Below are 56,555 nucleotides of genomic sequence, written 5' to 3'. Positions count from 1 at the left end.
TCGCCAACGGCGGCCATGATTCGATCTTCATTGTCAGTCGTGGTGAGCGCACCGCGCGCCTGCTGGGTCTGGATAAGCTGGTGCGCGCCAAGGTGTTTCCGTACACTGTCGGCCTGCCCTTCGGCGTCGCGCCGATTCTGCCGCAGATTCCGCTGCCCTCGCACGTGGATGTGAGCTTCCTGCCCGCCCTGGACTGGTCCACCCAGCCGGGCGATCCGGAGGACACCGAGTTGGTCGATCGCATCTACGACCGGACGGTCGGGGTCATGCAGACCGAGCTGGATCGCCTGCGCGCGGCGACCCCGCATCCGGTGGCGACCGGATTGAAGAACCATGTGGCGGCGCTGCCGGGTCCGCTGTCGGGTCTGGCGAATCTGCTGTAACCGACGGGTCTGACGCATTCGAGTAGCTCCCGGGGGTGATTCCCGGGAGCCATTCGCGGTGACCTGCTCTCGAATTCGCCGTCCCGATCGATCCGATTGCGGCGGCGTGCATCCCCGGCCGCCGACACGAGTTGTGGTTAACTCTCGGCTATCGCATGCTGCCGGTCGCCCATCGCGAGCGTGCCGCACAGACCGGGAGGCTGGAAGTCATGGCGCGCCTTGTTCATTCGGTGAGACCGGCGCTGGCGGCGGTGGCCGCGCTCGCCGTGATCATCGTGGTGCCGCCGCTCGTGGACGCGGCCGTACCCACCCGCGAGACGCCGGTCTCGGCGGGCACCGAAGTCACCCTCACAGCCACGGGATTGGGTGCGGTCCACGGCACCGCCGACCCGTCGAACGGCGTCTCCTTCGAGGTGCCCGAGGCCATGCGGCGCATCGCCACCGGCGATATCGCCACCGGGATCTTCGAATCCGATATCGGTGAACAGCGCCTGGGCGTCTCGGTGGTGGACGGCATCACCGATTTCGACACCGCCGCACCGCGACTGCTGCTGCCGCTGCGCGCGGCCGGGCAGGAGGTCGACTTCGACGGCACTGTCATCGATGCCGGCGCGTTCCACGGCCTGTTCTGCGTCCTGCCCGGCACCGCGGGCGGTGTCTGCGCGGTCGCGAACTCCGGTGATATCGCGGTGACCATTACTGTCACCGGTCCGACCCGGGAGGCGGGCCGCGCGCTCATCCTGGCCGTGCTCGCCTCGGCCGCGGCGGTGCAGGTGTGAGTCGGCCGGGAGCGGGCGCTCCGGTGGCGATGACGAGTGCCGGGCCGATCGAGGCGGGGAGTTGGTTCCAGCCGAGGTCGGCGCTGTTCTGGGTCTACTGCCCGGCGGTACTGGCGGGTCCGCTGATCTTCCTGGCGCAGGCCGCGGGAATGGTCCGATACGGCGGCGCGGAGGCCATGGCGGCGCTGCCCGTCACCGCGGCGACCCTGCTGTTCTTCGGCTGGGTGTTGTGCGAGCTGGATCCCTTTCGCGCGCGGCGGCGTCTGGTCGCGCCGATTGTGCTGGGCTTCCTCTGGGGCGCGTCGGTCTGGCCGGGTGTGGCGCTGTGGGCGAATGACCATGTGACGCACGCGGTGACGAATCTGGCGGGCGATGCGTTCGCGAGCGACTGGCAGGCCGCGATCGCCGCGCCCATCGATGAGGAGTTCATCAAGGCGATCGGTATCGCGGTGGTGGCGGTGCTGTTCCGATCCCGGTTGCGGCGGCCCGTGGACGGTTTCCTGATCGGCGGTTTCGTCGGTTTGGGCGCGCAGATTTCCGAGGATGTGCTGTACAGCGTGCAGGCCGCGCTGGCGGCGCCGCAGAATCCGGTGGCCGATGTGCTGATCGTGGCGCTGCTGCGGTTGGTGACGGCGTTGACTTCGCACTGGGCCATGTCCGCGCTGGCGGGCGTCGGCATTGTGGTGCTGTTGATTCGTACCGATCGGTCGTGGGGCTGGCGAGTGGGATGCTGCGCGCTGTTCTACGGCCTGGCGGTGCTGATGCACTTCACCTTCGACGCACCGCGTCCGGGCGGTCCGGGCTGGTTGATGATGGTCCTGCCGGTCATCATCGATCTGGCGATCTTCACCCTGGCCTACCGCTGGGTATTGGGCACCGAGCGAAAGTGGTTGCGCGGCATCATCGCCCAGCCGATAGCCCGCGGCCTGGGTGCGGAGGCGCAGTTGGCCGCACTGCTCACCCGGCGCAGTCGGCGGCGGGCACGGTCGGGATTGCGTGCGGCCACACGAATGGATCGCCGCCAGGCCCGGCGCTATGAGCGCGAGCTGATCGATCGGGTGGGGCTGCTGGCCGAGCCGCGACCGCAGCCGATGTGGAACTACCAGCAAACCTCGGAGAGGTAGTCGCATAATGCGTCGATGGGTGGTCGAAGTCGATCCTGAGCGTGCCGGTTACCAGCGACTTGGGTGCCGAGCGCTAGCTTGTTCGCTATGAGTGAGGGCAAGTCGCTTCCGGATACGGCCGGTGACGACCGCGCGCGCGAACTGCTCGAGCGGCGACAGCAAGCATTGTGCAAATATTTGGAGGCCAGTGGCGATGTCGCGGGCAGCCGTATTCGCGCCAATCTCACCGGGTGGCGGCGCTGGCTGCATCGGCTGCCCGGCACCACCATCGCCAATGCCTCGGGGCGGCGCGACGCACTGCTGCGCGAACTGGCCCGGCACGGTGTCGGTGCGGAGGATCGGCGCTGGGGTGTGCTGTCGGGTGGTTATCTGCGCAGCCGCGGCGCCCCGATCGGGTTGGAGTTCACCCTCGCGGAGTTGATGTCCGAGTACGAGTCCACCGATCCGCATTGGGCGCGGCAGTTGCGCGTCCTCGCCGACGCCGCCGAACGGGTGCGCCCGCTGGCGGCGCTGGGGGATCGGGTGGCGGTCGGCGATCTCACCGAACAGGTGGTGGCGGTGACCCGGGCGGCCCCGGATGAGGCGGCGCGCCAGCGCCTCTCGGACCATCTGCCCGGCGCGCTGCGCCCGCTGCCCGCCGACCTCGAATCCCTGCGCCGCGGTGACGATCTGGTCGATGTGGCCTTCGACGTGTACGCGAACACCATCAAGCTGGACAACATCACGGTGAATCCGGAGTTGCGCGGCACCGGCCTGGGAACGGCCGTGCTGCAACAGCTGTGCCGGGCCGCCGACGCCCACCACCTGACCATTGTGGGACAGTTGGTCCCGACCTACCGCGATGACGATTCGGCGGTCCCCCTACTGGCGGCCTGGTGCCGAAAACACGGTTTCGCGGTCAATGAGCGCCTGGGCGGCCGCATCTCGCGCACCCCGGCCAGCATTTCGTGACCGGACCATGCGAAGGGGATTGTCGATGAGTGTGGCTGTCGCGTTGTTCACCCGGGATCTGCGGGTGCGGGACAATCCGGTGCTGGCCGCCGCGGCGCGGGCGCGGGGGGTGGTGCCGCTGTTCGTTTTCGATGATCGGATTCTGGGCCGGACGGAATTGGGCGGCAACCGGATTCGGTTTCTGCTGGCGGCGCTGGGGGAGCTGGATACGGAATTGCGGGCGATGGGCGGCCGGTTGGTGTTGCGGCGCGGGGAGGTCGCCGAGGAGGTGGCGCGGGTCGCGCGGCAGGTGGGGGCCGATCGGGTGCATATCGCGGCGGATGTGAGCGGATACAGTGCGGTGCGGCTGCGGCGGCTACGGGAACAGTTGGGGCACAACGGTATCGAGGTCACCGAGCATGCCGGTTCGGTGAGCGTGGTGGATCCCGCCGAACTTCGCCCGGCGACCGGACGCGATCATTTCTCGATATTCACCCCGTATTTCCGGCGCTGGGTCGAGACGCCGCTGCGCGCCGCCGCGCCCCGGCCTTCGGTATTGACCGTTCCCGAGGTGGACGGTATCGATATGCCCGACCGGGCCGAGCTGTGCGCGGAGGAAGGGTCTCCGCAGCTCGAGGTGGGCGGAGAGACGACCGGGCGAAAGATCCTGCGCGCCTGGCTTTCCGGCCCGGTCGCCGAGTACGAGGCCCGCAATGACGATCTCGGTGCGGACGCCACCTCGCATCTGGGCGCGTACCTGCATTTCGGCTGCCTCTCACCGACCGAGCTGGTGCGCCGCACCGATCTGTCCACCCCGGGCGGTCATGCCTTCGCCCGTCAGCTCGCCTGGCGCGATTTCAACAATCAACTCCTGGCCGCCCGCCCCGAGGTGGCGGTGCGGGACTATCGCCCCCGTCCGGCCCCGTGGCGCACCGACCCGCGGGCCGTGAAGGCTTGGCGCACAGGCAGAACCGGCTATCCGATCATCGACGCCGCCATGCGCCAACTGGTGGCCGAGGGTTGGATGCCCGGTCGCGCCCGGCTGGTCGCGGCCGGCTTCCTGAGCAAATCCCTCGGCATCGACTGGCGTATCGGCGCAGCGCATTTCATGCACTGGCTGGCCGACGGCGATGTGGCCAACAATCAACTGAATTGGCAGTGGGCCGCGGGCACCGGCACCGACACCCGCCCGAACCGCATGCTCAACCCGCTGCGCCAGGCCGAACGCTATGACCCCGAGGGCAGTTACGTCCATCGCTGGCTCCCCGAACTCGCCGAGCTGCCCGGCCCGGCCGCCCACAAACCCTGGCGCTCACCCCTTCTCGCCCCCGACTATCCGCCCCCCATCATCGAATGCAAAGGCATGTGACGGGAACGCCGAAATGGGGGCGGGGACCAGGTGCGGGCCATACGCTCGGGTGGGTGAAGACATTGTTGCAGGTTGTCGCGGGTCATTTGCCTCCCACCATTGCCGCGCGGGTGCGGGTGGCGGCGGCGAATCCGCTGTTGGACGGGGTGCAGATCGAGGAGGTGGTGGCGCCTTTGGCGCAGCTGAGCGAGGTGCAGGTGAGTGAGTTGCGGGCGGCACTGGCCGATTTCGAGGAGCCGTCGCTGCCGCCGGCGCTTCAGGACGAATTGCTTGCGTTGCAGCGGGATCCGTCCCCGCAGGCACTGATCGCGGTGGTGCGGGATCTGCTGGCGTCCATCGCCGCGGTCTGAGGTCAGGCGCGGCCGGTGAGCCGGTCCAGCACCTCGGGGTGGGTGTCGAGGTAGTGCTCGAAGTCGATGGGTGGATGGCCGGTGACGGCCTCCACCGTGCTGGACACGGTGGCGAGTTCGCCGGTGGCGATGGCCTGGTAGGAACTCACCCAGCCCGCGACCATCCAGTCCGGTGCGTGGTAGTGCGAGCGGCTTTCGTACGCCTCGGGTATCGACTCGGGTTTATAGGTGATGGGGCGGCCGGTGCGGCGACTGAGAATCTCGGCGACCTCGTCCAGATCCATGGCCCGCGGTCCGGTGATATCGCGCACCGCATTGGGTAGCAGTTGATCATCGAGCAGGACCGCGGTGGCGACATCGGCGATGTCCTCGTGCGCGACCGCCGCGACCCGCCCGTCCCCGGCGGGTCCTCGGATCACCCCGGTCTCGGGATCGGCCATCGCGGGCAGATGCACCTGATAGTTGTTGTCCCGCAAGAACGTGAAGGGCAGTTCGGTCTGCCGGATCTGCTGTTCGGTGTACCAGTGATCGCGGGCGAAGGTGAAGGTGGCCTCGGGCGCCGCGCCCTGGAAGGAGATGTAGACGATGCGCCGTACCCCCGCGGCGACGGCCGCCTCGATGGCGGTGGTGTGTTCGGCCACGCGCAGTTCGCTCTCCATGGCCGAGACCAGCAGTAGTGTCTCCACCCCGGTGACCGCGAGTTCGAATTTCGGCCCGTCGCCGTAATTGGCAAAACGCACTTCGGCATCGGGCAGGGGCAACTGTTTTCCGGGGCTGCGGGCGATCAATCGCAGATCCGCTCCCGCGGCGGCCAGACGCTGGGCGACCAGGGTGCCGAGCTTGCCGGTCGCTCCGGTGACACCGATTTTCGTCACGATCGAACCCTCCCGGTGCAGTGGGTGATCAAAATGCTGACGTTTCGCAGCCTACGCCGGTGGGCGGCCGGCCGGTTCCGGGCACCGACCGCACCGGGGTGTCGGGGCGGTCGGCTACGGTCGCAGGACTTGTTGCCGAGCAGAGGTGAGGATCTTCGATGCCGCGGGATTTGGCCGATCTGTCGTTCGCGCGCTTTCTGGAAGCCCGCGAGGATCTCACGATGGAGGGCGAATACGATTGCGCGCTCTTCGAGGGCCTCCGGCTCGAGGACGCCGAGGTGCGCGGCGCGCAGCTCACCGAATGCGCCATGACCGGCGGCACCATCACCGGCGGCAGTATGCGGCACACCAGGTTCAACGATGTCTGGATTCAGGGCACGCAGTGGATTCGCGCCGATCTGTCCGAAACCTCGTGGATGGACGCGGAATTGGTGATGAACGCCTGGTCGGGCGTGGAGGCGTTCGGTGCGCGCCTGCGCCGGGTCACGTTCTACAACTGCAAATTCGATTCGGTGAACCTGCGCGGCGCGCACCTGAACGAGGTGTCGTTCGTGGATTGCGTACTGCGCCATCTGGATATCAGCGAGGCGAAGCTGACCTCGGTGAGTTTTCCCGGATCCGAGATCGAGGCGCTGTCCCTGCGCAAGGCCACCCTGGCGAAGGTGGACCTGCGCTCGGCGCGGGCGATCGGCATCTTCGACGGTGTCGAATCCCTGCGCGGCGCAACGATCAACAGCTCACAGCTGATGGATCTGGCCCCGGTCTTCGCGCACAATATCGGGCTCAACGTCTCCGATCGCTGAGCGATCACACCCCGTAGCCGCCGTCGACATCGAGCTTCTGTCCGCTGATGAAATCGGCGCGGTCCGAGGCCAGGAAGCAGACCGCTTCGGCGATGTCCTCGGCATTTCCGAAGCGGCGCAACGGAATATTGGCGCGGGTGACGTCCAGGGCGTGCTGATCGAGCTCACCGGAGCTGATCAGCCGATCGGCCATGCCGTCGGTGGTCATACCCGGTCCGACGCAGTTGGCGCGAATCCCGAACCGGCCCTCTTCGGCGGCAATGCCCCGAATCAGCGCTTCCACGGCGGCTTTCGGTGCGCTGGAGAGGCCGTCGCGAATGGGGAAGCGCGCGGTGGCCGCGGTGGTGACGGCGACGATATTGCCGCCGGTCTCGCGCAGATACGGCAGCGCCGCGTGCGCGGCGTTGAAGAAGCCGCCGGCATCGTCGATGAGCTGAGACCTGAAGTCGCCCGGGGTGATTCGGCTCAGATGCCGCATCGGAATATGCGGTCCGGCCGCGTGGACCAGGGTGTGGATGCCGCCGAATTCGGCGGCGGTCTGCGCCATGACCTCGGCCGCGCGTTCGGCGTCGGTGAGGTCGAGTCGCCACGACATCGCTCGCCGTCCGCGCTCCTTGGCGAGGGTGAGCAGTGGATCCAGTTTGCCCGCCGAGCGGAAGTAGGTCAGCCCCACATGGCTGCCGCGCTCGATGAGCATGCGCGCGGTGGCCAGGCCGAGCCCGCCGCTGGCTCCGAGTACGAGTGCGGCCCCGGGCCGGTGACCGAAGTCGTCCATTTACTTCCTTCGGTGCGGGGCGCGCGGGTGGGCGCGACGCATATGAACAGGTCGGTACGACCCTATTGGTAGTCCACCGCAGTAAAACAAGCAAGTGCTTGGTTTGTCGGGCCGGATGATCAGCGGGTTCGGTAACACCTCGGCCGCGATCCGCCGAAACGAGCCGATGAGCGATTGCGATCGGCCCGCTGCCACGCCACCACCGGATCGCTGGGCGCGGCATCGCCGAGCGGAACCGCGCGCAAGCCGTCCGGCAGCGTGTGCGGGGGTGCCAGGCCGATGGACCCGTCACAACACGGCCCGCATGCACTCGGGCACGGTGCGCACGCTCGCGGGTGTGGTCTGCCTGCGCGCCGAACACTCACATGCCGCCAGGCGCGCGCGATTAGTGCTTGGGCTGGGGCCGGGCGCGCAGGTGTGCCCGTTCCCCCTGTTTGCCGAAGAGGCTGAGGAATTCGACCGATTCGGGTCCGGCCGCGCCGAACCAGTGCGGTTCGCGGGTGTCGAATTCCGCCGCCTCTCCGGGCAACATGATGAAATCGTGGTCGCCGAGCACCACCCGCAGTCGCCCGTTGAGGACGTACATCCATTCGTAGCCCTCATGCGTCTGCGGGTCGGGCTCGCGGCGCGTCCCGCCGGGGATGACCAGTTTGTACGCCTGAATGCCACCGGCGCGCCGGGTGAGCGGCACCATGGTCATCCCGCCGCGGCTGACCGGTCGCAGATGGATGCGCGGATCGCCGGTGGGCGGCGCGCCCACGAGTTCGTCGAGGGTGACCCCGTGCGCCTTGGCCAGCGGCAGCAGTAGTTCCAGGGTGGGCCGCCGCGCCCCGGACTCCAGCCGGGACAGGGTGCTGACCGAGATTCCGGTGCTCGCGGAGAGCTCGGCGAGCGTGGCCTCGCGCTTGTGCCGCAGGTCTCGCAAGCGCGGGCCGACCGCGTCGAGGGCCTGATCGAGTTCGCTGTCCATCCTCCGAGTTTGCCGTATCGGCAAATATCCTTGCCAGATTTGTGGATCTTCTCGCATGGTCGATAACAAGCGGAACAAGGAGGTCATGATGACGGATCAGCTGGTGGACGGCTACGACGCGGTGGTGATCGGCGGTGGCGCGGCCGGTCTGAACGGTGCGCTCATGCTGGCCCGGGCCCGGCGCTCGGTACTGGTGATCGATGCGGGCGAACCCCGCAATGCCCCCGCCGACGGCGTGCACGGGCTGCTGGCCCGCGAGGGTATGCCCCCGGCGGAATTGCTGGCGCGCGGTCGCGAGGAGGTGCGCGGTTACGGCGGTCACCTGCTGTCCGGCACCGTGGTCGACGCGACCCGGGACGACAGCGGATTCACGGTCGAATTGGCCGATGGCCGCACCGTGCGCGCACGGCGGCTGCTGGTGACGACCGGACTCGTCGACGAACTGCCCGATATCGCGGGGCTGCGCGAGCGCTGGGGCCGCGATGTGATCCACTGCCCGTACTGCCACGGCTGGGAGGTGCGCGATCAGGCCATCGGCATTCTGGGCAGCGGCCCGATGTCGGTGCATCAGGCGCTGCTGTTCCGGCAGTGGAGCCCGGATATCACCTTCTTCGCGCACACCGTCACACCGACGGCGGAGCAGGCGGAACAGCTTGCGGCACGCGGGATTCCGGTGGTGACCGGTGCGGTGCGGGCACTCGAGATCGCCGATGACAGGGTCGTCGGCGTCCGGCTCGAGGACGGTACGGTCGTGCCGCGCACGGCCGTGGCGGTGGCCTCGCGCATGGTGGCGCGTGCGCACTTCCTCGCGGCCCTCGATCTGAAGCCCGTGCAGCACCCCTCCGGTATGGGGGAGCACATTCCCGCCGACCCGACCGGCCGCACCGATGCCCCCGGTATCTGGGTGGCGGGCAATGTCACCGATCTCTCCGCCCAGGTCGGCGCGGCCGCCGCGGCCGGCGCCACCGCCGGGGCGATGATCAACGCCGATCTGATGACCGAGGAGACCACCGCCGCCGTGGCGGCCTATCAGTCGGCCAGGGCGTCTGCGCGCAGTTGATCGAGCGTGCGGGACAGGATGCGGGACACGTGCATCTGGGAGATGCCGAGGTGGTCGGCGATCTGCTTCTGGGTCCGGCATTCGAAGAAGCGCATGGTGAGAATGTCGCGCTCGCGGTCCTCGAGTTGGATCAGGTGCGGGCGCACCGCCATTCGCTGTTCGATGAGTTCGAAATCGGGGTCGTCCGCGCCCAGCGACTCGGCCGGGGACAGCGGTGTGTTCTCACCGTCGTCGCCGGTGTAGGCGTCGAGCGAGCTGGCCTGATAGGCGTTGGCGGCCACCAGCGCCTGGGTGACCTCGAACAGGTCCACGTCGAGCTCGATGGCGATTTCGCGGGCCTTGGGCATCCGCCCGAGCCGCTGTGCCAATCGTTCCACGGCGCCGCCGATCTGGAGCTGAATCTCCTTGGTGCGCCGGGGAACTCGAACCGACCAGGTGTAGTCGCGGAAGTGCCGGCGTACCTCGCCCATGACGGTGGGAACCGCGAAGGACAGGAAGGTCGAACCGCGTGAGACGTCGAACCGATCCACGGCCTGAACCAGTCCCACGCGCGCGACCTGTTGTAGATCGTCGAATCCCTCACCGCGGCCGGCGAATCGGCGCGCGATGTGATCGGCGAGCGGTAGGCAGCGTTCTATGATGCGCTCCCGCAGGCGGTTTCGTTTGGGGTCGAGGTTCTCGTCGGCGACGGCGAGCTCCTGAAAGGCCGCCTCGATATTGTCGTAGGTGTTAACGGTCATCGGTCAAACTCCGACTCCGGCTGATTGCGCCACGACCTCCCAGAGGGATGTCCGGCTGCGCCGCGCGTCTTAGCGTTTCGCAGTGGCGAAATCTGCTGTCGCACCACCGGCCGGCCGCATGAGTGCGGACCTCCCGGGATCGGCTGTTCTATCAACCTGGTGCATGAGTACCCCCTTCTCCCCGTTGCCAAACCGAGACGTGGGAAACCTGTGCACAGCCGGGTTTACCGGCCGCCGTTCCGGTTACAGCCGGAGTATCGGCGACCAGGAAGGACCCTCCTCATCATGTTGATGCGACGACTCGCCCGCCCACTGCTCGCGACGGCGTTCATAGCCGAGGGATTGGACACCCTCGCCAACCCACAGCACCGCACCAAGGCTGCCGCCGATCGGGTGCAGCAGGCCAAACGAGTGTTGCCCGATCGCTATGCGGACCGCTTCCCCGAACCCGATCGTGCCGTGCGGATCAATGCCATGGTGCAGGTGGGCGGTGGCGCGCTGCTCGCCTTCGGCCGCGTCCCGCGCCTGGCCGCGGGTCTGCTCGCCGCGACCGTGATTCCGGCGACCATCACCGAACAGGACTTCTGGGCCGAAACCGATCCGGCCCTGAAGTCCGCCAAACGATTGGCCTTTCTCAAGGATCTGAGCCTGCTGGGCGGTCTGCTCATCGCGGCGGGAGATAAGGGCGGCCGTGGTACGCCCGCATGGCGTGAGTTCGCGGAGCGGGCCGCCGCGGGAACCGCCGAACTGGCTGATACGGCCCAGGCCAAGGGTTCGCTGCTGGCCGAGCGCGCCCATGAGCAGGGGGCGCACCTGGCCGAAATAGCCCAGGACCGCGGCTCGCAGCTGGCCGAGATCGCCCAGGACCGTGGCGCTCATCTGGCCGAGATCGCCCAGCATCGGGGTGCGCACCTGGCCGATGTCGCCAAGGATCGCGGTGCGCACCTGGCCGAGGTGGCGCGCGATCGCGGCGGGGAGCTCTCCGAGGTCGTGAAGGATCGCGGCGCGCTGCTGTCCGACGTGGTCAAGGACAAGGGCGCGGTGCTCTCGGAGGTGGTCAAGGATCGCGGCGCGGTGCTGGCGGACGTGATGCGCGATCGCGGTTCGGAGCTGGCCGAGGTGGTCCGGGATCGTGGCGCCGAACTGGCCGACGCGGCCAAGGATCGCGGTACCGAACTGGCCGACGCGGCCAAGGATCGCGGCGGTCGCCGTCGGCTCAGGGCCGGTTGGCGCGTGTGAGGTCTGCCCGGACCAGCTCGTGCGCGGCGGTGTCGAAGGCGCGGATACGGGCGGTCTCATCGCAGGCGCGCCAGGTGAAACCCCACTGCACGGGCGGGGTCCCGACGATCGGCAGGAAGGCGATATCGGGTCGCTGATAGTAGCGATTCACCTGCGCGCCACAGATGAACGCGCCCTCACCCGCGCCGATCGAGGCCAGCACCTCCTGGAAGGTGCGCACCATTCGGCCGCGCGGAATGGGCTTGCCCGCGGGCGTCCGGGTCGGCAGGTGGTCGCGCACCCAGGACCGCGGCACGGACTCGGGCACGTCCAGCAGTGTCACCGCGGCCAGATCCTCCAGTTCCACACTGGTGCGCGAGGCCAGCGGATGCTCGGTCGACACGGCCAGCATCCGCGGTTCGGTGATCAGCACCGGACCGTGCACCAGTGCCGGATCCTCGATGGGACGGCTCACCAGCACCATGTCGAAACCCGTTGTGAACCAGCTCGTTCCGTCGGTGAGCTGGGCATCGCGAATGGTCAGTTCGGTCTCGGGATGCGCGGTCCGGAACCGCGCGGCGGTGGCATGACAGAGCTGCCCGGCGGCCGCGCCGATGAATCCCACCGTGAGCGTGCCCGCGAACCCGCGACCCGCCCCGACAGCCCGGCCGATGCCCCGCTGGATCTGCTCATGTCCGGGTCGCAGATCGTGCATCAGCTGTTCACCGATGTGGGTCAGGGTCACCCGCCGGGTGGTGCGCTCGAAGAGCTGCGCGCCGACACGCCGCTCCAACTGTGTGATGGTCTGGCTGACCCGGCTGGGGGAGACGTGCAGTTGTTCGGCGGCGCGCCCGAAATGCAGGTGTTCGGCCACCGCGAGGAATGCCTCGATTTCGTAGAGCTCCATGGACCTTCGCTCGTTTCCTGAGTGGAACTACATAAGCGTTGAGCGAACGGTCATTGTTCCCGGGGGTTTCGGTGGGCATCCTTCGAAGTGGATACCCACTCGTCCTCGAGGGAAGGCATGCCTTGACCACCGCCACCCGGAACGAACTCCGCACCCTGCTGGCCCGTGCCCGGCGTCTCAACGGTGAACTCGTCGAGGGTGCGGCTCCGCTCAGCGATACGGTCATCCGCCCACTCGCCGCCGTCGTGGGTGAAACGGACTCCGTCACAGTCGAACCCGAGCTCGGTGAACCGGAGCAGCGACTGTGGGAGCTGGCCAAGGACGCCACCCGATTGCGGGCCGGTGATGATCTGCCGGAATTGCAGGAGGCGGTGGCCGCCCTTCAGCACCTCGCCTGCGTATTCGCCTCGGACGAAAAGGTTTTGGCCGCGCGCGTCGCCGAACTTGCCGCGATTCAAGGTGTTTCGCCGATGCGGATCGAGGTCGCGCCGGACGGACCGTATCTGCTCAGCAATCCCGAACAGCTCACCAACTGGCTCGGCGAACCCATTCGCACCTTCCCGCAGATGGCGCTGTGCCGCTGTGGCGCTTCGGAAATGAAGCCGCTCTGCGATGGCAGTCACGCCCGGATCGGTTTCAGCGGCGCCAAGGATCCCGAGCGCGTGCCCGATCAGCTCGACACCTATCCCGGGATGGGGGTGACGGTCACCGACAATCGCGGACTCTGCGCGCATTCGGGGTTCTGCACCGATCGGGTGCCGACCGCATTCCGGGCCGGCCAGGAGCCGTTCGTCGCGCCCAGCGGCGCGCGCGCCGATGAGATCGCCGCGGCGGTGCGGGCCTGCCCGTCCGGCGCGCTCGGCAGCCCGGATGTGTCACTGCCGCACCGTGATCCGGCGGTCGAGGTGTCCAAGGACGGACCGTATCGGATCACCGGCGGGGTGCCGCTGGACGGCGCGGCCGATCGCGAGCACTACAGCCTGTGCCGGTGCGGGCAATCGCGCAACAAGCCGTTCTGCAGCGGGATGCACTACTACGTGGGCTTCCAGGATCCGCCGATGTCGCAGGAGCCGAGCCTGTTCGAATGGGCGGGCGGACTGCCCGCGCTGACCCGGATGACCAAGATCTTCTACGGCAAGTACGTGGCCAATGACGAACTGCTGGCCCCGCTGTTCGCGCGCATGTCACCCGATCATCCCGAGCGGGTGGCGGCGTGGCTGACCGAAACCTTCGGCGGGCCACTGCTGTACACCGAGCGCTACGGCGGCTACGACCATATGGTCGCCGAGCACGCCGGTAAGGCCCTCACCGAGGAGTGGCGCGCCCGCTGGGCCCAGCTCATCTCGCGCGCCGCCGATGACGCGGGCCTGCCGCGTGATCCGGAGTTCCGCGCCGCCTTCGCCGCCTATGTGGAGTGGGGTTCGCGGATCGCGGTGGAGAACTCCCAGCCCGGCGCGAATCCGCCCCCGCATATGCCGGTACCGCGCTGGTGGTGGGTGTGCAATGCCACACCCGGTTCGCGGATCTCGGCGCTGGAGCCGAAAACCGAACGGGCCGTGACGCTTCCGGCGGGGGATGAACCCCTCGGCTTCGCCGACCACATCAAGCCGCTGTTCCGCGAAATGGACCGCAAATCCATGAGTTTCGTGTTCGATCTGTGGTCGCATGCCGATGTGACGCAGCATGCCGACGGTATTCTCACCCGGCTGCGGCAGGGGTCGATGCCGTGTGACGGCGCGTGGCCGGTCGAGCATGTGGACGCCTTCGAGCGCTGGATCAAGGACGGGTGCCCGGCCTGAGCGCGGCGGTGGCACTTCAGGATCGGTCGACCAGCCGGTCGGCCAGCGCATCGGTGTAGGCGTCGCCGAGCGGTCCCAGACCGAAGAGCGTCCGCACGTAGATCGGGGCCAGAATGTGGTCCACGATCTGCATCGGGTCGGGGGCGCGCTCACCGCGCGCCGCCGCCCGGTCGACCATGGCCCGTAGCTGGTCGAAACGTGCGGTGAGGAATTGGTTCCGGGCCTGCGCTCCGGTCTCCCCGGCATTGGACAGCGCCATCGCAAGCCGCAGCACCCCCAGCCCGGCCGGGCCCGATACGTCGGCGGCGACCTTGCTCGCGAATCCGCGCAGGTCCGCCCGCAGGCTGCCGGTATCCGGGATCGGGGAATGTTCGGTGAGCCAGGTGATCGCCGCGTCCGCGCTGAGGGCCTCGAGGTTCCCTTCGACGGTCCGGGCCAGCCCGGCGCCCGGCATCGGCGCGGCCTGTTCTTCCGCCCCGATTGGGAGCATGTGGTCGGCCCCGTCATCGAGTTCGCCCTCTCCCGCCCCGATGTCGATCCGGCGCGTATCGCGCTGCTGGGCAACAGCATGGGCGGTGTCCTGACCCCGCGCGCCGCCGCCTTCGAACCGCGTATCGCGGCCCTGATCACCCTGGACGGCGTCTACGACCTCGGGACCATCGCCACCATGGGCCTTCCGGGAGATCGCGCCGAGATCGAACGCCGACTGCGCGCCGATTCCGATCCGGAGCTCGACGAGGTCCTCGACCGGGCCGCGCAGGAGAGCCCGACCCTGCGCTGGGCAATCGCCCAGGGCCGCTTCACCTTCGGCGTCGACACCGCACGTGAATTCTGCGCCGCCTACCTGGACTACCACGTCCGGGACGGCATCGCCGAGCGCATCACCTGCCCCACCCTGGTCTGCGCGGGCACCGAGGACGGCTTCTTCAAAGGTCAGCCCGAACTCCTCTACGCCCACCTGACCTGCCCCAAGACCCTGCTGTCCTTCACCGCGGCCGAAGGCGCGGACGCGCATTGCCAATCCGGGGCGCAGCGCCTGGCCTTCGCCCGCGTCTACGACTGGCTGGACGACACGTTCGAGGCGGCCGTCAGCGGGTAGCCTGTGCAGGGAATCCCCGCCCGAAAGGTCCGCCCCGGCGACACCCCGCAAGCGTGAGGAGCTCGTGTATGACGCAGTTGACCGGCACCAACGACGATACTTCGGCCGACAATATCGGCGGTCCCGGTGGCGCGACCATCGCACCGCGGCCGTACCGGCTCGGCGACGGTCCCGGCCCGCTGGGTGCGGAGGAGCTGCGCGCCATCGACGCCTGGTGGCGGGCGGCCAATTATCTCGCCGTCGGGCAGATCTATCTGATGGAGAATCCGCTGCTGCGCACGCCCCTGGGGGCCGAACAGATCAAGCCCCGGCTGCTGGGGCACTTCGGTACCGTACCGGGACTGAATCTGGTGTGGGCGCATGCCAATCGGGCCATTCTGGGGCGCGATCTGAACGCGGTGTTCGTGGCGGGACCGGGCCACGGCGGGCCGGGGCCGAATGCCTGTGCCTGGTTGGAGGGCACCTACTCCGAGCTGTACAGCAATATTCCGCGTGACGAGCAGGGGATGCGGGAGCTGTTCGCGCAGTTCTCCTTCCCGGGCGGGGTGCCGAGCCACTGTGCTCCGGAAACGCCGGGCTCCTTCCACGAGGGCGGTGAACTCGGGTACTCGCTGCTGCACGCTTTCGGTGCGGCACTGGACAATCCGAGTCTGACGGTCTTCTGCGTGATCGGTGACGGTGAGGCCGAGACGGGTCCGCTGGCGGGCAGCTGGCATGCCGACAAATTCATCAACCCGGCCCGCGACGGCGCGGTGCTGCCGATCCTGGCCCTGAATCAGTACAAGATCGCGAATCCGACCATTCTGGCGCGCATCCCGGAGTCGGAGCTGATTTCGCTGTTCAACGGGTACGGTTACGACCCGATCATCGTGTCCGGGAGCGACCCGGCCGCGGTGCACCAGGATATGGCCGCCGCGGTGGATCGCTGCCTGGATCGGATCGCGGAGATCCAGCAGATCGCCCGCGCGGGTGACGGTACGCGCCCGATCTGGCCGATGATCGTGCTGCGCACCCCCAAGGGCTGGACCTGTCCGCCGGTGGTCGACGGTGAGCCCGTCGAGGGCACCTTCCGGGCGCATCAGGTGCCGCTGCCGGCCGCGCGCACCGATCCGGAACATCGTGCGGTGCTGGAGCAATGGTTGCGGTCGTATCGGCCCGACGAGCTGTTCGACGAGTCCGGGCGGCCGGTCGAGGAGTTGTCGCGACTGGTGCCCAAGGGCGATCGGCGGATGAGCGCCAATCCGGTCAGCAACGGCGGCACCCTGGTGCGCGATCTGAAACTGCCCGACTGGCGCGAATACGGTGTGCAGGTCTCGACCCCGGGCGGCACCAAACATGAGGCGACGCAGGTGCTGGGCACCTGGCTGCGCGATGTCACCGCCGCCAATCCCGACAACTTCCTCACCTTCGCCCCGGATGAGCTGGCCAGCAATCGATTACAGGACATCCTCACCGTGACGGGCCGAGATTGGCAGGCCGAGATCGGTGAGTACGACGTGAAATTGGATCGCGCGGGCCGGGTCATCGAGGTGCTGTCCGAGCATATGTGCGAGGGTCTGCTCGAGGGGTATCTGCTCACCGGGCGGCACGGCGTCTTCACCTGCTACGAGGCGTTCATCCACATTGTCGACGCCATGTTCAACCAGCACGCCAAATGGCTGGACGCCAGCGCGGCGGTATCGTGGCGGCGGCCGATTCCGAGTCTGAATTACCTGCTGTCGTCACATGTTTGGCGGCAGGACCACAATGGCTTCACCCATCAGGATCCGGGATTCCTGGATGTGGTGCTGAACAAATCGCCCGAGATCGTGCGGGTGTATCTGCCGCCGGACGCCAATACCCTGCTCTCGACCTATGACCACTGTCTGCGGTCGCGGCACTACGTGAATGTGGTGGTGGCGGGCAAACAGCCGCAGGAGGACTGGCTTTCGGTGCCGGAAGCGGCCGCGCACTGTGCGCGCGGTGCGGGTATCTGGGAGTGGGCGGGCAATAACGACGAGCTCGGCACCACCCCCGATGTGGTGCTGGCCTGCGCGGGCGACGTGCCCACGCTGGAGACCCTGGCCGCCGCCGCGATTCTGCGGGAACGCCTGCCGCGGTTGCGGATTCGGGTGATCAATATTGTCGACCTGATGCGCATGCAACCGCCGGACGAACATCCGCACGGCCTCCCGGACAGTCTCTTCGACACCATGTTCACCACCGATCGCCCGGTCATCTTCGCCTTCCACGGCTATCCGTGGCTGATCCATCGGCTGACCTACCGGCGGGCGAACCATGCGGGGCTGCACGTGCGCGGCTACAAGGAGAAGGGCACCACCACAACGCCTTTCGACATGGTGATGCTCAATGATATGGATCGCTATCACCTGGTCATGGATGTCATCGACCGCGTTCCCGGGCTCCAGACGCAGGCCGCGGGGCTGCGGCAGGAGATGGTCGATGCCCGCTGGACCGCCCGCGCGTGGACTCGCGAACGCGGCGAGGACATTCCCGAGGTCGCCGAGTGGACCTGGCCGTACCCGCGCTGACGGCCCGCGCCCGGCTCGCCATCAAAAAGTTACCCGCGGCCGGGTGCGCCACTTTCGCCAAGTGGGTAGCGCAAGTGAACTGACTCGCTTACGCTGGGCGAATGACGGAGTGGCAGCCCACGGCATGCATCCTGTGCGAGTGCAATTGCGGCATCCAGGTGTTGCTCGGGCCGGACGGCCGGTCCTTCGAGAAGATTCGCGGCGATAAACTGCACCCCGCCTCGGCGGGTTACACCTGTAACAAGGCGCTGCGCCTGGACCACTATCAGAACGGCCGCACCGATCGGCTGACCGCACCGCTGCGCCGCCGCCCCGATGGCGAATTCGAGGAAATCGACTGGGATACCGCGATTTCCGAGATCAGCGCGCGTATGCGGGAGATCGGGTTGCGGCACGGCGGCGAATCGATCTTCTACTACGGCGGTGGCGGTCAGGGCAATCACCTGGGCGGGGCGTACGCGCCCGCCACCATGGCCGCGTTCGGGATGAAGTACCGCTCCAGCGCGCTGGCGCAGGAGAAGACCGGTGACTTCTGGGTCGGCGCGCGCATGACCGGATATCCGATGCGCGCCGATGTGGAACATGCCGAGGTGGCGTTCTTCATCGGCAAGAATCCCTATCAGTCCCATGGCTTTCCGCGCGCTCGCACGGTGCTCAAGGAGATCGGGCGCGATCCGGAGCGCTCGATGATCGTGCTGGATCCGGTGCGCACCGAAACCGCCGAACTGGCCGATTTCCATCTGCAATTGCGGCCTGGCACCGATGTGTACCTGCTGTCGGCCATGGCGGCGATCCTGCTGCGGGACAATCTCATCGCCACCGAATGGCTGGCCGAACACGCACTCGGCCTGCGGGAGGTCGAAGCGGTGCTGCGCCGGGTGCCGATCGAGAAGTACTGCGCCATAGCCGATGTCGAACTCGATCTGGTGGTGGCGGCGACGCACCGGCTGGCGCGGGCGAAATCGGTGGCGGCGCTGGAGGACCTGGGCGTACAGATGAACCGGTACTCCACCGTCGTGAGCTATGTGGAGAAGCTGGTGTGGCTGCTGACCGGCAATGTCGGCAAGCCGGGCACCCAGTACGCCTTCACCGGTATGGCCGCCATCGGGCATGATCGCGGGCATCCGGCGGGGGAGGGGCCCAGGAGCCCGGTGGTGGGCGCCCCGATCATCAGCGGCCTGGTGCCGTGCAATGTGATCACCGAGGAGATCCTCACCGATCATCCGGCACGCTATCGCGCCATGTTCATCGAGAGCAGCAATCCCGTGCACTCCCTTGCCGATTCGGCGCGCATGCGCGCGGCCCTGGAGTCGCTGGAACTGGTGGTGGTGGTCGATGTGGCCATGACCGAGACCGCGCGCCTGGCCGACTATGTGCTTCCCGCGGCCACCCAGTTCGAGAAGTACGAGGCCACATTCTTCAATTTCGACTTCCCGCGCAATATCTTCCACCTGCGCCATCCGGTGCTGCCCGCACCCGATGGCGTGCTGGCCGAGCCGGAGATCCATGCCCGTCTGGTCGAAGCGGCCGGGGCGCTCACCGAGGACGATTACCGGCCGCTGCGCGACGCGCTCGCCCAGGGTCGCGAAGCCTTCGCCATGGCCTTCCTCGGTGTGCTCGCCGATCGGAAAACGGCCAAACTCGCTCCGGTACTGCTGTATCGGACGCTCGGGGAGACCCTGCCCGGCGGTGCGGCCGCGGCGGCCATGCTGTGGGCCGCGGCCTACAACTGTGCGCGTAGATTCCCCGCCAGCGTCGAACGCGCCGGGTACGGCACCGGTCTGGCGGCGGGCGAGCGGCTGTTCGAGGCCATTCTCACCGGCAAACACGGCATCGTCATTACCGAGGACGACTATGAGGAGACGTGGAACCGGCTGCGTGACAACAAGATCCAGCTGCACCTGGCGGACCTGCTGAATGTGGTGGCCACCCTGCCCGAACTCGATACCGCCGACGGCGAGTGGCCGTTCGTGCTCTCGGCCGGTGAGCGGCGCGCCTTCACCGCCAACACCATCGTCCGAGATCCGCTGTGGCGCAAACGCGATGGCGGCGGCACCCTGCGTATGAGCCTGGCCGATGCCGGCCACTTGGGCCTGGCCCCCGGTGATCTGGTTCGCGTCACCACCCGCCGCGGCAGTGCCGAGGTCCCCGTGGAGCCCACCGATCGCATGCGCCCCGGCCACCTGTCCCTGCCGAATGGTTTCGGCCTCTCGGTCACCGATGCCACCGGCGCGCAGGTCACCACCGGCGCGGCCCCCAATGAACTCACCGAATTCGATTCGCGCGACGAATGGGTCGGCACCCCGTGGCACAAGTACGTCCCGGCCCGCTTGGATACCGTGGACGCATGAAACGCACGACGTTCGCCACCTGGCCGTGCACCGTGGCCCGCACGGTGGATCTCATCGGCGATTGGTGGACGCCGCTCGTCCTGCGCGAAGCCTTCTACGGCGCAAGACGTTTCGACGATTTCGAACGCATTCTGGGTCTGAGCCGCAATGTGCTGACCCAGCGTCTGACCCGCCTGGTCGAGGAGGGTCTGCTCGAGCGCGTGCAATACCTGGACCGTCCACCCCGCTACGAATACCTGCTCACCGACCAGGGCCGCGACTTCTTCCCCGTCATCGCCGCCATGATGGCCTGGGGTGACCGCTATCTCGCCCCCGACGGCCCCCCGGTCGTCCTGCACCACACCACCTGCGATCACGACACCCACGCCGAAGTGGTCTGCGCGCACTGCCGCGAACCCCTGCGCCACGCCGACGTCTCGGTCCGCCTGGGCCCCGGCTTCCCCGTCCGGCACCGCGAATCCGCCCTCGCCACGGGCCGATTCGACGAAGCCGAGCCGGGGGATCACGCCGACTAGAGGGAGGAAAGCCCGCCGCGCGAGGCGGTGTACACGGCACCGTGATGACATCCGGCCCGCAGATTGCGGCGTTCATCCGCGGTGAGGGTATGCCGCGCCCTCATCCACCGGGCCGATTCCCCCGGTGCCGACAACATCGGTGGCCGCGGGGCTGCCGGTGAGGCGTCCGAGCCCGAAGGCCAGGGTGATGAGGACGAAGACGGTGATCACCGCCTGCGGTAGGCGGCGCAGCAGGTAGGCGGCCGAGCTTCTCTCCTCGGAATCCGGCAACGGTATACAGATTCTCGGAGTTCGGTGTGCTGAGAGTGTTCTGGATGGTTCAGAAGAACATATCGGCCTCGCCTCCGGTGACGAGCGGCTGGCCGAGTACGCCATGCTCGGTCACACCGAGGCGGGCCGGATTCCCACGCTCACCATTCTGGGCGAATTGCGCCGGGACGGGCAGCGGGAGTGAGCGACACGGCCGTTCCGGCGCGCGGAACGGCCGGACGCTGCGCGATCACGCGCCGACGGGGACGCGGCCCGCGAGAATGGCGGCGGCGGTGTCGGCGGGCCATTCCAGGCCGGCGTCGAGTTTGGCGAGCACATCCGCGGCGGGGGATTCGACCAGGCCGCGCTCGATCTGGCTGATCATGCCCGCGGCCGGTCCGCCCTTCTTGGCGACATCGCCCTGGGTCCAGCCCATTTCGCGGCGGCGGGCCTTGACCCGGTCGGCCAGTGCGGCGATATCGGGATCGCCGGTGGGTTGTGCGGCGGGTGTCGCCGCGGCCTTGGCCGCTGTCCTCGCCCCGGTCGCTGCGACGCTCGGCGCGTCGACGGCCGCGGCGGTGGTGTCGGCGGCGGTGCTGTCGGCCTCGCGCTGCTTCTTGGAGACTCCACCACTGGCCAGGAACGCCTGCGTATTGAGTCGCGAGCGCTTTCGCCTACCCATTTTTGCCATGAAACCCTCCCTGATCTGTCGATGCTCACGGTCGCCGGAGCATGGGGAAGACTGCCACGACTATGCCGGGCCCCCGGGTATGAGCGGATGCTCGGCGTGCCGCGAACCGATGGCTATCTATCTTCGGAGCCGACCGGGTTCCGGATGGATTCGGACTTTCGGAGGCGAACGGGCAGGTCGGTGAGTCCGCGAATAATGGGGTTCGGATATCGGCGCAGTGCGGATTCGGCCGCGGCGAGCTCGATGTCGGGAAATCGCCGCAAAAGCCCCGCGAATGCCGTGCGCGCCTCGAGCCGGGCCAGCGGAGCACCGACGCAGTAGTGCACGCCGTGCCCGAAGGCCAGATGGGAACCGCGGTCGGCGGTGAGGTCGAGGCGGTCCGGGTCGGGGTAGTGCGCGGGATCGTGATTGCCCGCGGCCAGGGCCACGTAGACGACCTCCCCGGCCGGAATGACGGTGTCACCGACCGTGATGGGCTGCACCGTGAATCGTGGTGTGGCGAGGTCGACGGGGCCGTCGAAACGCAGGAACTCCTCGACGGCGGCGGGAATGAGCTCGGGATCGGCGCTCAGGCGCTCGAGCCAGGGGCGGTCGCGCAACAGGGCGAGCATACCGTTGCCGATGAGATTGACCGTGGTCTCATGCCCGGCGACCAGTAGCAGCAGGGCCATCCCCACCAGTTCCTGCTCATCGAGCTGTGCCTCGGTGTCGGCGACGAGCACCGACAGCAGATCCGCACCCGGACGGGCGCGCTTGTCCCGCACCGTATCCCGCAGGAATCGCACCATATCGTCGTGCGCCCGGGCGCGGTCGGTCGCCGAATCGGCGGTGCCCACCATGGCCCGGGTCCACGCGCGGAAGGTGTCGTGATCCTCGATGGCGACGCCCAGGAGATGGCAGATGACGGTCACCGGCAGTGGCACCGCGAAGGCTTCCAGGAGGTCGACCCGCTCGAATTCGCCCATGGCGTCGAGGAGTTCGTCGGTGGTCCGCTCGATGATCGGTTGCAGCCGTGCCACCTGCCGGGCGGTGAAGGCGCGCGAGACGGCCTTGCGCAGCCGGGTGTGATCGGGCGGATCGGAGTTGAGCATATGCCGCAGCACCTCCTGCGGCCGCGGATTCGCCCGTGTCACACCGCGTTTGCGCGCCAGTACGGTGTCGAAGAGGGCGATGTCCTTGCGCAGCCGCGGATCCGCCAGCGCGGCGCGCCCCTCCTCGTAGCCGAGGATGAGCCAGCGATCCAGGCCGTCGCCGAGGTCGATCCGATGCACCGGACCCTGTGCGCGCCACCGCCGGTAGTACTCGTGCGGGTCGGCGAAGAACGTGTCGTCGAGCAGCTCGCTCACACTTCGACGCTACGGCACATCAGCGCCGCGCGGCCGCGCGTTCGCGGACCCGATTCAGGGTCAGATGCCAGAAGGTGTTCGCCAGATCCAGTGGAATACGCGGCCGGGCAGCGCGTTTCGTCATCTCCAGGCGGGTTCTGCGCAATAGTTCGGCCGGTGCCTTGTCCGGGTGCCCGGTGTCGAACGGCGGGTGCGGATCGTATTCGATGCCGAGCTGGACCATCTGCGCCGCACCGGTGCCCGCGATCTCGCCGACCAGCCACAGGCCCAGATCGATTCCGGCGGAGACGCCCGCGGCGGTGACGATCTTGCCGCTGCGCACGATGCGATCGTGTGGACGGGATTCCGCGCCGAAGGCCGCCAGCGCGGGCTGCGCCGACCAGTGCGTGGTCGCGGGGTGCCCGCGCAGGATGTCGGCGGCGGCCAGTACCAGCGAACCGGTGCAGACCGAGGTGGTCCAGGCGGTGTTCGGATGCACCCGGCGCAGCCAGTCGATGAGTTCGCGATTGGCCATGGCCTCGGTGGTGGCGGCCTCGGAGCCGCCCACCAGCACCAGATCGGGTGCGGGCGTCTCGTCGAAGGTGTGCGTGGCGCCGAGCACGAGCACGCCCGAGTCCGTGACGATCGGGCCGACTTCATTGGAGACGAAGCGCAATTCGCTGTCGGGCAGGGACCGCAGCACCTCGTACGGTCCGATGGCGTCGAGGGCGGTCATGCCCGGGTACAGCACGATGGCGATCTGGAAGGTCATGGGGGAGGCTCACTTTCGGTTGTGCTTCACACGCGGGTGAAGCGGGCGCGGTACTCGCCGGGCGGAATGCCCAGGTGGCGGTGGAAGATTCGGTAGAGGGTCTCCGGGCTGCCCAGTCCGACGGCGACGGCGACCCGGTCCAGGGGCTGATCGGTGTTCTCGAGCAGGCGGCGGGCCGCGCCGATGCGGACCTGTTCGACGTAGCGGGCCGGGGTGGTGCCGGTCTCGACGGCGAAGACGCGGGAGAAGTGCCGGGTGCTCATACCCACGCGCTCGGCCAGGGCGTGCAGGGACAGGTCCGCGTCGAGGTTCTCCTCCAACCACACCTGGAGTGCGCGAAGAGAATTGCGTTTGGGCTGATCGGCGGCCATCGGAGAGCTGAATTGGCTCTGACCGCCCGGGCGGTGCAGGTAGACCACCAGCCAGCGGGCCACCTCCCGGGCGGGATCGGGTCCGTGGTCCGCGGTGACGATGGCGAGCGCGAGGTCGATTCCGGCGGTGACGCCCGCCGAGGTCCAGATCGGCCCGTCTCGGACATAGATGAGATCGGGTTCGGTTGTCACGGCCGGGAATTCGCGGCGCAGCAGGTCACCGGCGGACCAGTGCGTGGTGACGCGACGGCCGTCCAGCAGTCCGGCGCGGGCCAGCAGGAACGCGCCCGAACACACCGATCCGATCCGATCGGCCAGTGCGGCAACGTGTTCGATACCGGCGATCAACTCGGCATCCGCACTGGCATTCCAGAAACTGAGTCCCCCGGCGACGATGAGGGTGTCGATGGGCTCGGACCACTCGGCGAGGGTGTGCGCGGCGGTGACCGTGACCCCGCTGCCGGCCCGCACCGGCCCGGCCCGCACCGCGGCGACCTCCACCCGATACCCCGGTTGCACCCCGAGCGCGGCGGCCCCGCTGAACACATCGGCGGGCCCGGCCAGATCCAGGAGCTGGAATCCGTCGTAGACCACCATCAGCACCACTCGCATGCGATTCAGCCTGCGGTCCGCGGCCGATGGCATCAATGCCACGACTCTTGCAAATCCAGCCATCGACTGCCGGTCAGCGCCCCCGAATCCCGGCTTGGTATGAATGGCCGGTGGCGAGACACCAGTTCCTGTGCCCTCTGCGCTGGTCCGATATGGACGCGGACGGCCATGTGCACAACACCGAGCACCTGCGCTATCTGGAGGAAACCCGGATCGACGTCTTCCGGGAGCGCGGCTTCCGCGGGTCGTGCGTGGTCGCGCAGATGGATATCGACTATCTGACGCCGCTGCGCTATCGCTCGGAGCCGGTGCGCGTGCAGACCTGGGTGACCAAGGTGGGTAGCTCATCGTTCACCCTGACCCAGGAGATCCGCGATGACGACATCGTCTATTCGACCGCGACCTGCACCATGGTCGCCTTCGACCGTGAGGCTCAGCGCTCCCGCAGACTGGACGACGCCGAACGCCGCATGCTCGAGGAGCTGAGCGCCTGATGCACACCTACGACATCCAACTGCGCCGCACCGATATGGACGCGCTGCAGCATGTGAACAATGTGGTCTTCGCGCAGTATCTGGACGAGGCGCGCACCGATCTGCTCGCCGGATACGAATCACCCGGCGGCCCTTGGCGGGTGGTGGTCGCGGGGCAGCGGCTCACCTACCGCACACCGCTGGTGTTTCGTCGCGAACCGGTTACGGTCTCGACCACGCTGGAACGGATCGGCACCTCTTCGTTCACGCTGCGGCACGAGCTGCGTGATGCCGAATCCCATTATCTCACAGCGACTTCCACGCTCGTCGCGACAGCCGATGGCGCACCGCGCCCGCTCACCGGCGCCGAACGCGACTACCTCACCGTGCTCGCCGCCCCCGAAAACTGATCGCCACCGGGCGACATCCGCGCATATGATGGATGTATCGCCTGGTCAGCGCTGTAAGGGGGTCCATCATGGCCAAGATGACCACTGACGAACTGCTCGATGTCTTCAAAGGTATGACGCTGCTGGAACTCTCGGCGTTCGTCAAGGCCTTCGAAGACGAGTTCGGCGTCACCGCCGCGGCGGCCTATGCCCCGGCGCCTGCCGACGGCGCCCCGGTCGAGGTCGAAACCGCCGATGAGCAAAGCGAATTCGATCTCATCCTGGAATCCTTCGGCGACAAGAAGATCCAGGTGATCAAGGCGATGCGCGAAATCATCCCCGGCCTGGGCCTCAAGGAAGCCAAGGATCTGGTCGAATCCGCCCCCAAACCGGTGCTCGAGGCGGTCTCCAAGGACGCCGCCGAAACCGCCCGCATCAAACTCGAGGCCGCGGGCGCCCGCGCCGCCGTGCGCTGATCCGTCCCGGCGGCCCGTCGAGTGGATACCACGCGGTGGTGATCGCCGATCTGCGACAGTGGGCTGATGAGATGGTCGCTCGCGCTGTTGTCGGTCCTCGCCTTGGTCGCCGGATGTGCCGGGGCCACAACGGGTTCGGAGTGGCATGAGCTGTCGCTGCCCGCGCGTGGCGCGCGGGTGGTGGAGCTGGTGCCGGTGCGGGACGGGGTGCTGGCGCTGGGCTCGGTGCCCGCCGGGGAGGATCGGGCCCCGGCGGCGTGGACCACCGCCGATGGAAGTCATTGGCGCGCGGTGACGGTGGAGCCGCACAGTCCCTACGGGGAACTGGCGGAGCTGATCTCGGCCGGGGTGGGGGATCGGACGGTGGTGCTCGGGCGGGCTTTCGGTGGGTCGCACGGGAATCCGCGGATGACGGTGTGGAGCGGTGACAGCGCCAAGCTGACCGAGTATCCGCAGGTGTTCGAACTGTTCGGCGGACCGCATGCGATCGGGGTGGCCGCTGCGGCGGCGCTGGGCGGGACCGATCTGCTGATCGGCGGGTGGGACGGGGCGGACGGGCGGTACGGGGCCGCGATCTGGGTCTCGGCCGATGGCGCGAATTGGCAACGGCGGGTGGATGATCCGGCCCTGTCGTCGGGACCGGGGGAGTTGACGGGCGCGTCCGCGATCACCACCGGACCGGAAGGGTTCCTGATTGTCGGACAGACACAGCGCGAGGGCACCCAGCTGCCGCTGGCGTGGACCTCGCGCGACGGGATCGGCTGGCGGCGCACCGCCCTGCCCGGTAGGGCCGCGCTCGCCACGCAGGTGGGCTGTAATGCCGACCACTGCACCCTCTTCGGGCAGTCCACCCTCGCGTCCCCGACGCTGCTGTGCTGGCCGAGCGATACCGCCGCGCCGGTACCCGGCCCCGCCGCGCAGACCATCGACATGGTGAAGGTGATGGTCCAGGACACCCGGACCTATGCGGTGGTGCGGCTCGACGGTGCGGTCCACCTGCTGTCGGTGCGCCCGGATTGCACCGACCGGCAGGACCTGCCGCTGCCGGTTCCCGCCGCGCACGCCCAGCTCACCGAACTCCCGAACGGATTGCTGCTCAGCACCATCGAGGACACCGGCAGTCGGCTCTGGCTGCGCGCACACCCCTGACCGTGCCGGTTGCCAGGTAAACGCCGGTGCGTCCGGGAGGATGCGGTTACCGCTCTGAACTGGGTGAACTATGATCCAGGCGCGGAAACAGGGTCTCCTCGATGAGCAGGAGAATCGCCGCGGCGATGGGAATGGCGAGCAGTGCGCCCAGCACGCCCAGCAGCGAACCGCCGATCAGGACCGCGATCACCGTCACCACCCCGGGCACTTTGACGGTGCGGCCCATGATGTGCGGTGCGAGCAGATAGTCCTCGAGCAGGCGCAGCACGATGAAGAAGCCCAGGGTCGCCAGGCAGACGGGCAGCGACACCGTCAGCGCCACCAGCGCGATCACAATGCCAGCCAGGGTGGAACCCACCATCGGAATCAGATCCAGCACCGCCACCAGCACCGCCAGCACGACCGGGAACGGCACGCCCCAGACCTCGAGCCAGATGAAGGTCAGTACGCCGGTGATGACCGAGATCAGCAGATTCCCCAGCACATAGCCGCCGACCTTCACGAGGATGGCATCACCGATGAGGATGGCGCGCGGTCGGCGGGCGGCGGGGAAGAGCCGATACAGATTCGCCCGCAGCATTGGGAAGTTCGCCGAGAAGTAAATGGTCAGCACCGCGACGATGACCGTACTGGTCAAGACGCCGAACACGATTCGGCCCGCGCCGATCAAACCGTGCGCGATGTCACCGCTGTAACTTCCGATTCCCTGCCGGAGCTTGTCCTCGAGATGGAATCGATCGGAGGCCGAACGCACCACCGGATATTTGTCCTCCAGATGATGCAGTTGATCCGGGGCGTGATCGATCAGCGCCTGTCCCTGATCGATCAGCGGGGTGATGACGGCCGCCAGGAATCCGGCCAGGCACGCGATGGTCAGGATGAAGACCAGTGTCACCGCGAACCCGCGCCGAATGTGATGGCGCTCCAGCCACGACACCGCGGGTTCGATGCCGATGGCGATGAACAGCGCGCCCACCACGAGCAGCAGCGCCCCATGCGCGGCCAGCACGATTCGGACCGCGCCGAGGGCGGCAATGGCTCCGGCGGCCCCGGCCAATCCGATCATGAAGGGTGAGCGCCGATCGAAGCGCCGGCCGGGCTTGCCCAGCGGATGCCGTGCGCTGCTCAGTTCGGCGGCCCGCGCCTCGGCGGTCGAAATGGGTTCGGGCTTCTCCTCGGAGGTCCCGTCCGGTGGTGTGATCAGTGCTCGTTCCTTTCAGCGATCCGTCCTATGCCTCGTGTACCCGGGAAAACGCGACTGAAGCAGCGCCCCGCAGGTACCGTCGATCGATGACGCGGAACCCGATGAGGCGTCGTCGGATCGCCCGGACGGGGCGGTGCTGTCGGTCGTCGCCTTGATCGCCGCGGGCCGTGGTTCGTCCGGTCCGGGGCAGTCGGCGAGCACGACGTGGCCGCTCGATTCCGGCGGGGATCCCGCGCGGTCGGCAAACAGGAGAACGTTCCAGCCACCAGGCGCGACGGGGTGGTGCTGAAGGCCGATGTGTACCGCCCCGGACAGCGGATCCGGTGATCCTCATGCGCACCCCTTACGGCAAGGCGGCGGCGCAGATCCAGCCGAATCGCTATCAGACGCCGGAATGGTTCGCGTCGCAGTGCTATCTCGTTGTGGTGCAGGATATTCGGGGCCAGGGCGAATCGGCGGGGACGTTCACCCGGGCGGGACACCGGCCGCGCCTACCCGTACAACATCGCGATCTGGCCCACGTCCTACCTGGTCAAGGCCGGATACCGAATTCGAGTCGAGGTCTCCAGCAGCGACTTCCCGCAGTTCGCGCCCAACCCCAATACCGGCGAACCCTACGGCGCGACCGCCAACGCTCAACTCGCCACCCAGACCATCTATCACGACGCCGAGCACCCCTCGGCCCTCATACTTCCGGTCATTCCGGGCACCGACACCGGGAGCACCCGATTCCCTGTCGGACACTGACCGTAGACTGCCAGGGAATACCCCTTGTAGGTATTTCGGTCATTCACGACGCCAATAGGAGTTCATGTGTGCCAGCGAATTGTCTGTCAGGCCTGCGGTAAGCCCTCCTTCCAGGGCTGCGGCGAGCACGTCGAGGAGGTACTCGGCGATGTGCCTGTCGCGCAGCGCTGCTCCTGCGCGAACCCCGGCGGCAGCCGCGGCCTCTTCTCCCGCCAGTAGTCGACCCGGTGGACGGCGCCACCGGGTCGGTCTGCGGCTCAGGGCTTGTCGGGGATTCGGGACTCGTCTCGCTGGAACTCGGTCGCGCCGTCGCCGCGCAGGGGGGCCGCACCACGCGGGGATCATCGCGCGGGCGTAGGCGCTGATGCGTTTGTCTCGCCGTCGATTTCGGCGCTCTGGCGGTCACCGCCCGGCTCCGCCCCGGCCTCCAGGATGTCGATCCGCTCGAATCCCGGATGGCGTAACCGTGCGGCCGCCATGATCCACTCTGACGGCAGGCCGTCGCCCCCCTGAGTGAAACACGTTCTAGATTTGTGGCCCGCCGCGCCCTAAGGTGCTGGGGATCGGCGTGAGATCCGCTTCGCCGACTTTGGGAAGGAGCTGTCCGGATGGACATCACTGCCGCGGTCGCGCGTGGAGCGCAGGCGCCGCTCGCGCTCGAAGCCATTACGCTGGAGGAGCCGCGCGCCCACGAGGTGGTGGTGCGCATTGTCGCCACCGGCGTCTGCCATACGGATCTGGTCACCAAGAGTGTCTTCCCGGCCGAGCTGCCCATTGTGCTGGGGCATGAGGGCGCGGGCATTGTCGAGCAGATCGGCTCCGAGGTCACCGATGTGCGGGTCGGCGATCATGTGCTGCTGACCTACAACAGCTGCGGCGAATGCCCGCAGTGCACCACCGGCACGCCGTCGTACTGCCAGAGCTTCGTCATGCTGAACACCTCCGGCGGGCGCGCGGACTTCACCTCACCGCTGAGCCAGGATGGTGAGCGGGTCATGGGCGCGTTCTTCGGGCAGTCGAGTTTCGCCTCGCATGTGCTGGTGTCCCGGCGCAGTGTGGTCGTGGTCGACGATGAGGTGGATCTGGTCGCCAGCGCGCCGTTCGGCTGCGGTGTGCAGACCGGTGCGGGTGCGGTCGCCAATGTGATGCGCCCGCGGCCGCACGAGTCGATCGTCCTCTTCGGCGCCGGCGGTGTGGGCATGTCCGCGCTGATGGCCGCGCGGGCGCTGGGGGTGGAGAATGTGGTCGCGGTCGACCTCTCTGCCGAAAGGCTCGCGGTGGCAAAGGAACTCGGCGCTTCCACGGTGATCGACGGTGCGGCCGAGGATGTGGTGGCGCAGGTGCAGGCCGCCACCGGCGGCGGTGCGACGTTCGCCCTGGACACCACCGCCGCCAATCCGGTGATCGCCAACGCCCTGCTCGCCCTGGCCCCGCGTGGCACGCTGGTGCTGGTCGGGCTCGGTGAGGCGTCGATGGATTTCGAGATCGGTCACCTCACCGGTAATGGCAAGGCCGTGCGCGGTTGCATCGAAGGTAGTTGCGACCCACAGGAATTCATTCCGCAGCTGATCGAATGGCACCGCTCGGGCAAGTTTCCGATCGAGCGCATCTCCCGCCGATACCCCTTCGCCGAAGTCAATACCGCCATGCACGACGCCCACACCGGCGCGACCATCAAGCCCATCCTGGTCCTGCCCCACTGAATAGAACTGCGCGTACCACTTGCGCAGCGCCTTGATGCCCTTCACATAGGGGAGTAGTGCGGACGGGCTCGATGGCTCTTGTGATCCCGGATATCGAGCTCCTCCCGCACCTCATCGAGCGCCACCATATGGTCTTCAGCACTTGGACTTATAGAAGTATTGGTCGTTGGTGGCCATGGTGGCTTGGGTGAGGGCGATCATGGTGGTTTGGATGTTGCGGGTCACCGGTTTGCCTTCGAGGGCGGCGGCGGCTTGGTCTACGCCCTGTTTGCCTATGTCGCTGGGGTTTTGGGCTATGAGGGCTTGGACTGTGCCGTCTTTGAGGTCTTGGACCTGTTTGGGGCTGGCGTCGAAGCCGACTACTTTGACCTGACCCAGTTTGCCGGCGTTGCGGAGGCCGGTGGCCGCGCCTTCGGCGGAGCTGAGGTTGGTGGCGAAGATGCCCGCCAGGTCGGGGTGGGCGGCGAGGGTGGCGGTGACTATGGAGGCGGCGGTGGCTGCCTCGTTGTTGTTGTACTGGACGCCGAGCGAGGTCATGCCCGCGTGGGATTTGAGTTCGGATTCGAAGCCCTGGGCGCGCTGGTCGGTGGTGGAGGTGCCCGCCTTGGTGTTGATCACCAGGACGGATCCCTTGTCTCCCACCAGGGTTGCGAGGGTTTGGGCCGCGAGTTGGCCGCCCTTGACATTGTCCGAGGCGATGGAGGACAGGGCTATGGAGGTGTCATCCAGGGCGGTGTCGACTTCGATCACCTTGATGCCCGCGTCCTTGGCCTGTTTGATGGGGCTCGCCATGGCTTGGGCGTGGGTGGGCGCGATCAGGATCGCGCCGGGTTTGTTGGCGATCACCCCCGTGACAATGGGGGTTTGGAGCGAGGCGTCGAATTGGGTGGGGGCCTGGGTGTCGAGGGTGTAGCCGAGCGCTCTGGCCTCGTTCTGCGCACCGCACTGCATGGAGATGTAGAAGGGCTCGTTGGCCACGCCGGGGATGAGCACCAGCTTCTTGGCGTCACCGCCGCCCGAATTGGTCACCGAGCCACCGCAACCCGTCGCCAGCGCCGCCGCCGTCACCACGACCGCGGCTGAAATAGCCGCTCTACCAACGGTTCTCATAACAGGCCCTCACCTTCGTCGATTTCTACCGGTCCCGTGACCGCCTGCGGTATTGGTCGAACCACACCGCCGCCACGAGCACGACGCTCACCGCGATCGGCTGCCAGAACACCGGCACCCCCGCGATGACGAAGCCTTTGCGCAATACCGAGGGAATGAACACCCCGATCACGGTGCCCAGCACCGAGCCCACCCCGCCGAACAGACTGGTGCCGCCGATGACCACACCGGCGATGGCATCGAGATTGTCGGTGCCGTGGCCCGCGATGGTGGTCGTGCCGAAGTACGCCAGATTCATGAAACCGGCCAGGCCGGACAGCATTCCGGTCATCAGATACACCAGGATCAGATGCCGGGTGACCCCGATCCCCGAGCGCCGGGCCGCCTCGGCATTGGACCCGATCGCATAGGTGTGCCTGCCGAACCTGGTGGTGTGCAACAACCACGCGCCCAGCAGCGTCACCACCGCGGCCACCAGCACCAGGTCGGGAACCCCGCCCAGCACCGTGCCGAAACCCAGTGAGTTACGCAGCTTTTCGGGCACCGTGCGGGTGTCGACCCCGCCGGTGATCAGCTGCGCCGAGCCCAGCGCCGCCCCGAACGATCCGAGCGTCACGATCAAGGGCGGAATCTTGGCCTTGGCCACCAGAAATCCATTGACGAACCCCCACAGCGCCCCGCCCGCAATGGATATCAACAGCCCGAGCAGGATCAAACCCCACCCGGCATGGGTGGCATCACCATCGGGGCTCAACCACTCCATGGTCTTGGCCGCGAGCACCCCGGAGAAGATCAGCACCATCCCCACCGACAGATCGATCCCGGCGGTAATGATCACGAACGTCATGCCGATCGAAAGCACCAGCAGCACAGCGGTTTCGATCAACAAGGTCTGCAAGGTGAACCGGGTGGGGAACGCGTTCGGACTGGTGATGCCGAACGCGATGCACAGCCCCGCGAGCACAATCCCGATCCACAGCGTGCTCGCACCCGCCAACCGCTGCCATCGGCTCGGCGCGGGCAGTTCGCCGGTTTCGACGCTCATGCCACATCCTCGGCCTCGATGGCCCCGGTCATGGCCCCGACCAGCTGTTCGAGCGTGGCATCGGAGGTGAACCGCGCCACCCGCCGCCCCAGCCGCAGCACCTCGATCCGATCGGCCACGGCCCGCACCTCGGGCATATTGTGGCTGATCAACACCACCGCTGTCCCCTGATCCCGCACGCGCCGAATGACATCGAGCACCCGCTCGCGCTGTACGACCCCGAGCGCCGCGGTGGGCTCGTCCATGAACACCACCTTGCTGGCCCACATGACCGCCCGCGCCACCGCCACGGTCTGCCGCTGCCCGCCCGAGAGCGATCCGATCGGAATATCGGCGCGCGGCAGTATCACGCCCAGCCGCTGGAAATGCTCCGCCGCTTGGGTTCTCATGGCCCTGCGATCGAGCATCCCGAGCCTGCCCGGCAGCCCCCGCCGTACCAGCTCGCGACCCAGGAAGAGATTGGCCGCCGGATCCAGGTCGGGTGCTACGGCCAGATCCTGATAGACGGTCTCCACCCCGAGCCGCCGGGCCGCCGTGGGCGAGGCCAGCCGCACCGGTTCGCCCTCGAGCAGAATCCGCCCGCCATCGGGTTGCTCCGCTCCGGAAAGGCATTTCACCAGCGTGGACTTACCCGCCCCGTTATCCCCGATGAGCGCCACGACCTCCCCGGCGCACACCTGAAAGTTGGCCCCCCGCAACGCTTCCACGCCACCGTACCGTTTGACCAGCCCTTCGGCTTCCAATACCACGGCAGGCATGGCGATCACCCCGGCAACATCGACAGAACGGACATCCGGTCCGTCCGCCGATCGTACGATCGATCACCATGCGCCGGGGTCGATACGGCGAAAGATCGCCGCGCCGCACAATCAGACCGCGGAACCGGCCTTGGTCGCCTCGACGGCCTCGCCGATCCACGGCAGCACCGCATCGCGCACCCGGACCGTACGCGGCAGCAGACCGTTGGCGGCCAGCAGATCCGCGGCATGCTGCTGCTCGTCCAGGAACTCCGCGGTCACCGCGTTGACCCCGAAGGGCCGCCCGCGCAGGGCCGCCTCCCAGGCGTCGAGGTCCGCCGAACCGCCTCGTGCCACGACATCATCGACGAAGTACCGCGCGGCCTCACGCGGATTGGCGGTGATCCACGCATCGGATTCCTGGAGCGAGGCGATGATCGCCACCAGGGCCTCGCGCTGATTCTCCGCGATATCGCGCCGGGTGAACCACAGCGACGGATGGCTGAACACGCTCTCGGTGTCGACCAGCGTATGCAGTGCGACGGCCGCCTCGACCGCGGTCAGCCCGGGATACGCGCCGACCCAGGCGTCGAGGTCACCCGCGAGCAGGGCGTCCCCGCCATCGCGTACATCGGTATCGATCGGCTCCACATCCGACCAGGTCAGCCCCGCCTGCTCCAGTGCGAACAGCAGCAGCGTGGTCTGCCACGAGCCGTGCGCGATCCCCACGCGCTTACCCTTCAGATCCGCCGCCGTGCGAATCCCACTGTCGGCCTTGGTGACCAGGCGGCCGTTCTCCACGCGCGGCCCGGAGATACCCACGTAGACCAGGTCGCGCCCCTTGGCCAGCCCGGTGACCGGCGGGGTGAATCCGGTCCCGATGAAGTCGTATCCGCCCTCGGTGAACAGCCAATCCGAGTGCAGCGAAGGCAGACCCGTCTTCGGATCGACCCGCTCGGTGGCGGGCAGCTCGCGCAGATCGACCCACTCCACATAGGGCAGGCGGGTCTCCAGAATGCCGCGATGCCGCAGCACGAACAGCGAATTGTTGTGCGGGAAGTAGCCGACACGAAGGGACATGAATACTCCTCGATTCAGTGCGGAACGCGAATGATTCGGTGCCGCGGTGGGAAGCAACGCGAGAGATGAGGTGAAACGATTACCGAGGCGGGATGCCGCCGCCGTCATCCCGGCATAGTTGTGGCCGGGATCCACACCGGTTATGGCCCAACAGGTTTCGTCGGATCCGTGCGAGACCGCGGCACGATGCATTCATTGCTGGACGACTCAGCGATGGGCGGCCGCGAGCGGTACCTGGGCAGCCGGTGCGGTGAGCCGGGACCGGCCCAGTAGCGGCAGCACCTCCTCGCCGACGCGATACGCCTCCTCGAGATGCGGATTCCCCGCGAGGATGAACGCGTCGACCCCGAGATCGATCAGCTCGTCGAGCCGCTGCGCGACCTGCTCATAGCTGCCGACCAGACCGAAGGCCGGACCGCCGCGAATGAGGCTGAAGCCGCACCACACATTCGGCTGTACTTCCAGATCGCGGTAGCCGGTAATGGTTTCGGGGACCCAGCCGGTGATGCGCGCCGCACCGACCGAATCGCCCTGTGCGGCCCGGTTCGCGGCGTCACGGTCGACGAAGGCCCAGCCCTTCTCGATCTCCGCCCAGGCCGCCTCCTCGGTGTGCCGGGCGACGATATCGATGCGCACCGCGAATTTCGGTGTGCGACCGGTGGTTTCGGCATGGGCGCGAACGCCGTCGAATTTGGCGCGCAGGTCGGCGTAGGGCTCGAGCCAGGACAGATAGTAGTCCGCGTGCCGTCCCGCCGCCTGGACGGCAGCACCCGAGGACCCGGAGAAGTACACCTCCGGAAACGGCTGTCCCGCCAATCCCGGTGCGAGCGCGGCCCCTTCGGTATGGAAGAACCGCCCGTCGTGATCGTAGGGCTCGCCATCCCATACCCCCCGCAGCACCTCCAGGAATTCGGTGGTGCGCGCATACCGGTCGTCATGGGAAACCTTGTCGCCCCACCACAATTGGGCGGGACCGCCGCCACCGCTGATGATGTTGTAGACCAGCCGCCCGCCGGTCGCGCGTTGCAGACTCGCCGACATGCGCGCCGCCTGCACCGGATGCAGGAAGCCGGGCTGGAACGCCACCATGAACCGATAGGTGGTGGTCTCCCGGGCAAGCGCCGCGGCCACCGCCCACGGATCATCGGTCACCGGGAACGAGGGCAGCAGCCCGCCCAGGAATCCGGCCGATTCGGAAGCCTTTGCGACAGCGGCCATATGGTCGATATAGGCGTACCCGTCGAGCTCGCCATCGCGAATTCCCGGCGCGATATTGCCGGGGCCGTAGCCGCCCGCATGCCCGCGGTTGTAGCGGCGCGGCGTGCGCAGGGAGGCGTGATCACCCTCCATGCCGATGCGCCAGTAGATGTCGATGGTCATGCTCGTGCCTCCTGACCGGTCAGGGTGCGCCCGGCCGGGTCGACCAGATGCAGCAGATGCTCCCCGGTCCGGTGCACCTCCTCGATATGCGGGTGACCCACCAGCGTGAAGCTGTCGATCCCGGCGGCGATATAGCGCGAAAGCCGCTGCGCCACCTGCTCATAACTGCCGACCAGGCCGATCGGCCGGGTGTACCCGAGTTCGGCGAATCCGGCCCACCGGCCGTCCCCGAGATCCAAGGCGGGGGAGGGGTTCTCGGCATGCGCCTCGGACCACTGCCGGTGCGCCCGAGCCCACGCCTCCTGCTCGGTCTCGCGAGCGATGATCGGCAGTTCGAGCCCGGCTCGAACGCTCCGCCCGGCCGCGGCCGCCCGCTCACCCAGCTCGGTCACCAATGCCGCTACACCGTCGGGTGTTTCGGTGAATACGTGCACATCACCGTGTTGCGCGGAGAGTTCCAGCGCGGCCGCCGACGTACCCGACAGATACACCTCCGGAAAGGGCAGTCCCGAGAGAATCCCCCGGAACCCGCCGTCGGCCACGGCGTAGTACGCACCGTCGAATTCGAACCCGGTGCCCTGGAATCCCGCACCGGGAACCGGTGTTTCATTCCACACGCCACGCGCCACGGTCAGGAATTCCGCCGCCCGCGCATGGCGATCAGCACCACTCACCCGATCGCCGCGGGCCCGGGTATCGGCGGTATCGGTCTCGACCGCGAGCCGCCACCCGAGCCGCCCGTGCGAATGCTGTTGCAGCGTCGCGGAGATCTTCGCCGCGTACACCGGAGTGCCGAAGGCGGGCTGGAATTCGACCACGACCCGCGAATGCCGAGTCGCGCGCAATGCCCCGCCCGCCACGATCCACGACTCCTCGCCGGCGGGATCGTAGGGCGCGAGCACCCCGTCCACTCCGGAAAGCTCTGCGGCATCGATGATCTGATGCAGATCATCGAACGGTCCGTACCGTCCCACCCGCACATCCGTCGCCGGTGTGGTCGGCGGCGGCCCGCCGAAGCCACCGCGATACCGCGTTTCGGCGCGCACATGCCTGCCGTCGCCCCGGCTGGGCAGTCGCCACAAAAATTCGGTCATGCGGGCACCCGCTCGGCCGCGACCAGCTCCAGCGCCCGCTCCAGGGGTTCGCGGGCCACCCAGGATTCGAGATCGAAGTCGGCGGCCAGGAATCCGTGCGCGTACAGGAACTGCTTTTGGATACCGAGCAATTCGAGCCGCTCCTCCGAGAGCGAGGGATGCAGCCCCCGGTGGAAGTCCGCACCGTAGGCCGCCGCGACACCCAGCGGCCCGGACAGCGTTTCGCGCTGGAGCACCTCGCGCACCCCATCCAGATCGCCCGCCGCCCAATCGGCCGCGCGCAGGCTCTGGGCCAGGAATCCGATCACCACCTCCGGCCGCGATTCCAGCAGGTCCGCGTGCACGGTAATGGGCCGCGGCGTGCCATTGTTCACCCGCGACCGCTTGCTCTCGGTGGCATCCAGATCGACCGCGACCCGGAGTCCGTGCTCACGCGCGACCTCCTGCGCCCGAGCGCCCTTGACGTAGACGGCGTCCACGTCGCCCCGTAGCAACTCCTCCACGCCCCAGGTCACACTGCGCCGCGCGCCGTCGGAGTCATTGCGCACCTGCGGATTTCGCTCGACCGGGACCTCGGTGACAAAGGCGTCGGCGAGTGTGAGACCGCCGAGCTTCAGCGCACTGGCGAAGCCGTGCAGCGCCATGGCGCGCGGAAAACTACGCGCCTGATCCTGCGCCCAGGCGGGGACGCCCAGCCGCAGCCCCGCGAGCTGACTCGGTCCCGCCACCTCGGAATCCGGTCCGACCAGAATCGCCTGTGCCTCATCGATCCAGGTCAACCCGATCAGCCGGGTGGGCGACCCCTGTGCGCGGGCGGCGAGGGCGGGCACATTCCCGCCCTCGCGCACCAGCCCGGACAGATCGTGCAGGAAATGGTGCGCGGCCAGTTCCGGCCCGGCGTCCTGCAGGACGCCGAACTCCAGCCCGGAAGCGGCGGCGGTCTCGCCCAACCAGCCCAGACTGTGCGCCAGACCGCTGGCGGTCGGCACCGGGCAGCGGGTGTACCAGAGTGTTTCGGTCATGATCGCTCCTCGTACGGCGAAGGGTCAGCGGGCGGCGGTGGGCCGGACGCCGAGATGATGAAGGAATTCGGTACGGAGACCGCGGATTTCGGGGTCCGCGAGATCGCGGGGCCGCGGTAGCTCGATGGTGGTGTCCACCGCGAACCGGCCCCGGTCGAGAATCAGGACGCGATCGGCCAACCGGATCGCCTCGTCGACATCGTGGGTGACCATCAGCACGGCGGGCCGATGCCGGGCGACCAGATCGCCGACCAGATCCTGCATCCGCAACCGGGTGAGCGCGTCCAGCGCCGCGAAAGGCTCGTCCAGCAGCAGCAATTCGGGCTCCCGCACCAGCGCGCGAGCCAATGCGGCGCGCTGGGCCTCGCCGCCGGACAGCGTCGCGGGCCACTGCCGGGCCTTACCGTCGAGATGCACCTCGGCCAGCGCCCGCAGTCCGGCCTCGCGGTGCTCGCGGGAACGGCGCTGCCCCACAATCACATTGGCGAGCACCCGCTTGGAGGGGATGAGTCGCGGCTCCTGATACACGGTGGTGCGCCGCGCGGGCACCAGCAGCTGACCCGCATCCGGGGTCTCCAGGCCGGTGAGCAGTCGCAGCAGGGTCGTCTTACCGGTGCCGCTGGGGCCCAGCAGCACCACGAACTGGCCCCGGGCAATGGTGAGATCGATGCCGTCGAGAACGGTCTTGTCGCCGAACGTCTTCCGCAATCCGGTGATCGATACCGCGGTGCTCATCGGATCGCCACCTGTTCACGCCACGGCATGGCGAGTTTCTCGATGATGCGCACCGCACCGTCGAATACCAGGCCCAGGAGCGCGTACAGCACCACGCACAACACCATGTAGTCGGTGCGGTTGTATTCCTGCGCCAGCGTGACCAGGTAGCCGACGCCCTCACGCGTGCCGACCTGTTCGGCCGCGATGAGCCCGGTAATGCTGATGGACAGGCAGACTCGCAATGCCATCAGGATGCCCGGCAGCGCGGACGGCAGAATCACCTCGAGCACCAGTCGCGGCCCGCGGAGCCCGAAACTCCGTGCGGCCTCGACCATTTTGCGATCCACATTGCGGACCCCGAGATAGGTGTACGCGTACATCGGCGCGATGGTCGCCACCGCGATCAGCAGCACCTTGTACAGCTCGTCGATGCCGAACCAGGCGATGAACAGCGGTGCGAGCGCCAGGAACGGCACGGCCCGCACGATCTGCATGGTCGAATCGACCACTTCCTCACCGAGACCGGACAATCCGGCGAGCAGCCCCAGCACGAGCCCGGCCCCCACGCCCAGGCCCACCCCGGCGGCCGCGCGGACGAACGATGCCGCCGCGAAGTCCGCCAGCTGCCCGCTCGAAGCCAATTCGGTGAAGGCGTCCCACACCTTGGGCGGCCCGGCCAGCACCTGCTGGGAGATCGCGCCCGACGCCGAACCGATCCACCAGCCCGCGAAGATCAACGCGGGCAACAGGAACCGCAGCGGCACCGAAAGCCATGCGGGCCTGGACCGTTCGATCCGCCCGCGCGGTGCGGTGAGCACCGATTCGACCTGTGCGGGCGCGGTGGGAATCGCGGTGATGACGGCCATATCAGCTGCCCGCCTTGACCGCCGCCAGCTGCTCGGGCGTCAGCTTGGACCTCAGATCGTAGAAGATGTCCTCGGCGGTGATCCGGCGGGTGATCACGCCGTTGTCGAAGAACAGATTCACCACATCGGCCAGATCGGCGGCATCGTTCGCCGACGGCAGTCGCGGCACGGTGGCCTCAGCGCCGACCCGCACCGCATCGCTCAGGCGCGGACCCGAGAGCGCACGCGGCCCGGACGTCTCGAAGACATTCTCGAAATCCGCGGGCTTGGCCCGCTGATCGGCGGTGAGGCGTTGCAGCACTTCGAGATACCTCGCCGCGATATCGGGATGCTTGTCCAGCACCTCGGTGCGGAAGACGACGACGCTGTTGTCCTTGGAGCCAATGCTCTGCTCGGTCGCGATCTCGACCCCGCCATTGGCCTTGGCCTCCTGATACGGAATCAGGAACGAGGCCCAGGCGTCGACCTTGCCGGTGGCGAAGGCCGAGGCGGCATCCTTCTGCTGCAGCGGCACCCGCGTCACCTTGTCTGCCGGAATCCCGGCCTGGGCAAGGGCTTTGAGCAGGATGTACTCACCCTTGGCGGCGGGATTCACCGCGACCCGCTTGCCGGCCAGATCGGCCACCGAGTGAATACCCGAACCGGGCGAGGCGATGATGCCGCTCTGATCCTTGCCCGCGGGATCCTGTACCGCCACGATCCGCACGCCCACATCCTTGGACAGCGCACCGACCACCGGACTGAAGGCCGCGCCCGAGACGTCGAGTTCCCTGGTGTTGAACAGCTTCAGCATGGAACTGAAACCCGGTGTGGTGGTGACCCATTCGATCTTCGCGCCGAGCGGCGCGAGCGCGGCGTCGAAGCTGCCGTCCCGCTTGCCGACCGCGATCGGTCCCTCATTGCCCGGGTCGACCACCTTCAGTACGACGGCGGGTTTGCCGCCGCCGGAGTCGGAACCGCATCCGGCGACGAGTGCGGCGACGGGAACGATCGCGAATGCGATGCGCATGAGGGTTCGCCTACGGGACATCGTGGAGACTCCTGTTCCGGATTGTCGATCAATGCCTCCGGACAGTAGGGAGCGACGAGTTCGACGACCAGGTAATGCTTTCCAAGGATCGGAAAGCTTGACAGATCACCCTCGGTAGGCATCGCAATCCTTTCCGAATACCGGAAAACTGCTCGGGTGCACCTGTGTTAGCGTCGGGGCGTGGAAGCATCCGGCGTACAGACTGTCGCCCGCGCCCTGTCGGTCCTGGACTGTTTCCGGGGCGGTGAGGAGCGCGGCGTCTCGGAGATCGCCCGCCAACAGGGCCTGGCCGTGAGCACCACCCATCGCCTGCTCGCGGCACTGGTGCAGGCCGGATTCCTGGAGAAGGACACCGAATCCAGCCGTTACCGCATGGGCGGAGCGCTGGCCGAGTACGGGCAGATCGCCTACCGCCAGCACCGCATCTACCTCGCCGAGCCCGCGCTGGAGCAGCTCGCCAACACCACCGGCGCCAGCGCCTCGGTGGCCACCCGGCACGGTATCCACGCGGTCCTGCTCGGCACCAGCCGCTGGCGCGAGACCGACGGCCACGAACTCCAGGGCGTACGCCTGCCGCTGCACGCCAGCGCCCTGGGCAAGGCCCTGCTCGCCTGGAGCGAGGCCACCGATGACGAATTGGCCACTCTCCCCTATGAAGAGGGCACCGAACGCTCCGTCGACGGACCCGCCGAACTGCGCCGCGAACTGACCATTACCCGCGATCGCGGCTACGCCTACAACGATGAGGAGCTGGACCCCGGCTTCGGCACCATCGGTATGCCGATCCTGGACCCGCACGGCCGCTGCCGCTTCGCCCTGGGCCTGCGCGGCCCCACCACCCTCATGATTCCCGAGCGCGTCCCGTTCTTCATCGAACTCGCCCGGGTGACCGCACGGGATATCGCCGCCAAGTTCGCCGCCGGGTAGCAGTATCGGGTAACTGTCGATTTACACATTCGCGGTGTGGTTGACGCATCTTTACTTCACACTGAGGCACTGGCAAACGCCGTGTGAGGGCGGCGTTTTCACGCGGGAGTTGGTATGAGCGAGACCCAGGCCCAATCCGATGACGAACGACGGCTCGCCGAACTCGGCTATAAACAGGAACTGGCCCGATCGTGGTCGGGATTCTCGAACTTCGCCATCAGCTTCACGATTGTGTCGATCCTGACCGGTGGCCTGGCGAGTTATGGGATCGGGCTCGCCAATGGCGGGCCGATCACCATGGCGTGGGGATGGCCGCTGGTCTCGATCATGGTGCTCTTCGTGGGAATGGCCATGGCCGAATTGGCGTCGGCCTACCCGACCTCCGGCGGATTGTATTGGTGGGCTTCGGAGTTGGGCGGACCCATCTGGGGCTGGTTCACCGGATGGTTCAATCTGATCGGGCAGATCGCGGTGACCGCCGCGATCGATTACGGTGCGGCGATCTTCACCACCGTGGTGCTCAATGTCATCGGCTGGGACATCGGAACCGACCGCACCGCAATCTTCCTGGTATTCGCGGGCATTCTGATTCTGCACGCGGTGCTCAATGCCATCGGCCCGCATCTGTCGGCGGTCATCAACAATATTTCGGCGTGGTGGCATGTGGGCGGTGTGGCCATCTTCGTTCTGGTGCTGGGCATCGGCGCGGACCACCATCAGAGCGTGAGCTTCGTCTTCACCCAGACGGTCGACAACTCCTCGGTGGGATTCGGCGGAGTGGCCTTCAGCTTCCTACTCGGCCTGCTGCACGCGCAGTACACCTTCACCGGCTATGACGCCTCGGCGCATATGTCCGAGGAGACCCATGACGCCTCGCGCATGGCGGCCAAGGGGATCATCAACACCATTATCGTCTCGGCGGTGGCCGGCTATCTGCTGATCATGGCGGTGACCTTCGCGATCCCGAACCTCGACGACGCGCTGGATCCGACCAAGAACAGCGGCTATCCGGTCATCTATATTCTGGAGAACTCACTCAGCTCGTTCTGGTCCGGACTGCTGCTGATCATCGCCGCCATCGCCCAATTGTTCTGCGGCTACGCCTCGGTCACCGCGGCCTCGCGCATGCTGTTCGCGTTCTCCCGCGATGGGGCGGTGCCGGGTTCGGCGCTGTGGTCCAAACTCTCGGCGCGCAAGGTTCCGGTGAACGCGGTGCTGTTCGTCTCGGTCTTCGCGTTCATCCTGTTGATTCCGTCGATGCTGGTGCCCGCCGAGAACGCGCCGACCGCGTACGCCGCGGCGACCTCGGTCGCCACCATCGGACTGTATATCGCCTACGGCATCCCGATTCTGCTGCGACTGCTCAATGGCAGCCGATTCCATACCGGCCCTTGGCAACTCGGCCGCTGGTATCGCCCGATCGGGGTCGTCGCGCTGCTCTGGATCGTCTTCATCAGCCTGCTGTTCATCCTGCCGATGGATGATCGGGGCTATCCGTGGAATGACGAATTCACCTGGAACGCGGTCAATTACGCGCCCATCGCGCTGGTCGGCGTGGTCGGGGCCATTGCGATCTGGTGGTTCGCCTCGGCGCGGCGCTGGTTCACCGGACCCAAACCGAATGTGGGCGAGCCGCCGGGGGCCGAAACCCCCGTCGGCGCGTAAGTGCTTACAGCGGGGTCACATACGCCCCGGAGATGCCACCGTCGACCAGGAACTGCGAGGCGGTGATGAAGGAGGAATCGTCGCTGGCCAGGAAGGCGACGGCCGCGGCGATCTCCTCCGGTTCGGCGAAGCGGCCCGTCGGGATATGCACCAGGCGACGGGCGGCACGCTCGGGATCCTTGGCGAACAGCTCCTGCAACAGCGGGGTGTTCACCGGACCGGGACACAGGGCGTTGACCCGGATGCCCTGGCGGGCGAACTGAACTCCGAGTTCACGGCTCATCGACAGCACACCGCCCTTGGACGCGGTGTAGGAGATCTGCGAGGTCGCCGCGCCCATCACCGCGACGAACGACGCGGTATTGATGACCGAACCCTTACCGCGCACGAGCATATGCTCGATCGCGTACTTACTGCACAGGTACACCGAGGTCAGATTGACCTCCTGCACCCGCCGCCAGGCGTCCAGCCCGGTGGTGAGAATCGAATCATCCTCCGGCGGTGAGATTCCCGCGTTGTTGAAGGCGATATCGAGACCGCCGTAGGTGTCCACCGCGGTCTGGAAGAGCGCGCGCACCTGCTCCTCGTCGGTGACATCGACCTTCACATACAGTCCGCCGACCTCGGCCGCGGCGGCCTCGCCGGAGGTGGCGTCGATATCGGCCACCACGACTTTCGCGCCCTCCTGGGCGAAACGCTTGGCGGTGGCGAGTCCGATGCCACTGCCGCCGCCGGTGACGACCGCGACTCGATCCTGTAAGCGCTGCAACGTATCTCCTTAATTGTCGGTGGCGATGAAGACGTTCTTGGTCTCGGTGAAGGCGCGGGCCGCGTCCGGTCCGAGCTCACGACCCAGACCGGATTGTTTGAAACCGCCGAACGGCGTCCAATACCGCACGGAGGAGTGCGAATTCACCGACAGATTCCCGGCCTCGACCCCGCGCGCGACGCGCAGCGCCCGGCCGACATCGGAGGTCCAGATCGAGCCCGACAGACCGTACTCGGAGTCATTGGCAATGCGCAGCGCGTCCGCCTCGTCGTCGAAGGGGAGCACCGCCACCACCGGGCCGAAGACCTCCTCGGTGAGGATGCGATCCTGCGGTCCCGACGGCAGCACCACCGTTGGCGGGAACCAGAATCCGGGTCCGTCGATGCGGGTCCCGGTGAAGGCCACCTTGGTCGAGGGCTCCAGGAATCCGGCGACCCGCTCACGGTGCGCGGCCGAGATGAGCGGACCCATCTCGGTGGCCTCATCGGCGGGATCGCCCACCCGCACGCCCTGCACGGCCGGTTCCAGCAACTCCAGGAACTTGTCGAAAACACTGCGCTGCACCAGAATTCGCGAGCGTGCGCAGCAGTCCTGCCCGGCATTGTCGAAGACGCCGTAGGGCGCGGTGGCGGCGGCCTTGGCCAGATCGGAGTCGGCGAAGATGATATTGGCGCTCTTACCGCCCAATTCGAGGGTGACCCGCTTGACCTGGTCGGCGCATCCGGCCATGATGCCGCGCCCCACCTCGGTGGAGCCGGTGAACACCACTTTGCGCACCGCCGGATGGGTGACGAAGCGCGCGCCCACCACCGAACCCTTGCCCGGAATCACCTGAAAGACGTGCTCCGGCAACCCCGCCTGTAATGCCAGCTCGCCGAGGCGGATGGCCGTCAGCGGGGTCAGCTCCGCCGGTTTGAGCACCACGGTATTGCCCGCCGCCAGCGCCGGGCCGAAGCCCCATGCCGCGATCGGCATCGGAAAGTTCCACGGCACAATGATTCCCACGACGCCGAGCGGTTCGTGGAAGGTGATGTCCACCCCGCCCGCCACCGGAATCTGATGGCCCAGCAGGCGTTCCGGCAGTCCGGCGCTGTAGTGCAGCACATCGCGCACATTGCCCGCCTCCCAGCGGGCATTGCCGATGGTGTGGCCCGCATTGCGCACCTCGAGCTGGGCGAGATGCTCCAGATCGGCGTCGACGGCCTCGGCGAATCGGCGCAGCAGCCGCGCCCGGTCGCCGGGTGCCATCGCGCGCCAGCCCGGCAGTGCCCGCCGGGCGCGATCGATGGCTGCGTCCGTTGCCGCCGCATCCGCCAATTCGACTGTGGCCTCGACCTTTTCGGTCGCGGGGTTGACGACCTGGGTCATTGTCACCGAGTGCGCTCCCTTCCATGGATTGTCGCCTGTTCGACCAATGCCCGCATGAGACGGTCATCGGTGGAGTTCTCCTCCGGATGCCATTGCACGCCGACCAGGAACGGCCCGCCGGTCGACTCCGCGGCCTCGATGGTGCCGTCCGGGGCGTGCGCGGTGGCGGTGAGGCCCGGGGCGAGCACCTCGATCGCCTGGTGGTGATGGCAGTGCACCCTCACCTCGGGTCCGGCTATCGCGGCCACCCGGCTGCCGGGCACGGTGCGTACCGTGGTGACCCCGAAGACGCCCGGGGTCCGGGCATGATCGGTGTGCCCGAGCACATCCGGCAGGTGTTGCACCAGGGTGCCGCCGAGGGCGACATTCACCAGTTGCAGACCGCGGCAGATGGCCAGCACCGGCATATCCGCGGCCCGGGCCAGTTCGAACAAGCCGAATTCGGATTCGTCCCGGTCCGGGCGGAGCCCGCGGGTCGCCGGATCCGCCTCGGCGGCGTAGCGCGCCGGATCGATATCGGCCCCGCCGGTCAGCGCCAGGCCGTCCAACCGCTCCAGCAGCTCCGGACGCGGAGTTCCGATGGGGGGCAACAGGACCGGGATACCGCCCGCGCGCACGACCATATCGATATAGGTGCGCGACAGCACCGCGCTGTCCACCTCCCAATGTCCGAACCGCGTCCGCTCGGCGTAGGTCGGCAGCCCGATCAGTGGCCGCTTGGTTCCCCCGGCTCCCATTTCCGCCGAATCCCGGTGCGGCGGTCCCACAGCGTGCGCGCGCGGCCCCTCAGAGTCGTTCGAAACCACGCACCCGCTCCCAATCGGTCACCGCGGCGTCGAAGGCGTCGAGTTCGACCTGGGCCGCATTCCGGTAGTGCCGCACCACTTCCTCACCGAACGCCCGCCGCGCGACCTTGCTCTCACCGAACAGGTGCGCCGCATCCCGCAGCGTATGCGGAACCCGCGGTCGCTGCGACCGGTAGGCATTGCCGTGGAACTCCGGCTCCAGCGGCAGTTGCTGTTCGAGCCCGTGCAATCCGGCCGCGATGGTGGCCGCCACGGCGAGATAGGGATTCACATCCCCGCCCGGTACCCGATTCTCGAACCGCAGTGAGGGGCCGTGCCCGACCACGCGTAGCGCACAGGTGCGATTGTCCCGGCCCCACGCCACCGCCGTCGGTGCGAAACTGCCCGCCTGAAAGCGCTTGTAGGAGTTGATATTCGGTGCGAGCAGATAGGTGAACTCCGGCAGGCAGTCCAACTGCCCCGCCAGGAAGTGCCGCATGAGCGCCGATCCGCCGTCGGCGTCCTCACCTGCGAAGACCGGCTGCCCCTCCATATTGCGCAGACTGAGGTGAATGTGACACGAATTCCCCTCACGCTCATTGTATTTAGCCATGAAGGTGATGCTGCGCCCCTCCTGCGCGGCGATCTCCTTGGCCCCGGTCTTGTAGATGCTGTGGTTGTCGCAGGTGATCAGCGCCTCATCGTATTTGAAGGCGATCTCATGCTGTCCGGGATTGCATTCGCCCTTGGCGGATTCGACATACATTCCGGCCCCGGACATTTCATTGCGAATGCGCCGCAGCAGCGGTTCGATCCGGGAGGTGCCCAGCATCGAGTAGTCCACATTGTATTGATTGGCGGGCGTCAGCTCCCGATACCCGTCCCGGAACGCCGCCTCGTAACTGTCGTCGAAGACCAGGAATTCGAGCTCGGTCCCGACATAGGCCCGCAACCCGTGCTCGGCCAGCCGATCCAGCTGCGCCCGCAATATCTGCCGCGGCGACGGCGCGACCGGCTGCCCACCCGAATCCGCCTGCTCCACATCGCAGAGCGCCAGCGCGGTCCCCGGCCACCACGGCACCAACCGCAACGTCGACAGATCCGGCCGCAGCACGAAATCCCCGTACCCAGTCTCCCACGAGGACATGGCATACCCGTCCACGGTGCTCATATCCACATCCACCGCCAGCAGATAATCGCACGCCTCGGTAGCGTGATCGAGCACCTCCTCCACGAAATATCGTGCGGAACAACGCTTCCCCTGCAATCGCCCCTGCATATCGGTCATGGCCACCAGTACGGTATCGATCACCCCCGCCTCGACCTGCCTCACCAGCTCCGCAACACTCAGCATCCCGGCTCGCATCAGTGACCCCTCTCGACATCAACTGCCTCACGCTAAGCGACGCGATGGCTCACCGTGCCCGAATCCGCGAGGAGATCAGCGTGTGTCGTCCGGACGATCATAAAAGATGACTTTTCACAACCCTTGCGCCGTTCGGGTCGCGAATGTGATCCTGACCACGATGCCCGATTGCTGGGCGGGTTCAGAGGATGAGGAGTCGTTCGTGAAGTTGAAGCACTGCTTGCCGGTACTGGCGGTCACCGCGGCGGCGACAGTCGGCGTCGCGCCCGCGAATGCGGCGGGGGAACAGTATGTGGCGCTGGGTGATTCGTATGCGGCGGGGGTCGGGATTCCGACCATCATCGATCAAGGGTGTGATCGGTCCGATCACAATTACGCGCATCTGGTGGCCGGACAGCGGGGTTACACCCTCACCGATGTCACCTGCGGCGGTGCGAAGACCTCGGATGTCAGTGCGAACCAGCTGTCTTCGATTACGGCGACCACGGCGGTGGTGACGCTCGGCATCGGCGGCAATGACATCGGTTTCAGCGATATCGTGCGCAGCTGCGTGGTCATTCCGGGGTCCAATGGGGCGGGGTGCCGGAACCGGTACACCGATATGGCCGATCGCCTGGCGAAGACGTCCGCCAATGTGGGGGCGCTGGTCGATGCCATTCGCTCGCGGGCGCCCAAGGCGCGGGTACTGCTGGTCGGGTATCCGAAGATCGTTCCGGACAATGAATCCAGCTGTGCGGCAACGCAACCGTTCGATCCGGCTGATCTGGCGTGGGCGCGCGACACGGTGGTCGCGGGGCTCAACAGCATGCTGAAGTCCCATACCGGTGACCGGGTCGGCTATGTCGACACCCAGGCCGCCACCACCGGGCATGACATCTGCCAGGATCCCGCCCTGCGCTGGATCAACGGTGTACGGGTGGAGCCGGGTAGCGACGGGCGCACCGTGCACCCGAATCACTTCGGGCAGGAAGCGATGTCGATTCAGGTGCTCGGTGCGCTCGGCAATGGGGGTGGCGGGATTCCCACCGGTAGCTTCGGCAGCTGAGCCTCACGCGGCCGCGGTGGAGCGCGGTGTGCCCCGGGTGGTCCCGAAACGGTCTGCGGCGTCGATGATCTCGGCGTCGTCGCGGGGCCACAGGCGCACCGCCGCGGTGACGCCCGCGGCCGCGATGATCGCCAGGGTCACCCAGGTGATGGTGAATCCGGTTGCGGTGGTCAGCCATCCGGCGATCGGATAGGTGAGCAACCACGCCAGGTGTGAGAGCGAGAACTGGGCGGCGAAGAGGGCCGGGCGGTCGGCGGGCTCGGCCGAACGGCGTAGCAGCTGCCCGGTCGGGGTCAGAATGGCGGCGGTGCCCGCCCCCACGATCGCCCACACCAGCGGTGCCGCGGCCCAACGCCATGCGCCGGAATCGGCGGTGGAGAGCGCGATGGCGGCGGCGAGCCCGGTGAGAAGCGTGGCCGCGCCGGTCAGCATGACCGGGCGGGCATCGCCGCGATCCAGCACGCGGGGGAGTGTCAGGGCCACGAGCATGGTGCCGAATCCATTGGCCGCCAGCAGCATTGCCACGCCTGTCTGAGTGCCGCCGAGGGTATCGCGCACATAGTTCACGGTATTGACCATGATGACCGAACCGGCCGCCGCGACAACGAGATTCAGGCCGAGCAGGCCGCGCAGACGAGGGGTCGCGGCGAAGATCCGCATGCCGACGGTGATCCGATCGCGGAAGCTGCCGCGGGCGGTCGCACCCGCATTCGGAATGCGAGTGGCCAGGACCAGGGCGGCGGAGAACACGAATCCGATTGCGGTGCCGACGAACAGCCAGTGGAAGCTGATCACCAGGAGTGCGGCGGCGGCCAGCATGGGGCTCAGCAGGGTCTCCATCGTCGCCGCGAGCTGGGCGGCGGACAGTGCGCGGGTGTACTCGTGCTCATCGGGCAGGATGTCCGGGATGACCGCCTGGTAGGTGGGAGTGAATGCCGCGGAGGCGGTTTGCAGTACCGCGATCAGCACGTAGATCTGCCAGATCGCCCCGATGAACGGCAGTGCCAGCACCACGCTGCCGCGAATCACATTGAGCGAGACCAGGAAAAGCCTGCGCGGGAGCCGATCCGCATAGGCGGCCACGACCGGCGCGACCGTCACATAGACCAGCATCTTGATGGTGAGCGCCGTCCCCAGCACGGCGGCGGCCTCCGCCCCCGCGAGGTCGTAGGCGAGCAATCCCAGTGCGACGGTGGTCAATCCGGTCCCGAACAGCGCCGACACCTGAGCGGTGAACAGCCGCAGGTAATCCCGGTGCCGCAGTAGCGAGGTGAACATCGGACATTCCTTCCGATCCGCGTCACCGAGCGAATCCCGGTGACGCGGACACGAATTCATCCTTCGGCTACCCCGTAGCCGAGGTTCTCGACGGTGGACTTGATCAAAGCGCCATCCCCCGAGCCCGCCCCGATAACACTCATCCGCCCGGTGGCGAGCTCGATCTGAACGGCATCAACCCCGGAAAGCTTCCCGACAGCCGCTTGAACCTTCCCGGCGCAACCGGCACACGTCACACCCGTAACCGTGTAGTCGCTGATCTCGATGCTGTTGCTCATGGCCATCCTCCTTGTGTCCCACGGGCTTCCCCGTCGAAGCGGAACCTCCGCCGCGTCCGACTATATGCCCATACCCCCTAGGGGTATCAATGTATTTCAGATCACCCTGGGATTCGCTTGTCGTGAATGTGCGATCGCCTGGTATCGGAGCGGTTACCCGCAAAATCGCTCGAGCAAATGCCTGTCCAACCACATATGGCAGGAGCATCGATGGTGTTCGACGGGTTCAGCGGTCGGGCGCTTTCGCGACGTGGATTCTTCGGTGCGGCAGCGGGTTTCACACGCGGCGGGCGGTGAGGTACGCGTGACGCCGGGAGTGATGGCGGCCGAATACGCCGTTCCGGGCGTACTCGCGGCGGGTGACCCGCTGACGATCGACGAAGTGCGGCGCCGTACCGGTCTGACCGGCCGCGCCGTTCGAGCGGCGGTGGCCCGGCTCGAACGGCGTGGCTTGATCGGAGGTGTGGCGCGGCCCGGGCAGCGGCAGATCACCCCGCGTGGGCGGATGGCATGGGTGACCAAAGGGCCGCGCCGTAGTTGGTGAACACCGCCGGGGATTCACGCCGCCCCGGCCTGACTTCGCTGCGATCGACACCATCCCCGCACCGATCGCGTCTCCGGGATCCGCACTGTCCGCCTGGGGACTGACGCCGGCCAGACGAGAGTCACACCGTCAGGGGTGGGTTTACAACTCTTCGACCAGGCGAGTCGCCACCGGAACCGGGACTTTTCGCTGGGCGGCGGCGCGCAGTAGTGCACCGCCGATGGCGTCCAGCTCCAAGGAGCGGCCCGCCTCGGCGTCACGCTGCATCGAAGACTTGGACTCCGGTGGGAAAGCGTTGTAGCGGGACATGATCTGGGCCGGGTCGGTGAGCGCGCCGAATGTGCGGGCCACCGCTACCGTCTCCGCGACCAGGGCGGAGAGTTCGTCGGCGTGGTCGGTTCGGATGATGCCAAGGGGGACCGCGTAACGGGTGGTCAGCAGAGCGAAGGGGGCCAGGAAGGCCAGTTTCGACCAGAGGGCGGCGGCCTCGTCGTCGAGTACGCGGGTCGTGGTACCGGCTTCGGCGAGTGCGTCTACCAGCGGCTTCAGCTGCGCCTCGGGCACGAGGCCGCTGGTCAGGTCGATTTCGATGAACGGGCTGGCATGTTCGATGACGCCGGGGCCCACGCGGGTGGATTCGACGCGAATTATGCCGGGGGAGACCCGATCCGGACGATAGCGGGCGCGCAGCAGCGCGGGGTGTTCGACGCCGTTCAGCAGCGGGATCACCAGGCCGTCGCCGAGGACTGTGGGCGGGACGCGGTCGAGTGCCGCGTCGAGCGCGGTGTGCTTCACCGCGACGAAGCAGGCGTCCACCGGTTCGCGCAGTTCGGTCTCCGCCTCGACCCGAGCCGTGAAATCGCCGAACTGCCTACTGCGTACCTGTATTCCCTTGGTGCGCAAGGTTTCCACGGTCTCCGGCCCGGCCAGGCAGATCACCCGGTGCCCGGTCCGCGCCAGCAATGCCGCGAGCAATCCGCCCACGCCACCCGGCCCCAAAATCGCAACGGTCAGTGCGTTATTCGCCACAGCGAGTTCCTTTCATCGGTCGACCCCTGGAAAGGTGGCCGCCTGCACCGAGTATGGCAGCCGAACCGCGCCGCACCGGAACCTGCCTCCGAGCGCATGACAATCCAGCCCGGCAACTCTGCCGGATTCGAGGTGAAATAGGGTCGACCGGTGACAGGTATTCGCGATTCGACCGTCTGTGGTCAGGCTGAACCGAATCGGAAGCATCGCGCGGCCAAGCAGCGAGCGCGGCAGACTGATGCCGAATTCTGGGCGGCAGTGGGTATTTCGGAGGACCGAGAACCCACTGCGGCCGAACTCGGCAATGCGATCGTGGCAGCCGCCCTGCAATCGGCGCGAAGCGGAACTCGAAGCAAGTCCGCGCGGGGAGACGCGGTCGTCGCCAAACGATTCGGTGCGCTGTTCGCCGGAATGCCGCCGGCCGAGGTGGAGCACGGCACCCATCTCGCAGGTCAGCACGTCATCGCGAGCGTATTCCGCAATGGCTGGATGCCCTCGGATATCGCGAGTGCCGCGCAGCGCCGGGGCGATACTTTCGTGCTCGAATTCCTGACCGATGTCATTGCCGCCTACGTCCGGCCATTCGCCCCCGACACCATCGACGAAACCTGGCGGGCACAACTCGGCGAATTGGGCGCGGAAGTCTGGTGGTCGGACTCGGCCTCGCAGTTGTCCCAATGGGCGACGAAACATATGCTGACCAGCGAAGAAGCCTTGACCACCGTTGTAGAGGCGCTGGCACTGCTGCTTCTGCTGCCCAAGTTGGAATTGATCCGTCCACTGCCGGGTGCTGCCCGCCCGCAATCGGTAGCGCATCACGTCGACGAGAAGGTCCTCGGACGCGTCCGCGGCCTGCTCGCCAAGGCCGAATCGACGTCCTTCCCCGAAGAGGCCGAAGCGCTTTCGGCCAAGGCACAGGAATTGATGACCAAATACGCACTCGATCGCGTATCGGTCGACACCGACACCTCGGTCGTGGATTTGCCCGGCGCGCGCCGAATCTGGCTCGATACCCCGTATACCGATGCCAAAGCACTGCTGATCGACGCGGTCGCCAATGCCAATCGCAGCCGCGCCATATTTCTCGCGGAGTGGGGATTCGTGACCATTGTCGGCGATGAATCCGACCTGGACGCGGTGGGACTGCTCTCCACATCCCTGCTGGTCCAGGCGACCCGGGCAATGATCGCCATCGATATCCCCGAGTCGGGTACCGACGCCCGCACCTTCCGAAAAGCCTTCCTGGTCGCCTACGCCACCCGCATCGGCGAACGCCTCGCCGCGGCGACCGCGGCAACCATCGCGCAATCCACCGCTCCGGAACGGCTGCTGCCGGTCCTGGCCTCCCATCAATTGGCGGTCGACAACGCCTTCGACACCCTCTTCCCGCAATCGCGCAGCCGCGGCATCACCATTCGCAGCGCCGAAGGCTGGGACGCCGGACGCGCCGCCGCCGACCGCGCCCGCCTCGACTCCCGCCGCGGCCTCGAGAGTTAGGGGTCGTCGGGGAATTCTCGGGGTACGGGTGGGACCTGGGGGCGATGCGGGCGGCCGCCGGTCCGTGTGAGTCTGCGGGTATGACTTCGAAGCCGAGGGCCCGGCGCATCATCGTAGGCGCGGTGGCGCTGGCTTGCGCGCTCACCGCATGCAGCTCCGGAGCGGATTCGGCTGCACCGCAACCGCTTTCCGATACCGCCCGAGCCGAGGTACAGCGTGCCCTGGACGCGGCGGTCGCGGCCGGAACCCCCGGGGTGCAGGTGGTCGTCACCGAACACGGCCGGACCTGGACCGCCGGCGCGGGTGTCGGGAGCATCGAGGCCGAGACGCCCTTTCCCGACAATGCCGAGGTCCGGGCGGGCAGCAATACCAAGGCGTTCGTGGCCACCGTGATGATGCAATTGGTCGGCGAAGGAGAAGTGGACCTCGACGCACCCATCGAGCGATATCTCCCCAGAGTGGTCAAGGGCGAAGGCGTCGACGGAAATCGCATCACCGTGCGAAACCTCATGCAGCACACCAGCGGACTACCCGAATACCTCGAATTGCCGCAACTCGACGGCGATTACGACACCATGCGCACCCAGCATTTCGACTCCGCGGATCTGGTGAGCGCCGCGCTCGGCAGCGGACCCGCGCATTTCCCGCCGGGCGAGAAGGCCGAATACAGCAATACCAACTATCTGATCGTCGGCATGCTGGTGGAACGGGTGACCGGTCATCCGTTCGCGGAGGAAGTGAACAGCAGGGTGATCCAGCCCCTCGGCCTGACATCGACCTATATCCCCGCCCCCGGTGACATCGATATTCGGGATCCGCATCCGCTCGGCTATGAAGTGGTCGACGGAAAGCCCATGGACTTCACCCGATTCGACCCCTCCTGGGCGAGCTCCGCCGGCGCTCTGATCTCGAACGGCCACGACCTGAACCGCTTCTTCACCGCACTTCTCTTCGAAAAACTGCTCCAGCCCGCGCAATTGGCCGAAATGCGCCGCGATCCGAAACCGCTCACCAATCGCAACGGAATCGAGTACGCCCTGGGACTGGCCCGGCTCACCGTCCCCTGCGGTAAAGAGGTCTGGGGTCACGGCGGCTCCATCCCCGGCTTCCGAACCTATGACGGAGTGACCGCCGACGGCCGGGCGGTCACCGTCCTGGCGAATCTGCGCCCGGTGGATCCCGCCGCCACCGCGGCCGTGCAACACGTGTTCGACACGGCGATCTGCCAATAGCAATCGAGCGTGTCGCACAAGAGCATTTGCGCACATAGACGGACCGCAGCGCGTGTCGCGCGCATCCGATCTGATCGGACCGCCCCGAAACCGGTTCTCCGGGAGGTACTCTCGATCCGATGGGACAACGTGCACCGTTCGCGCTGGCATGCATTGTTCTGGCCGCCGTCTGTGCGGCCATCACACCCGGGCGGGCCACCGCCGATCCCGGGTTACCCGCTGTCGGCGGCAATTTCCTTTGGGGCGTATCGAGTTCGGGATTCCAGAGCGAAGGCTCCGCACCCGACAGCAATTGGAGTCGCTACGCCGCCTCCGGTCGAGCCGAGAACTACCGTGATTCGGTGGATTTCCTGCACCGCTACGGTGAGGATATCCAGAACGCCGCCGACCTCGGCGTAGGCGTCTATCGAATCAGCGTGGAATGGGCTCGCGTACAACCAAATCCGGGCGAATGGGATTTCTCCTTCTATGACGCGGTGATCGCGCGCATCCGCGCCGCGGGCATGCGGCCGATGATCACCCTCGACCACTGGGTATTCCCCGGCTGGGAGGTCGATCGCGGCGGTTGGCGCAGTCCCGGCATGGTCGATGACTGGCTCACCAATGCCCGCGCGGTGGTGGATCGGTACGCCGGTTCGGATCCACTGTGGGTCACCTTCAATGAACCGCTCGCGTATGTGTCGAAGGAACAGCAGATCGGCGGAATCGGCGCACTCGATGTGACGACGATGATCGATCGAATGGTCGCCGCGCACCGGGCGATCTACGACCATATCCACGCCCGCCAGGCCAATGCCCTGGTCACCAGCAATATCGCGTACTCGTCCATCGGCGCGGCGCAATCCGACGCCTCGTTCGTCGATCGCATCGCCGATAAATTGGACTATGTCGGAATCGACTACTACTACGGCGGATCGCTGTCCAAACCACCGAATCTGGCCGCGCTGCTGACCAATCAACCTTCCAGCCTGATCATCGAACCCGACGGCATCTACTACGTACTGCGCCGGTACGCCCAGAAATTCCCGGGTCGGCCGCTCTATATCGTCGAGAACGGTATGCCCACCGACAATGGCTCACCCACCACCGACGGAATAACCCGCGCGGACGATCTGCGCGATACCGTCTATTGGATCCAACGCGCCAAAGCCGACGGCATGAATGTCATCGGCTACAACTACTGGAGCATCACCGACAACTACGAATGGGGCAGCTACGCACCGCGTTTCGGCCTCTACACCGTCGACGTGACCACCGATCCATCCCTCGCCCGCCGCCCCACACCCGCGGTCCCCGCCTATCACGACATCACCGCGATGGGCGGAGTCCCAGCCAACTACATCCCGACCAGGGCCCCGGCCGTGTGCTCCATCCAGGATCTCCCGTCGAGCTGCCTCAATCCGGTCCGCTGAGCCCCCGCCCGAACCTTACGATCACCTTCGCCACCGCATCGGCTGTAACAGATCGCCGACCGCGCAGTTCCGCGCACCACCCAGCCGTCTTTACACTCCGATATCGAGGCACTTCAGAGGGACAGGTCAATGCTGTCTCAGCACTTGAATGCCAGGGGCCGCTCGGAACAGCGCGGGGATGGGTGATCGCCCGCGGCACGTCCGAACAAAGGCCCCCCGACCGATTCGCCATCAGATGAACTACCAACGGCGGCAATATTGCTCCATGCCTTCATCAGCGGATGGAGATACCTTCACCTCTGTGATCGAACTCCGCGCATTCCGCCAGGCATGCCACGCCGTCGCCCGCAGCGCAGGCGGCAGCGTGATCGAGTTCCGTTTGGCCACCGGCGTGACACCGAACTTCCACCAAGGGGTCATCACCTATGGCGACCGCCATGTCGCGGTGGTCCTGTCACGCGATACAGCGATGCTCGCAGTCTCGGAACCACGGACACCAACCTCTCCAGACGAGGTGCACGAGTCCGGCCCGCTGACCTT

General features: G+C 67.2%; 58 protein-coding genes and 1 pseudogene (2 of these 59 cut by a window edge). 30 read left to right on the top strand and 29 right to left on the bottom strand.

The window, feature by feature from the left end:
* The 6 genes from NA10_RS14470 to NA10_RS14445 form a co-directional block, all read left to right on the top strand.
* A protein-coding gene (locus tag NA10_RS14470) for a 1-acyl-sn-glycerol-3-phosphate acyltransferase (RefSeq protein ID WP_084514656.1) crosses the window boundary here: on the top strand, positions 1-383 show its 3' portion. The gene continues 466 nt to the left of window position 1, outside the view; 383 of the gene's 849 nt are visible here — the last part of the coding sequence; its start codon lies off the left edge, out of view; the stop codon is at positions 381-383.
* Between the two features lie 209 nt (positions 384-592).
* Positions 593-1,162 (top strand): hypothetical protein, encoded by a 570-nt coding sequence (locus tag NA10_RS14465; protein ID WP_157556511.1) that lies wholly within the window; start codon positions 593-595, stop codon positions 1,160-1,162.
* Positions 1,159-2,286 carry a PrsW family intramembrane metalloprotease gene (locus tag NA10_RS14460; protein WP_157556510.1) on the top strand — a complete coding sequence of 376 codons (1,128 nt, stop codon included), beginning with the start codon at positions 1,159-1,161 and terminating at the stop codon, positions 2,284-2,286. Before NA10_RS14465 ends, NA10_RS14460 begins: the two co-directional genes overlap by 4 nt.
* 87 nt (positions 2,287-2,373) lie before the next feature.
* A complete protein-coding gene (locus NA10_RS14455) occupies positions 2,374-3,237 on the top strand; it encodes a GNAT family N-acetyltransferase (protein ID WP_067568305.1) in 864 nt (287 codons plus the stop codon).
* Between the two features lie 25 nt (positions 3,238-3,262).
* A complete protein-coding gene (locus NA10_RS14450; protein WP_067568304.1) occupies positions 3,263-4,585 on the top strand; it encodes a cryptochrome/photolyase family protein in 1,323 nt (440 codons plus the stop codon).
* A gap of 53 nt (positions 4,586-4,638) precedes the next feature.
* Positions 4,639-4,935, top strand: a complete 297-nt coding sequence (locus NA10_RS14445) for a hypothetical protein (RefSeq protein ID WP_067568301.1) — start codon at positions 4,639-4,641, stop codon at positions 4,933-4,935.
* A 2-nt stretch (positions 4,936-4,937) separates the two neighbouring features.
* Here NA10_RS14445 and NA10_RS14440 read toward each other — a convergent pair whose 3' ends face one another.
* Entirely contained in the window at positions 4,938-5,810 is an 873-nt protein-coding gene (locus NA10_RS14440; RefSeq protein WP_307188392.1) for an SDR family oxidoreductase, read from the bottom strand.
* Between the two features lie 158 nt (positions 5,811-5,968).
* Here NA10_RS14440 and NA10_RS14435 point away from each other — a divergent pair, with 158 nt between their 5' ends.
* Positions 5,969-6,613, top strand: a complete 645-nt coding sequence (locus NA10_RS14435) for a pentapeptide repeat-containing protein (protein ID WP_067568298.1) — start codon at positions 5,969-5,971, stop codon at positions 6,611-6,613.
* A gap of 4 nt (positions 6,614-6,617) precedes the next feature.
* Here NA10_RS14435 and NA10_RS14430 read toward each other — a convergent pair whose 3' ends face one another.
* Positions 6,618-7,388, bottom strand: coding sequence for an SDR family NAD(P)-dependent oxidoreductase (locus tag NA10_RS14430; protein WP_067568296.1), 771 nt, complete (start codon positions 7,386-7,388; stop codon positions 6,618-6,620).
* Positions 7,389-7,773: 385 nt separating this feature from the next.
* The gene (locus NA10_RS14425; RefSeq protein ID WP_067568294.1) at positions 7,774-8,358 is read right to left on the bottom strand and encodes a helix-turn-helix domain-containing protein; all 585 of its coding nucleotides are present in this window, start codon (positions 8,356-8,358) and stop codon (positions 7,774-7,776) included.
* A gap of 55 nt (positions 8,359-8,413) precedes the next feature.
* Between NA10_RS14425 and NA10_RS14420 the strand changes: the two genes are divergently transcribed.
* Entirely contained in the window at positions 8,414-9,418 is a 1,005-nt protein-coding gene (locus tag NA10_RS14420; protein ID WP_373862374.1) for an NAD(P)/FAD-dependent oxidoreductase, read from the top strand.
* Here the strand turns inward: NA10_RS14420 and NA10_RS14415 are convergent.
* Positions 9,388-10,158 carry an RNA polymerase sigma factor SigF gene (locus NA10_RS14415; RefSeq protein WP_067568292.1) on the bottom strand — a complete coding sequence of 257 codons (771 nt, stop codon included), beginning with the start codon at positions 10,156-10,158 and terminating at the stop codon, positions 9,388-9,390. The two genes, NA10_RS14420 and NA10_RS14415, sit on opposite strands and share 31 nt — an antisense overlap.
* Before the next feature lie 285 nt (positions 10,159-10,443).
* On the opposite strand from NA10_RS14415, the gene NA10_RS14410 reads away from it, so the two are divergent.
* Positions 10,444-11,397, top strand: a complete 954-nt coding sequence (locus NA10_RS14410) for a DoxX family membrane protein (RefSeq protein WP_067568290.1) — start codon at positions 10,444-10,446, stop codon at positions 11,395-11,397.
* On the opposite strand, the gene NA10_RS14405 is transcribed toward NA10_RS14410, so the two are convergent.
* Positions 11,375-12,283, bottom strand: a complete 909-nt coding sequence (locus NA10_RS14405) for a LysR family transcriptional regulator (protein ID WP_084514655.1) — start codon at positions 12,281-12,283, stop codon at positions 11,375-11,377. The genes NA10_RS14410 and NA10_RS14405 overlap by 23 nt on opposite strands.
* 122 nt (positions 12,284-12,405) lie before the next feature.
* On the opposite strand from NA10_RS14405, the gene NA10_RS14400 reads away from it, so the two are divergent.
* A complete protein-coding gene (locus NA10_RS14400; RefSeq protein WP_067568288.1) occupies positions 12,406-14,082 on the top strand; it encodes a CDGSH iron-sulfur domain-containing protein in 1,677 nt (558 codons plus the stop codon).
* 16 nt (positions 14,083-14,098) lie between these two features.
* Here the strand turns inward: NA10_RS14400 and NA10_RS35595 are convergent, their stop codons facing one another.
* Positions 14,099-14,572, bottom strand: coding sequence for a TetR-like C-terminal domain-containing protein (locus tag NA10_RS35595; protein WP_084514663.1), 474 nt, complete (start codon positions 14,570-14,572; stop codon positions 14,099-14,101).
* Here NA10_RS35595 and NA10_RS14390 point away from each other — a divergent pair, their 5' ends adjacent.
* The 4 genes from NA10_RS14390 (at position 14,573) to NA10_RS14375 (ending at position 20,578) form a co-directional block, all read left to right on the top strand.
* On the top strand, positions 14,573-15,181 hold the full coding sequence (locus NA10_RS14390) for an alpha/beta hydrolase family protein (RefSeq protein WP_218021520.1): 609 nt from the start codon (positions 14,573-14,575) through the stop codon (positions 15,179-15,181).
* Between the two features lie 68 nt (positions 15,182-15,249).
* The gene (locus tag NA10_RS14385) at positions 15,250-17,712 is read left to right on the top strand and encodes a phosphoketolase family protein (protein WP_084514653.1); all 2,463 of its coding nucleotides are present in this window, start codon (positions 15,250-15,252) and stop codon (positions 17,710-17,712) included.
* A 101-nt stretch (positions 17,713-17,813) separates the two neighbouring features.
* Positions 17,814-20,063 (top strand): molybdopterin-dependent oxidoreductase, encoded by a 2,250-nt coding sequence (locus NA10_RS14380; RefSeq protein WP_067568284.1) that lies wholly within the window; start codon positions 17,814-17,816, stop codon positions 20,061-20,063.
* Complete coding sequence (locus tag NA10_RS14375) at positions 20,060-20,578, top strand: winged helix-turn-helix transcriptional regulator (protein ID WP_067568282.1); 519 nt, start codon at positions 20,060-20,062, stop codon at positions 20,576-20,578. Before NA10_RS14380 ends, NA10_RS14375 begins: the two co-directional genes overlap by 4 nt.
* Before the next feature lie 72 nt (positions 20,579-20,650).
* Here the strand turns inward: NA10_RS14375 and NA10_RS14370 are convergent, their stop codons facing one another.
* The 5 genes from NA10_RS14370 to NA10_RS14350 form a co-directional block, all read right to left on the bottom strand.
* Entirely contained in the window at positions 20,651-20,848 is a 198-nt protein-coding gene (locus tag NA10_RS14370; RefSeq protein ID WP_067568280.1) for a hypothetical protein, read from the bottom strand.
* A 229-nt stretch (positions 20,849-21,077) separates the two neighbouring features.
* A complete protein-coding gene (locus NA10_RS14365) occupies positions 21,078-21,518 on the bottom strand; it encodes a helix-turn-helix domain-containing protein (RefSeq protein ID WP_157556507.1) in 441 nt (146 codons plus the stop codon).
* Positions 21,519-21,631: 113 nt separating this feature from the next.
* On the bottom strand, positions 21,632-22,864 hold the full coding sequence (locus NA10_RS14360; RefSeq protein ID WP_067568276.1) for a cytochrome P450 family protein: 1,233 nt from the start codon (positions 22,862-22,864) through the stop codon (positions 21,632-21,634).
* 19 nt (positions 22,865-22,883) lie between these two features.
* On the bottom strand, positions 22,884-23,615 hold the full coding sequence (locus NA10_RS14355; protein WP_067568274.1) for a DJ-1/PfpI family protein: 732 nt from the start codon (positions 23,613-23,615) through the stop codon (positions 22,884-22,886).
* 26 nt (positions 23,616-23,641) lie between these two features.
* Positions 23,642-24,598: a GlxA family transcriptional regulator gene (locus NA10_RS14350; RefSeq protein ID WP_245677203.1), complete on the bottom strand. Its 957-nt coding sequence runs from the start codon at positions 24,596-24,598 to the stop codon at positions 23,642-23,644.
* A 110-nt stretch (positions 24,599-24,708) separates the two neighbouring features.
* On the opposite strand from NA10_RS14350, the gene NA10_RS14345 reads away from it, so the two are divergent.
* From NA10_RS14345 to NA10_RS14330, 4 genes are all read left to right on the top strand, one after another.
* On the top strand, positions 24,709-25,092 hold the full coding sequence (locus NA10_RS14345) for an acyl-CoA thioesterase (RefSeq protein ID WP_157556506.1): 384 nt from the start codon (positions 24,709-24,711) through the stop codon (positions 25,090-25,092).
* Entirely contained in the window at positions 25,092-25,481 is a 390-nt protein-coding gene (locus tag NA10_RS14340) for an acyl-CoA thioesterase (RefSeq protein WP_067568268.1), read from the top strand. Before NA10_RS14345 ends, NA10_RS14340 begins: the two co-directional genes overlap by 1 nt.
* A gap of 68 nt (positions 25,482-25,549) precedes the next feature.
* On the top strand, positions 25,550-25,936 hold the full coding sequence (gene rplL, locus NA10_RS14335; protein ID WP_067568266.1) for a 50S ribosomal protein L7/L12: 387 nt from the start codon (positions 25,550-25,552) through the stop codon (positions 25,934-25,936).
* A gap of 66 nt (positions 25,937-26,002) precedes the next feature.
* Entirely contained in the window at positions 26,003-27,085 is a 1,083-nt protein-coding gene (locus tag NA10_RS14330) for a hypothetical protein (RefSeq protein ID WP_067568264.1), read from the top strand.
* Between the two features lie 46 nt (positions 27,086-27,131).
* Here the strand turns inward: NA10_RS14330 and NA10_RS14325 are convergent, their stop codons facing one another.
* Positions 27,132-28,151: an AI-2E family transporter gene (locus tag NA10_RS14325; protein ID WP_245677202.1), complete on the bottom strand. Its 1,020-nt coding sequence runs from the start codon at positions 28,149-28,151 to the stop codon at positions 27,132-27,134.
* 470 nt (positions 28,152-28,621) lie between these two features.
* Between NA10_RS14325 and NA10_RS39525 the strand changes: the two are divergent.
* The 4 genes and pseudogenes from NA10_RS39525 to NA10_RS14315 all read left to right on the top strand — a co-directional run.
* Positions 28,622-28,705 (top strand): annotated as a pseudogene (locus tag NA10_RS39525) (hypothetical protein); the annotation flags it as partial.
* Between the two features lie 4 nt (positions 28,706-28,709).
* A complete protein-coding gene (locus NA10_RS14320) occupies positions 28,710-29,036 on the top strand; it encodes a CocE/NonD family hydrolase C-terminal non-catalytic domain-containing protein (RefSeq protein WP_067568260.1) in 327 nt (108 codons plus the stop codon).
* Between the two features lie 66 nt (positions 29,037-29,102).
* Positions 29,103-29,255: a DUF8730 family Cys-rich protein gene (locus NA10_RS37555; protein ID WP_169812578.1), complete on the top strand. Its 153-nt coding sequence runs from the start codon at positions 29,103-29,105 to the stop codon at positions 29,253-29,255.
* Positions 29,256-29,644: 389 nt separating this feature from the next.
* Positions 29,645-30,739, top strand: a complete 1,095-nt coding sequence (locus tag NA10_RS14315) for an NAD(P)-dependent alcohol dehydrogenase (RefSeq protein ID WP_067568258.1) — start codon at positions 29,645-29,647, stop codon at positions 30,737-30,739.
* A gap of 135 nt (positions 30,740-30,874) precedes the next feature.
* Here the strand turns inward: NA10_RS14315 and NA10_RS14310 are convergent, their stop codons facing one another.
* From NA10_RS14310 to NA10_RS14265, 10 genes are all read right to left on the bottom strand, one after another.
* Positions 30,875-31,849 carry an ABC transporter substrate-binding protein gene (locus tag NA10_RS14310; RefSeq protein ID WP_067568256.1) on the bottom strand — a complete coding sequence of 325 codons (975 nt, stop codon included), beginning with the start codon at positions 31,847-31,849 and terminating at the stop codon, positions 30,875-30,877.
* A 25-nt stretch (positions 31,850-31,874) separates the two neighbouring features.
* Positions 31,875-32,894, bottom strand: a complete 1,020-nt coding sequence (locus tag NA10_RS14305; RefSeq protein WP_067568254.1) for an ABC transporter permease — start codon at positions 32,892-32,894, stop codon at positions 31,875-31,877.
* Complete coding sequence (locus tag NA10_RS14300) at positions 32,891-33,652, bottom strand: ATP-binding cassette domain-containing protein (protein WP_067568363.1); 762 nt, start codon at positions 33,650-33,652, stop codon at positions 32,891-32,893. Before NA10_RS14300 ends, NA10_RS14305 begins: the two co-directional genes overlap by 4 nt.
* A 111-nt stretch (positions 33,653-33,763) precedes the next feature.
* The gene (locus NA10_RS14295; RefSeq protein WP_067568362.1) at positions 33,764-34,711 is read right to left on the bottom strand and encodes an ABC transporter substrate-binding protein; all 948 of its coding nucleotides are present in this window, start codon (positions 34,709-34,711) and stop codon (positions 33,764-33,766) included.
* A gap of 207 nt (positions 34,712-34,918) precedes the next feature.
* Positions 34,919-36,091, bottom strand: a complete 1,173-nt coding sequence (locus NA10_RS14290; RefSeq protein WP_067568252.1) for an LLM class flavin-dependent oxidoreductase — start codon at positions 36,089-36,091, stop codon at positions 34,919-34,921.
* The gene (locus NA10_RS14285) at positions 36,088-37,185 is read right to left on the bottom strand and encodes an LLM class flavin-dependent oxidoreductase (RefSeq protein WP_067568250.1); all 1,098 of its coding nucleotides are present in this window, start codon (positions 37,183-37,185) and stop codon (positions 36,088-36,090) included. Before NA10_RS14285 ends, NA10_RS14290 begins: the two co-directional genes overlap by 4 nt.
* Entirely contained in the window at positions 37,182-38,207 is a 1,026-nt protein-coding gene (locus NA10_RS14280; RefSeq protein ID WP_067568248.1) for an ABC transporter substrate-binding protein, read from the bottom strand. The genes NA10_RS14285 and NA10_RS14280 overlap by 4 nt, the downstream gene beginning before the upstream one ends.
* A gap of 24 nt (positions 38,208-38,231) precedes the next feature.
* A complete protein-coding gene (locus tag NA10_RS14275; protein WP_067568246.1) occupies positions 38,232-38,942 on the bottom strand; it encodes an ABC transporter ATP-binding protein in 711 nt (236 codons plus the stop codon).
* Positions 38,939-39,790 carry an ABC transporter permease gene (locus tag NA10_RS14270; RefSeq protein ID WP_067568244.1) on the bottom strand — a complete coding sequence of 284 codons (852 nt, stop codon included), beginning with the start codon at positions 39,788-39,790 and terminating at the stop codon, positions 38,939-38,941. Before NA10_RS14270 ends, NA10_RS14275 begins: the two co-directional genes overlap by 4 nt.
* Position 39,791: 1 nt before the next feature.
* On the bottom strand, positions 39,792-40,820 hold the full coding sequence (locus NA10_RS14265) for an NrtA/SsuA/CpmA family ABC transporter substrate-binding protein (RefSeq protein WP_067568242.1): 1,029 nt from the start codon (positions 40,818-40,820) through the stop codon (positions 39,792-39,794).
* Positions 40,821-41,000: 180 nt separating this feature from the next.
* On the opposite strand from NA10_RS14265, the gene NA10_RS14260 reads away from it, so the two are divergent.
* Together NA10_RS14260 and NA10_RS14255 are read left to right on the top strand one after the other, a co-directional pair.
* Positions 41,001-41,747, top strand: a complete 747-nt coding sequence (locus tag NA10_RS14260) for an IclR family transcriptional regulator (protein WP_067568240.1) — start codon at positions 41,001-41,003, stop codon at positions 41,745-41,747.
* A 114-nt stretch (positions 41,748-41,861) separates the two neighbouring features.
* Positions 41,862-43,412, top strand: a complete 1,551-nt coding sequence (locus NA10_RS14255; protein WP_067568238.1) for an amino acid permease — start codon at positions 41,862-41,864, stop codon at positions 43,410-43,412.
* A gap of 4 nt (positions 43,413-43,416) precedes the next feature.
* Here the strand turns inward: NA10_RS14255 and NA10_RS14250 are convergent, their stop codons facing one another.
* From NA10_RS14250 to NA10_RS14235, 4 genes are read right to left on the bottom strand one after another with little or no spacing between them, the layout of a single operon-like run.
* A complete protein-coding gene (locus NA10_RS14250) occupies positions 43,417-44,181 on the bottom strand; it encodes a 3-oxoacyl-ACP reductase (protein WP_067568236.1) in 765 nt (254 codons plus the stop codon).
* Between the two features lie 9 nt (positions 44,182-44,190).
* Positions 44,191-45,555: an aldehyde dehydrogenase family protein gene (locus tag NA10_RS14245; protein ID WP_067568234.1), complete on the bottom strand. Its 1,365-nt coding sequence runs from the start codon at positions 45,553-45,555 to the stop codon at positions 44,191-44,193.
* Positions 45,552-46,286 carry a gamma-glutamyl-gamma-aminobutyrate hydrolase family protein gene (locus NA10_RS14240; protein WP_067568361.1) on the bottom strand — a complete coding sequence of 245 codons (735 nt, stop codon included), beginning with the start codon at positions 46,284-46,286 and terminating at the stop codon, positions 45,552-45,554. Before NA10_RS14240 ends, NA10_RS14245 begins: the two co-directional genes overlap by 4 nt.
* Positions 46,287-46,335: 49 nt before the next feature.
* A complete protein-coding gene (locus NA10_RS14235) occupies positions 46,336-47,700 on the bottom strand; it encodes a glutamine synthetase family protein (protein ID WP_067568232.1) in 1,365 nt (454 codons plus the stop codon).
* A 202-nt stretch (positions 47,701-47,902) separates the two neighbouring features.
* Here NA10_RS14235 and NA10_RS14230 point away from each other — a divergent pair, with 202 nt between their 5' ends.
* The gene (locus NA10_RS14230) at positions 47,903-48,745 is read left to right on the top strand and encodes an SGNH/GDSL hydrolase family protein (RefSeq protein ID WP_067568360.1); all 843 of its coding nucleotides are present in this window, start codon (positions 47,903-47,905) and stop codon (positions 48,743-48,745) included.
* A gap of 3 nt (positions 48,746-48,748) precedes the next feature.
* Here NA10_RS14230 and NA10_RS14225 read toward each other — a convergent pair whose 3' ends face one another.
* A complete protein-coding gene (locus tag NA10_RS14225) occupies positions 48,749-50,023 on the bottom strand; it encodes an MFS transporter (RefSeq protein ID WP_084514645.1) in 1,275 nt (424 codons plus the stop codon).
* A gap of 56 nt (positions 50,024-50,079) precedes the next feature.
* On the bottom strand, positions 50,080-50,301 hold the full coding sequence (locus tag NA10_RS14220; protein WP_067568359.1) for a heavy-metal-associated domain-containing protein: 222 nt from the start codon (positions 50,299-50,301) through the stop codon (positions 50,080-50,082).
* Between the two features lie 262 nt (positions 50,302-50,563).
* Between NA10_RS14220 and NA10_RS14215 the strand changes: the two genes are divergently transcribed.
* Complete coding sequence (locus NA10_RS14215) at positions 50,564-50,845, top strand: MarR family transcriptional regulator (protein WP_157556504.1); 282 nt, start codon at positions 50,564-50,566, stop codon at positions 50,843-50,845.
* Between the two features lie 141 nt (positions 50,846-50,986).
* On the opposite strand, the gene NA10_RS14210 is transcribed toward NA10_RS14215, so the two are convergent.
* Complete coding sequence (locus tag NA10_RS14210) at positions 50,987-51,874, bottom strand: ketopantoate reductase family protein (RefSeq protein ID WP_067568228.1); 888 nt, start codon at positions 51,872-51,874, stop codon at positions 50,987-50,989.
* Positions 51,875-52,132: 258 nt separating this feature from the next.
* Between NA10_RS14210 and NA10_RS14205 the strand changes: the two genes are divergently transcribed.
* The 4 genes from NA10_RS14205 to NA10_RS14190 all read left to right on the top strand — a co-directional run.
* Entirely contained in the window at positions 52,133-53,371 is a 1,239-nt protein-coding gene (locus NA10_RS14205) for a DUF2786 domain-containing protein (protein WP_245677201.1), read from the top strand.
* A gap of 80 nt (positions 53,372-53,451) precedes the next feature.
* A complete protein-coding gene (locus NA10_RS14200; RefSeq protein WP_067568226.1) occupies positions 53,452-54,603 on the top strand; it encodes a serine hydrolase domain-containing protein in 1,152 nt (383 codons plus the stop codon).
* Positions 54,604-54,722: 119 nt separating this feature from the next.
* Positions 54,723-56,015: a family 1 glycosylhydrolase gene (locus NA10_RS14195; RefSeq protein ID WP_067568224.1), complete on the top strand. Its 1,293-nt coding sequence runs from the start codon at positions 54,723-54,725 to the stop codon at positions 56,013-56,015.
* Between the two features lie 301 nt (positions 56,016-56,316).
* A protein-coding gene (locus tag NA10_RS14190) for a hypothetical protein (protein WP_067568222.1) crosses the window boundary here: on the top strand, positions 56,317-56,555 show its 5' portion. It continues 178 nt past the right edge of the window; 239 of the gene's 417 nt are visible here — the first part of the coding sequence; it begins with the start codon at positions 56,317-56,319; its stop codon lies off the right edge, out of view.

The organism is Nocardia acidivorans NBRC 108247 (assembly GCF_001625085.1).
Classification (GTDB): Bacteria; Actinomycetota; Actinomycetes; order Mycobacteriales; family Mycobacteriaceae; genus Nocardia; species Nocardia acidivorans.
The sequence above is the reverse complement of the archived record's forward strand: the minus strand, read 5'-3'. Positions and strand labels throughout refer to the sequence as shown.

Excerpts from the sequence above, each read along its gene's own strand:
- NA10_RS14465 (WP_157556511.1), top strand. The coding sequence starts at position 593 with ATGGCGCGCCTTGTTCATTCGGTGAGACCGGCGCTGGCGGCGGTGGCC.
- NA10_RS14455 (WP_067568305.1), top strand. The coding sequence starts at position 2,374 with ATGAGTGAGGGCAAGTCGCTTCCGGATACGGCCGGTGACGACCGCGCG.
- NA10_RS14450 (WP_067568304.1), top strand. The coding sequence starts at position 3,263 with ATGAGTGTGGCTGTCGCGTTGTTCACCCGGGATCTGCGGGTGCGGGAC.
- NA10_RS14435 (WP_067568298.1), top strand. The coding sequence starts at position 5,969 with ATGCCGCGGGATTTGGCCGATCTGTCGTTCGCGCGCTTTCTGGAAGCC.
- NA10_RS14430 (WP_067568296.1), bottom strand. The coding sequence starts at position 7,388 with ATGGACGACTTCGGTCACCGGCCCGGGGCCGCACTCGTACTCGGAGCC.
- NA10_RS14425 (WP_067568294.1), bottom strand. The coding sequence starts at position 8,358 with ATGGACAGCGAACTCGATCAGGCCCTCGACGCGGTCGGCCCGCGCTTG.
- NA10_RS14420 (WP_373862374.1), top strand. The coding sequence starts at position 8,414 with ATGGTCGATAACAAGCGGAACAAGGAGGTCATGATGACGGATCAGCTG.
- NA10_RS14415 (WP_067568292.1), bottom strand. The coding sequence starts at position 10,158 with ATGACCGTTAACACCTACGACAATATCGAGGCGGCCTTTCAGGAGCTC.
- NA10_RS14410 (WP_067568290.1), top strand. The coding sequence starts at position 10,444 with ATGTTGATGCGACGACTCGCCCGCCCACTGCTCGCGACGGCGTTCATA.
- NA10_RS14405 (WP_084514655.1), bottom strand. The coding sequence starts at position 12,283 with ATGGAGCTCTACGAAATCGAGGCATTCCTCGCGGTGGCCGAACACCTG.
- NA10_RS35595 (WP_084514663.1), bottom strand. The coding sequence starts at position 14,572 with ATGCTCCCAATCGGGGCGGAAGAACAGGCCGCGCCGATGCCGGGCGCC.
- NA10_RS14385 (WP_084514653.1), top strand. The coding sequence starts at position 15,250 with ATGACGCAGTTGACCGGCACCAACGACGATACTTCGGCCGACAATATC.
- NA10_RS14380 (WP_067568284.1), top strand. The coding sequence starts at position 17,814 with ATGACGGAGTGGCAGCCCACGGCATGCATCCTGTGCGAGTGCAATTGC.
- NA10_RS14375 (WP_067568282.1), top strand. The coding sequence starts at position 20,060 with ATGAAACGCACGACGTTCGCCACCTGGCCGTGCACCGTGGCCCGCACG.
- NA10_RS14365 (WP_157556507.1), bottom strand. The coding sequence starts at position 21,518 with ATGGCAAAAATGGGTAGGCGAAAGCGCTCGCGACTCAATACGCAGGCG.
- NA10_RS14355 (WP_067568274.1), bottom strand. The coding sequence starts at position 23,615 with ATGACCTTCCAGATCGCCATCGTGCTGTACCCGGGCATGACCGCCCTC.
- NA10_RS14350 (WP_245677203.1), bottom strand. The coding sequence starts at position 24,598 with ATGCGAGTGGTGCTGATGGTGGTCTACGACGGATTCCAGCTCCTGGAT.
- NA10_RS14340 (WP_067568268.1), top strand. The coding sequence starts at position 25,092 with ATGCACACCTACGACATCCAACTGCGCCGCACCGATATGGACGCGCTG.
- rplL (WP_067568266.1), top strand. The coding sequence starts at position 25,550 with ATGGCCAAGATGACCACTGACGAACTGCTCGATGTCTTCAAAGGTATG.
- NA10_RS14330 (WP_067568264.1), top strand. The coding sequence starts at position 26,003 with ATGAGATGGTCGCTCGCGCTGTTGTCGGTCCTCGCCTTGGTCGCCGGA.
- NA10_RS14325 (WP_245677202.1), bottom strand. The coding sequence starts at position 28,151 with ATGATCGGATTGGCCGGGGCCGCCGGAGCCATTGCCGCCCTCGGCGCG.
- NA10_RS14315 (WP_067568258.1), top strand. The coding sequence starts at position 29,645 with ATGGACATCACTGCCGCGGTCGCGCGTGGAGCGCAGGCGCCGCTCGCG.
- NA10_RS14310 (WP_067568256.1), bottom strand. The coding sequence starts at position 31,849 with ATGAGAACCGTTGGTAGAGCGGCTATTTCAGCCGCGGTCGTGGTGACG.
- NA10_RS14305 (WP_067568254.1), bottom strand. The coding sequence starts at position 32,894 with ATGAGCGTCGAAACCGGCGAACTGCCCGCGCCGAGCCGATGGCAGCGG.
- NA10_RS14300 (WP_067568363.1), bottom strand. The coding sequence starts at position 33,652 with ATGCCTGCCGTGGTATTGGAAGCCGAAGGGCTGGTCAAACGGTACGGT.
- NA10_RS14295 (WP_067568362.1), bottom strand. The coding sequence starts at position 34,711 with ATGTCCCTTCGTGTCGGCTACTTCCCGCACAACAATTCGCTGTTCGTG.
- NA10_RS14290 (WP_067568252.1), bottom strand. The coding sequence starts at position 36,091 with ATGACCATCGACATCTACTGGCGCATCGGCATGGAGGGTGATCACGCC.
- NA10_RS14285 (WP_067568250.1), bottom strand. The coding sequence starts at position 37,185 with ATGACCGAATTTTTGTGGCGACTGCCCAGCCGGGGCGACGGCAGGCAT.
- NA10_RS14280 (WP_067568248.1), bottom strand. The coding sequence starts at position 38,207 with ATGACCGAAACACTCTGGTACACCCGCTGCCCGGTGCCGACCGCCAGC.
- NA10_RS14275 (WP_067568246.1), bottom strand. The coding sequence starts at position 38,942 with ATGAGCACCGCGGTATCGATCACCGGATTGCGGAAGACGTTCGGCGAC.
- NA10_RS14270 (WP_067568244.1), bottom strand. The coding sequence starts at position 39,790 with ATGGCCGTCATCACCGCGATTCCCACCGCGCCCGCACAGGTCGAATCG.
- NA10_RS14265 (WP_067568242.1), bottom strand. The coding sequence starts at position 40,820 with ATGTCCCGTAGGCGAACCCTCATGCGCATCGCATTCGCGATCGTTCCC.
- NA10_RS14255 (WP_067568238.1), top strand. The coding sequence starts at position 41,862 with ATGAGCGAGACCCAGGCCCAATCCGATGACGAACGACGGCTCGCCGAA.
- NA10_RS14240 (WP_067568361.1), bottom strand. The coding sequence starts at position 46,286 with ATGGGAGCCGGGGGAACCAAGCGGCCACTGATCGGGCTGCCGACCTAC.
- NA10_RS14235 (WP_067568232.1), bottom strand. The coding sequence starts at position 47,700 with ATGCGAGCCGGGATGCTGAGTGTTGCGGAGCTGGTGAGGCAGGTCGAG.
- NA10_RS14225 (WP_084514645.1), bottom strand. The coding sequence starts at position 50,023 with ATGTTCACCTCGCTACTGCGGCACCGGGATTACCTGCGGCTGTTCACC.
- NA10_RS14220 (WP_067568359.1), bottom strand. The coding sequence starts at position 50,301 with ATGAGCAACAGCATCGAGATCAGCGACTACACGGTTACGGGTGTGACG.
- NA10_RS14200 (WP_067568226.1), top strand. The coding sequence starts at position 53,452 with ATGACTTCGAAGCCGAGGGCCCGGCGCATCATCGTAGGCGCGGTGGCG.
- NA10_RS14195 (WP_067568224.1), top strand. The coding sequence starts at position 54,723 with ATGGGACAACGTGCACCGTTCGCGCTGGCATGCATTGTTCTGGCCGCC.